This window comes from Pseudomonas sp. BIGb0278, from assembly GCF_024809895.1.
In the GTDB taxonomy this organism is placed as follows: Bacteria; Pseudomonadota; Gammaproteobacteria; order Pseudomonadales; family Pseudomonadaceae; genus Aquipseudomonas; species Aquipseudomonas shirazensis.
The window spans coordinates 171,827-228,265 of the sequence record NZ_JANUEL010000006.1 but is presented as its reverse complement, the minus strand read 5'-3'; the positions used below and the strand labels follow the sequence as shown (position 1 = coordinate 228,265).

The following is a 56,439-nucleotide window of genomic DNA, read 5'->3' as shown; positions in this document are numbered from 1 at the left end:
CAGCTTTGGCTGCCTGCGGGGCGATTGCGCTTTGTGCGCCGAGACTATTGATTTCAGTCATGATTGTATACAACCTGTCGAAGCAGCCCTCTTGGCAGCGCGGCGGCGCGTGTAATAATGCCGGCCACGCCGCCCACCACTGTCAGTATAACGGCAGGCCAGGGGGCGACTTGAGACTCAGGCTCCACACAGAATAAGGCGGTACCGTGACCCTTGACCTTCGAGCCACCGGCCTGGCGTGCGAGCGCGACTGGCGCCTGCTGTTTGAACACCTGGATTTTCAGCTGGGCCCAGGCGACATGCTGCAGATCAGCGGCCCCAACGGCAGCGGCAAAACCAGCCTGCTGCGGCTGTTGGCCGGGCTGATGCAGCCCACCGCCGGGCAGATCCAGCTCAATGGCCAGCCGTTGGCCGAGCAGCCGCAGGCACTGGCCAGCGTCCTGCTGTGGATCGGTCATGCGGCGGGCATCAAGGATTTGCTCACGGCCGAAGAGAACCTCGCCTGGCTCTGCGCGCTACATCAGCCGGCCAGTGTCGAGGCGATCTGGCAGGCCCTGGCCGCAGTCGGCCTGCGCGGTTTTGAAGATGTGCCCTGCCACACCCTGTCTGCCGGCCAGCAGCGGCGGGTGGCGCTGGCGCGGCTGTACCTGGCCGGGCCGCCACTGTGGATTCTCGATGAGCCGTTCACCGCCCTCGACAAACAGGGCGTTGCGCAGCTTGAAGCGCACCTGGCCGCGCATTGCGAGGCGGGCGGCACAGTGGTGTTGACCACGCACCACAGTCTCACGCTCAAGCCTGCCGGCTACCGTGAACTGAATGTGGGGCAGTGGGCCGCATGAGTGTATTCGTCCTGTTGTTGCGCCGCGAAGCGCGCCTGCTGTTCCGCCGCCCGGCCGAGCTGGCCAACCCGTTGGTGTTTTTCGCCATTGTGGTGGCGTTGTTCCCCCTTGCCGTCGGCCCCGAGACGCAATTGTTGCAAACCTTGTCGCCTGGCCTGGTCTGGGTAGCCGCGCTGCTTGCGGTACTGCTGTCGTTGGACGGCTTGTTTCGCAGCGATTTTGAAGACGGCTCGCTGGAGCAATGGGTGCTGTCGCCGCATCCACTGGCGTTGTTGGTGCTGGCCAAGGTGCTGGCGCATTGGATCTTTTCCGGGCTGGCGCTGGTATTGTTGGCGCCGCTGCTGGCGCTGATGCTGGGCCTGCCGTCGAGCTGCCTGCCGGTGCTGCTGGCCTCGCTGCTGCTGGGCACGCCGGTGCTGAGCCTGCTCGGTGCAGTAGGCGCGGCACTGACCGTGGGCCTCAAACGCGGTGGTTTGTTACTGGCGCTACTGATTTTGCCGTTGTATATCCCAGTATTGATCCTGGGCAGTGGCGCCTTGCAAGCGGCGTTGCAGAATATGCCCGCCACTGGCCACCTGTTGTGGCTGGCCAGCCTGACTGCCCTGGCTGTGACCCTGGCACCCTTTGCGATAGCGGCCGGCCTGAAGATCAGCGTCGGCGAATAACGAGATCTGGGCCTACGGCAGAATGCTCAAGGCCCAGCCAAGACCGGATGTACCTGATGAAAATAAGCTGGACGTGGTTCCACAAGCTCGGCTCGCCCAAATGGTTCTACGCCATCAGCGGGCGCATGCTGCCCTGGCTGACGGTGGCCGCTGTGCTGTTGCTGACAGTCGGCATGGTCTGGGGCCTGGCCTTTGCGCCGCAGGACTATCAGCAGGGCAACAGCTTCCGCATCATCTATATCCATGTGCCGGCGGCCATGCTGGCGCAGTCATGCTATGTGCTGCTGGCGGTGGCTGGTGTGGTCGGGCTGGTGTGGAAGATGAAGATCGCCGACGTTGCCCTGCAGTGCGCGGCGCCCATCGGCGCCTGGATGACCGCCGTGGCGCTGGTCACCGGGGCCATCTGGGGCAAGCCGACCTGGGGTAGCTGGTGGGTCTGGGATGCGCGCCTAACGTCGATGCTGATCCTGCTTTTTCTATACTTCGGCATCATTGCGCTGGGCCAGGCGATCAGTAATCGTGACAGCTCGGCCAAGGCTTGTGCGGTGCTGGCGATCGTGGGCGTGATCAACATCCCGATCATCAAGTATTCGGTGGAGTGGTGGAACACCCTGCACCAGGGCGCGACTTTCACCCTCACCGAAAAGCCGGCGATGCCCGCAGAAATGTGGCTGCCGCTGCTGCTCACCGGGCTTGGCTTCTACTGCTTCTTCGGCGCTGTGCTGCTGCTGCGCATGCGCCTTGAGGTGCTCAAGCGCGAGGCCCGCGCCAGCTGGGTACGTGAAGAAGTGCTGAACAGCCTGGGTCGGAGGGCAGCATCGTGAGTTTTGCCTCGTTCAGCGAGTTTCTCGCCATGGGCCACCACGGCTTGTACGTATGGTCGGCCTACGGCATTTGCCTGGCAGTGCTGGCGCTCAATGTCGCCGCACCACTGTTGGCCCGCCGTCGTTATCTGCAAGAAGAGGCGCGTCGTCTGCGCCGGGAGAACAATCAGTGAATCCGCAGCGCAAGAAACGCCTGTTGCTCATCGGCGCCCTGCTGGTCGGGGTCGGCGTCGCCGTTGGCTTTGCCCTGAGTGCCCTGCAGCAGAACATCAACCTGTTCTACACCCCGACCCAGATCGCCACCGGCGAAGCGCCGCTGGACACGCGCATTCGCGCCGGTGGCATGGTCGAGAAGGGCTCGGTGCAGCGCTCGGCTGACTCGCTCGACGTGCGCTTTGTGGTCACCGACTTCAACAAGTCGGTGCCGATCACCTATCGCGGCATCCTGCCGGACCTGTTCCGTGAAGGGCAGGGCATCGTTGCCTTGGGCAAGCTCAATGCCGATGGCGTGGTGGTGGCGGATGAAGTGCTGGCCAAGCACGATGAAAAGTACATGCCGCCTGAGGTGACCAAAGCACTCAAGGAAAGCGGCCAGGCGGCCAGCGGCGCGGAGCAGAAGCCATGAATGCTGCCCTGATAGTGCCCGAACTGGGTCAGTTGGCGATGATCCTGGCGATCTGTTTCGCCGTGGTTCAGGCCAGCGTGCCGCTGCTCGGCGCCTGGCGCGGCGACAGCCTGTGGATGAGCCTGGCGCGACCTGCCGCCTGGGGCCAGTTCGCTTTTCTGGTGTTTGCGTTCGGCTGCCTTACCCATGCGTTCATGACCGACAATTTCTCGGTAGCGTACGTTGCCAGCAACTCCAATACCGCTTTGCCGTGGTACTACAAATTCAGCGCAGTGTGGGGCGCGCATGAAGGCTCGTTGCTGCTGTGGGCATTGATTCTGGGCGGCTGGACCTTCGCCGTGTCGGTGTTCTCGCGCCAGTTGCCACAAGTCATGCTCGCCCGCGTACTGGCGGTGATGGGCATGATCAGCGTGGGCTTCTTGTCGTTCCTGATCGTCACCTCCAACCCGTTCCAGCGCCTGTTGCCGCAGGTGCCGGGCAACGGCCGTGACCTCAACCCGCTGCTGCAGGACTTTGGCCTGATCGTCCATCCGCCAATGCTGTACATGGGCTACGTCGGCTTCTCGGTGGCCTTCGCCTTCGCTATCGCCGCCTTGCTCGGTGGCCGCCTGGATGCCGCCTGGGCGCGCTGGTCGCGGCCATGGACCATCGTCGCCTGGGCGTTCCTCGGGGTCGGTATCACCTTGGGCTCGTGGTGGGCGTACTACGAACTTGGCTGGGGCGGCTGGTGGTTCTGGGACCCGGTCGAAAACGCCTCGTTCATGCCCTGGCTGGTGGGCACCGCGCTGATCCACTCGCTGGCCGTCACGGAAAAACGCGGCGTGTTCAAGAGCTGGACGGTATTGCTGGCGATCGCCGCATTCTCGTTGAGCCTGCTCGGCACCTTCCTGGTGCGCTCCGGCGTGCTGACCTCGGTGCACGCCTTTGCCGCCGACCCGGAGCGCGGTGTATTCATCCTGATCTTCCTGCTGTTTGTCGTGGGTGGCTCGCTGACCCTGTTCGCTCTGCGCGCGCCGGTGGTGAAAAGCCAGGTCGGCTTTGCCCTGTGGTCGCGAGAAACATTGCTGCTGGCCAACAACCTGGTGCTGGTGGTGGCTGCATCGATGATTCTGCTGGGTACGCTGTACCCACTGGTGCTCGATTCCCTGACCGGGGCCAAACTGTCGGTCGGCCCGCCGTATTTCGATGCGCTGTTCCTGCCGTTGATGGCATTGCTGATGGTGGTGCTCGGGATCGGCGTGCTGGTGCGCTGGAAGGACACGCCGGGCAAATGGCTGGCGGGCATGCTCACACCGGTATTGATTGGCAGCGCAATTCTGGCGCCGATTGCCGGGCTGATTGCCGATGACTTCGACTGGCCGGCGCTGGCGACCTTTGCCCTGGCGGCGTGGGTAGTGCTCGCCGGCCTGCGCGACATCTTCGACAAGACCCGCCACAAAGGCCTGGGCAAGGGCGTGCGCGGCCTGTCCCGCAGCTATTGGGGCATGCAGGTCGCGCATCTGGGCCTGGCTGTGTGCGCCCTGGGCGTGGTGCTGTCGAGCAACAACAGCGCCGAGCGCGACCTGCGCATGGCGCCGGGCGAGACGGTCGAGCTTGGCGGCTATCACTTCCTGTTCGAAGGCGCCAAGCACTTCGAAGGGCCAAACTTCATCTCCGACCGTGGCACCGTGCGGGTTTCCAAGGACGGTCGCGAGGTCAGCGTGCTGCACCCCGAGAAGCGTCTGTACACCGTGCAGCAGTCGATGATGACCGAGGCCGGGATCGATGCCGGTTTCACCCGCGACCTCTACGTGGCCCTCGGCGAGCCGCTGGAAAACGGCGCCTGGGCCGTGCGCGTGCACATCAAACCGTATGTTCGCTGGATCTGGCTGGGCGGTCTGCTGACCGGCCTGGGCGGGCTACTGGCAGCCTTCGACCGGCGTTACCGGGTCAAGGTCAAGAGCCGCGTGCGTGAAGCCCTCGGCGCGACTGGAGCAACTGCATGAAGCGTTGGATGATGGTCCTGCCGTTGGCGGTGTTTCTACTGCTGGCGGTGTTTCTCTACAAGGGCTTGTTCCTCAAGCCCGATGAGCTGCCGTCGGCGATGATCGGCAAGCCATTCCCGGCCTTCTCGCTGGCCTCCACCCAAGGCGAGCGCAGCCTGACCCAGGCCGACCTGCTCGGCCGGCCGGCGCTGGTCAACGTGTGGGCCACCTGGTGCCCGTCGTGCAAGGTTGAGCATCCTTACCTGAACACGCTGGCCGAGCAGGGCGTGGTCATCCATGGCGTCAACTACAAGGACGATAACGCTGCGGCGTTGAAGTGGCTCGCCGAGTTCCACAATCCGTATCAGCTGGATATCCGCGACGAACAGGGCACTCTGGGTCTGGACCTTGGTGTGTATGGTGCGCCGGAGACCTTTCTGATCGATGCCAAGGGTATCATCCGCTACAAGCACGTCGGCATCGTCGATGCCACGGTCTGGCGCGAGCAGCTGGCGCCGCTGTACCAGGGCCTGGTCGATGAGGCCAAGCCATGAAGCGCTGGTTGGCAGCAGCCGTGCTCGGCCTGAGCCTAGTGAGCGTGGCCAAGGCCGCGATCGACACCTATCAGTTTCGTGACGACGCCGAGCGCGAGCGCTATCAGCAACTGACCAAGGAGCTGCGCTGCCCCAAGTGTCAGAACCAGGACATCGCTGACTCCAATGCGCCGATTGCCGCCGACCTGCGTCGGGAGATCTTCCGCATGCTCGGCGAAGGCCAGAGCAATCAGCAGATCGTTGCCTTCATGGTTGATCGCTATGGCGACTTCGTCCGTTACAAACCGGCCTTGAGCGGGCGCACCTGGCTGCTCTGGTTCGGCCCGGCAATTCTGCTGGCGGGGGGCTTTGTCATGTTGGCGGTGATTGTCCGCCGGCGCCGGCAGCCGGTGGCAAGCGGCAGCGCGCAGCTGTCGGTGGAAGAACGCGAACGTCTCGCCAAACTGTTGGATAAAGAAGCTACCCATGACTGAATTCTGGCTTGGCGCGGGCCTGTTGTTGCTCGCCGCCCTCGGCTTTCTGCTGATCCCGATCCTGCGTGGCCGTGGCCGCCAGCAGGAACAAGACCGTACCGCCCTGAACGTGGCGCTGTATCAGGAGCGTGTCGCCGAACTGAGCGCGCAGCAGGCTGCCGGCGTACTCGATGCCGAGCAACTGGCCAGCGGCCGTGATGAAGCCGCGCGGGAACTGCTGGCCGATACCGAAGGCGCCGGCGAACCGCGCCAGGGTCATCTGGGGCGGGCGGTACCGCTGTTGGCAGCGTTGCTGGTGCCGGTGATGGCGGTGGGGCTGTATCTGCATTTTGGTGCGGCGGACAAGGTCGAGCTGACCCGTGAGTTTGCCCAGGCACCGAAAACCATGGACGAGATGACCAGCCGCCTCGAGCGCGCGGTGCAGGCCCAGCCGGATTCAGCTGAAGGCCTGTACTTCCTCGGTCGTGCGTACATGGCTGACCAGCGCCCGGCTGATGCGGCGAAGATCTTCGAGCGTGCCGTTGCCCTTGCTGGTCGCCAGCCAGAGCTGCTCGGGCAGTGGGCCCAGGCGCTGTACTTTGCTGCCGACAAACAATGGAGCGCACAGCTGCAGGAGCTTACCGACGAAGCGCTCAAGGCTGACCCCAAGGAAGTCACCAGCCTCGGCCTGCGCGGCATCGCCGCGTTCGAAGGCGAACGCTACCAGGAGGCCATCGACTACTGGCAGCGCCTGCTGGCGCAATTGCCTGAGGGTGATGCCTCGCGCGCCGCGTTGCAGGGCGGTATCGATCGCGCCGCCGACAAGCTCAGCGCCGCGCCAGGCAAAGCGGCCGCACCAGCTGTATCACCCGCGCGCTTGCAGGTACGGGTCGAGCTGGCCACAGCGCTGCAGGGCAAGGTTCAACCGAGCGACACGGTGTTCATCTTCGCCCGCGCCAAAAGCGGCCCGCCGATGCCGTTGGCGGCCAAGCGGGTGACGGTGGGCCAGCTGCCGATCGAAGTTGAACTGTCAGACGCTGATGCCATGATGGCGCAGATGAAACTGTCCGATTTTGCCGAAGTCCAACTGGTTGCACGGGTGTCCCGCGCAGGCCAGCCGACTCATGGCGAATGGATCGGCCAGAGCGCGCCGATGAGCAATCGCACGCCGGGCATTCAGCACCTGACAATCGACAGCCCTGACCAATAAGAGAGCCCACCATGAAGCATGCCGTCCGCTTGACCCTGATCACCCTGGCCCTGGGTCTGTCTGCGTGTACGGTGCGCGAGCCAGTCCAGCAGCCGCTGCCACCGGTCGAAGGCGTGCCGCCGCGCCAAGGGCCGGCGGTCACGCCATTGCCGGGTAGCAAGCCGGGTACGCAGCCGAGCAAGCCAACCGCAGCGCCGAAGGCCATGCCGCGCACTTCGGCCAGCTTCGCGCCACCGCCAGGTGGTGCCAGCCACTGGGACCCGAAAATGGGCGTGTATGTGCTGGAGAAAAAACCCAACACCTTCTACCGTCAGCGCACCTATTACCGCTATGACGGCGGCTGGAGCTGGTCGCTGAGCCCGGAAGGTCCATGGCAGGAAACCGACAGCAGCGGTGTGCCGGGTGGCCTGGGTCGCGCCTTCGCGCAATAAGCATCTGCAGCACCTCTCTACCAGGGCCGGTACAGTACAGTTGAAGGGCAATTCTTCGATTGACTGTACTTGCCCCTGACCCCGCATAATCCCTCCTCGCATAGAGCCGGAGGGTGCATGAGCAAGACAGTCCTGGTACTGGTTGAAACCGTCGACGATTACCTGCCGCTGCTGGAGCAGGCGGGCTATCGACTGATTCGTGCGCCGAATGCGCAGCTGCGCGCTGCGGCCATCGCTCAGCAGGCCGATGAGATCGACGCGGTGCTCACCCGCGGCCCACTTGGTCTGACTGCCAGCGAGATTCAGGCGCTGCCACACTTGCAGATCATCTGTGTGATCGGTGCCGGCTATGAACAGGTCGATCTGACCGCCGCTGCAGCTCGTGGCATCACCGTCACCAACGGCGCCGGCGCCAACGCTGCAGCAGTCGCCGATCACAGCCTGGCCCTGCTGCTGGCCTTGTTGCGCAATATCCCCAACGCTGACGCAAGCACTCGCCGCGGTGAGTGGAACCGGGTGATCAGCCCGTCGGTGTCGGGCAAGCGCCTGGGCATCATCGGCCTCGGTGCTGTTGGCCAGGCGATTGCCAAACGCGCGTCGCTGGGCTTCGACATGCCGGTCAGCTACCACAGCCGTACACCTCGTAAAGAGCTTGCCTACACCTGGTACGACAGCCCGCTGCGTCTGGCCGAGGCGGTCGACATCCTCGTGATTGCTACACCCGGCGGCGCTGCGACGCAGCATCTGGTCGACGCCGATGTGCTCAAAGCACTCGGTGCAGAGGGCTACCTGGTCAATATCGCCCGCGCCAGTGTGGTCGACAGCGCCGCCTTGCTCGAGGCGCTGGAGCAGGGCTGGATCGCTGGCGCGGCACTCGATGTATTCGACGACGAACCCAATGTACCCGACGCCTTCAAGGCACTCGGCAACACCGTGCTGACCCCGCATGTGGCCGGGCAGTCGCCCGAGGCCGCACGCGATACGGTGACCCTGGTGCTGCGCAATCTGCAGGCGTTTTTTGCTGGCGAACCGGTGCTGACCCCCGTTCGCAGCTGAATTTTTACCCGGCCAGTCATGGACAGTGGAGCTTATTGCATGCAACTCGAGATCTTTCAGGTAGACGCTTTTTCCAGCAAACCTTTCGGCGGTAACGCGGCAGCAGTGATCCCGCTGGAGCAGTGGCTGGACGATGCCACCCTGCAGCGCATCGCCGAAGAGAACAACCTGTCCGAGACTGCCTACTTCGTCAAGCACGGCGACGGCTACCAGCTGCGTTGGTTTACCCCGGCGGTGGAAGTCGACCTGTGCGGGCACGCCACCCTGGCCTCGGCCTGGGTGTTGTTCGAGCAACTTGGCGAGCAGGCTGAGGTGCTGCGCTTCAGTACCCGCAGCGGCGAGCTGCGGGTCAGCCGTGGCGCTGACGGCATGCTGGAAATGGACTTTCCGGCCAAGCAACCGCAGCCGGTAGCGACCCCGCCAGGCTTGCTGGAGGCGCTCGGTCTGGACAGCGCACGTGAGGTGTACCGCAGCGATGACTACCTGGTGGCGATTGACGACGTGTCGTTGATCGAGACCCTGCGCCCGGACTTCGCCGCGTTGGCAGCCTTCGATGTGCGCGGTATTGCGGTGACTGCGCCGGGCCGCGGCTTTGACTTCGTCACCCGCTGGTTCGGCCCTCGGGTGGGCGTCAACGAAGATCCGGTGACCGGGTCGGCGCACACTTCGCTGGCACCGTACTGGGCGCAGCGTCTGGACCAAAGCAGCCTGCGCTGCGAGCAGGGCGGTGCGCGCAAAGGCCAGTTGCACTGTGAGGTGCTCGGCAACGGCCGGGTTATCATCAGCGGCCACGGCGCGCTGTACCTCAAGGGCAGCGTGTTCATCTGAGTGCAGCGCAGCTTTCCCAAGGAGCTTCATGAACAACGAATTACAGATCACCGACCTGCTCGAAGGCGACGGCAAGGCTGTGGTCAAGGGCGCATTGATCACCACCCAGTACACCGGCTGGCTGGCCGATGGCAGCGAGTTTGATTCCTCCTGGTCGCGCGGTAAGCCGTTCCAGTGCGTGATCGGCAGCGGCCGGGTGATCAAAGGCTGGGATCAGGGCCTGATGGGCATGCGTGTCGGCGGCAAGCGCAAGCTGCAGGTGCCGGCGCACCTGGCCTACGGCGAGCGCAGCGTCGGCGCGATTCCGGTCAATTCCGACCTGACCTTCGAGATCGAATTGCTCGAAGTGCTGACCCGCGACGACTGAAACTGTAACAACTTCACCCGGCAAGTTTGCCCCGGCGAATGAATTTCGTTCACATTTCTAGGTCAAGATGGTCCCGCTTGCACGGCTGGCTCGCCAGCCTGTGCAGATGATCACGAAATGCAGGCACGGACGCCTTCCTTCTTTTGTCGGATGAGTCCATCGCCATGAAGTTGCTGCAGTCCTTGCGACGCCGTCATCTCTACCTTGCCACTGCGTTTGCGGCAGTCCTGGTGCCCCTGACCTATGCCGTGGTGCACAACCATGAAGAGCCGGTCGATGGCACCCAGACTCTGGTGTTTCTGCGCCACGCAGAGAAGCCTGGCGAAGGTCTTGGCCAGCTGAATTGCCAGGGTCTGAATCGGGCCATCGAGTTGGCCAGTGTGCTGCCGGAGCGGTTCGGCGATGCCGATTATGTCTTCGCTGCCAACCCCTCGCGGCACGTCGAAGAGGGTAGCCAAGATCAGCGCTACAGCTACATTCGCCCGCTGATGACCATCAGCCCCAGCGCCATTCGCCTCGGTCTGCCGGTCAATATCGACTTCGGCGCCAATGACTACGACGAGCTGGCCGATGAGTTGCTGACCGATAAGTACCGCAACGCCACCGTCTACACCGCCTGGTCGCACGGTTACCTGCCTGATCTGATCAATGCCGTGGCCGGCAAGGCCCTGGGTGACGAGCGAGTCATCACCGAGGACTGGAGCAACGAGGATTTCGACAGTTTGTATGTGATTACCCTGACCTGGCACGACGGCAAGGCGAGCATGCTCAGCCGTAACGTGCGTCAGGGTCTGGATGGTGGCAACAAGGCCTGCCCGACCTGAGCCGGGCAGGGCTGATCAGCGGCCCAGGCGCATTGGCCAGCCGACGACTTTTTTCACCCGCGGGGTCGCGTAGGTGCGTACCTTGGAGGTGCTCAGGCCAAGCCGCACCAGCGACTCGGCAATGGTTACCGCAGCGGTGACACCATCCACCACCGGCACCCCGGTGCGCTGGCGAATCTGCTCGTCGAGGCCGGCCATGCCGCCGCAACCAAGGCAGATCACCTCGGCTTTGTCTTCGCGCACAGCGCGCTCGGCCTGTTCGACGATGGCGTCCACCGCCCGTTGCGGATTCTCTTCAAGCTCCAGCACCGCCAGGCCGCTGGCGCGCACCGAGGCGCAGCGGTCATACAGCCCGGAGAGTTTCAGGCGATCTTCGATCAGCGGTACGGTGCGGTCCAGGGTGGTTACCACCGAGTAGGCGTGGCCGAGGTACATGGCGGTGCTGGCGGCGGCGTCGGTGATGTCTACCACTGGCACATCGAGCAACTCCTGCAGCCCCTCGCGGCCATGCTCGCCGTAGCCTGCCTGGATCACCGCATCATAGGGCTGGTCGTAAGCCAACACGCGGTCCATCACGGCGATGGCCGCCAGATAACTTTCGAAATTGCCCTCCACCGACTCGGCGCCAAAGTACGGCGTCAGACCGACGATCTCGGTGCCTGGCGCGGCGACGCTGCGGGCTTGCTCGGCAATAGCCTCGGTGATGGCTGCGGTAGTGTTGACGTTGACGATAAGAATGCGCATGCAGATTCTTCCTTGATCAATGGCTGCTGTGGTCGACGGCGATGCACTCGCCGCTGACGTCGTGGTATTGGCGATTGCGCGGGGCAATCAGCAGGTACAGCGCAGCCGCGATGCCCGCACCGATCAACCAGGAGAACGGCGCCACGCCGTGGAAGTTGGGTACCAGCGCAAGGATGATGGCCAGCAGCGCCGCCGGTGCGAAGGCCGCCATCGCCCGCCAGTTGATGCCGCGGGTGTAGTGATAGGCGCCAGCCGGGTTCTCGCTGTACAGCTCAGGCACGTTGATCTGGCCTTTGCGCAGCAACCAGTAGTCGGCCATGATCACCCCGTACAGCGGGCCGAGCAGGGCGCCCAGGCCGGACAGGAAGTAGACGATCACCAGTGGGCTGTTGTAGAGGTTCCACGGCAGGATCAGTACCGCCAGCGTGGCGCTGATCAGGCCGGCGCGGCGGAAGTTCAGGTGGCGCGGGGCGAGGTTGCTCAGGACAAATGCAGGGGCGACGAAGTTGGCCATGATGTTCACCGCGACGGTGACGATCAGGAACGCCAGGCAACCCAGTACCAGAAACAGCGTATTAGGGATGGTCGCAACGATCTGGGTGGGGCTGTCGATGATGTGGCCGTTGATCTTGAACTGTGCACCGCTGAGCACCACGGTGATCACAGCGAACACCAGGATGTTCACTGGCAGGCCCCAGAAGTTGCCGACGCGGATGGTCTTGCGGCACGGCGATGAGCGGGCGAAGTCGCAGAAGTTCAGCACCAGGGTGCCGTAGATCGCCAGCCACAAGGCGCCACCGGCAAAGATATTGCGCCACATTTCGTATCCGGTCAGCGGCTCGGCCACCGACCAGGCGATGCGTGTGTCGGCCTGGAAGTACATCCAACCGGCCAGGCTCGCGACTGTCAGCAGAATCACTGGGCCGGCGAAGCCTTCATAGCGGCGCACCATTTCCATGCCGTAGGCAAGGATCACCAGCTGCACCAGCCAGATCGCGACGAAGCACACCCAGCCCAGGCTCGACAGGCCAAGGATGCTGTCTTGATCGTATGCGGCCACCTGCGGCCAGATGGCGGTGAGCAATACCCGCAGTACCACCGAGGCGAGATAGGTCTGGATACCGAACCAGGCGATGGCGATCACGGCGCGAATCAATGCCGGCAACTGTGCGCCGTGGATGCCGAAGGCGATGCGGCTGATGACCGGGAAGGGCACACCCGTCTTCTGCCCCATGTAGCCAGACAGGTTCATGAAGAAGTACACCAGCACTGCGCCGATCGCCAGCGACAGGAGAATCTGCCAGCCACCCAGGCCGAGCGCGAACAGGCCCATGGCGAACGAGTAGTTGGCGATGTTGTGCACATCGTTGGTCCACAGCGCGAAGATGCTGTAACCGCCCCAGCGTCGGCCCTCGAGACGGGTCGGCGCGAGGTCGCGGTTGTGCAGGCGCGGGCTGAGTTCGAGGGCCGGCGATGCGCCGGTCAAGGTTGACGGCTGGGCGGTGCTGGCGACGGATAGTTCAGGGGCAAGGTCGAGGCTGCTACTCATTCCGGCGGCTCCTGATGCGCAGTTTGCAGTGAGGGGCGAGAGTGCACGGTCTCGTCTGGTCACGGCTGAACCTTGGCATCACTGGGTTCTGGAGGCTGCGGCCTGCTTGGGGCAGGCGCTGCGCGTTGTTGTGTATTTAGGTTTTGTTCAAGTTGTATACAAAACACAAGCACAGCAAAGCCAGTTCCATGCCATCGGGTGTGCAAGTTCACAAATTGCAGTTCCGTGAACTCTTTATTTAAATCGCTAACTTACTGAATTGAATTGTTTATAAGTTGACCGTTTGAACAATTTAAATTTTTTACCAAGTTGGTTTGCTGATCAATCGGTCAAATTATCTCGCGCCGCGCGTGTAACGTCTTGGTGCTGTGCTTCCCAGAAGTGCACACAAAAATGGCACCTTAGGTGACAATCCTGTGTACAAAAAATAAGCAGCACAATCTGGCCGTGCCGGTCTGCAGGAAAGCCGCTCACTCGGCCATCGGCGGCAGGCGGCGTTTCACCGGGCTCTTTTTGATGATCGCGGTGTTGGTTTCGGCCAGGACATTGATGCGGTCGAGCAAGCTGTCCAGTTGCTCCATCGAGCGCACATGCAGCCGGGCGATAAAGCAGTCCTCGCCGGTCACCTTGTCGCACTCGGTGAACTCGGCAATCGCGATGATCTGGCGCTCGACTTCCTGCAGTTGGCCGGGCAGTGGGCGGATGCGCACAATCGCCTGCAACTGATAGCCGAAACAGCGCGGGTCGATCTCGACGGTGTAACCGCGGAGCACGCCGCGCTCTTCCAGCCGGCGCAGCCGCTCGCTGACGCTGGGCGCCGAAAGCCCGCTGATCTGCGCCAACGCCTTGAGCGAGCGGCGCGAATCCTCCATCAGGGCGGTGATCAGGAGTTGGTCGATGGCATCGGTCATAAGTACCTCGTTAGGCAAAGCTTCTGATTTGCCTTGATCGTAAAGGTGAATGGCGATTTTTGCCTTGGTTATCCGCTGGAAGGCGGCAGCCAGCCCTCGTCATACTGTTGCCATCATCAACGGAGGTGGCCGATGGACAGTTCAATACGCCGTGGTTCGCTGGAAATGATTGTTGCCATGCTTATTTCCGGGACGATTGGCTGGTTCGTGCTGGTGTCCGGGCAACCGGTGTTGGAGGTGGTGTTCTGGCGCTGTGTGTTCGGCGCGGGGGCGTTACTGGTGATCTGCGCGAGCCTGGGCCTGCTCAAGTCCGGCGTGATCAGCCGCGGCGCCGTGTTGCTGGCAATTGTCAGCGGGGTGGCCATCGTCGGTAACTGGGTGCTGCTGTTCGCCTCGTATTCGCGGGCGTCGATTGCCATCGGTACTGCGGTATACAACGTACAGCCGTTTCTGTTGGTCGGCCTGGCTGCGGTGTTTCTCGGCGAGAAGATCACCCTGGCCAAACTGAGCTGGCTGGGGGTGGCGTTCGTCGGCATGCTGGCCATCGTCAGTGCCCACGGCAACGGCCAGAGCAGTGGCAGCGACTATCTGCTGGGGATTGCCCTGGCCCTTGGGGCGGCGTTGCTGTATGCGGTTGCGGCGTTGATCATCAAGCGCCTGAGCGGTACGCCGCCGCACTTGATCGCGCTGATCCAGGTCAGCACCGGCATCGTCCTGTTGGCGCCGTGGGTCAAGCTTGGTGGGTTGCCCGCTGAACTGCCGGCGCTGGCCAGTTTGCTGACCCTGGGCATCGTCCATACCGGGCTGATGTATGTGCTGCTGTACAGCGCGATCCAACGTCTGCCGACTGCATTGACCGGCGCGCTGTCGTTCATCTACCCGATTGCGGCGATCCTGATCGACTGGTTCGCCTTTGGCCATCGGCTGGCGCCGTTGCAGTGGCTGGGGGTGGCGTTGATTCTGTTGGCCGCTGCCGGCATGCAACAAGGCTGGTGGTTTCGCGCCCCGGGCAAAGCGGCGCCAAGCCCATGCGACTGAGCGCAGTTGAAGCGGGTAGAATGCCCTCTTTTGATTCTCAGCGACGCGCCCATGACCTCCGTGATTGATACCCTCGAGCAGCACCTGCTCACCGCTCTCGACCCGGCTCCGTTGGAAACCCGGCGCCTGTTCCATGGCCGTGGCCGCTGCTGGGCAGGGCTTGAGCAGATCACGGTCGACTGGCTGCAGGGGGTGTTGCTGGTGGCGTTGTTCCGCGAGCCACCCGAGGGCCAGCTGGCTGAGCTCGAGGCGATGCTGCGGGCACTGGCCGAGCGCCCACTGTGGACCGGCGAGGCGATTTTGATTCAGCACCGTTACCTGCCCGACAGCCCCGGCCAGTGGTTGCTCGGCGAGCCGGTGCAGCAGCGTGAGGTGGTCGAAGACGGCCTGACCTACCTGCTCGATCTGGGCGTGCGCCAGAACAACGGTCTGTTTCTGGACATGCGCTATGGCCGGCGCTGGGTGCGTGAGCACGCTGCTGGCAAGCGGGTACTCAATCTGTTCGCCTATACCTGCGGTTTCTCGGTGGCGGCAATCGCCAACGGCGCTGCTCAGGTGGTCAATCTGGACATGGCCAAGTCGGCACTGTCGCGTGGACGCGAGAACCATCGGCTCAATGGCCATGATGTGAGCCAGGTGGCGTTTCTGGGTCATGAACTGTTCAAGTCATGGGGCAAAGTGCGCAAGTACGGGCCGTATGACCTGATCATCATCGACCCGCCGACGTTCCAGCGCGGCAGCTTTGTGCTGACCCAGGACTACGCGAAAATCCTGCGCCGCTTGCCCGAGTTGCTCAGCGCAGGCGGCACGGTGCTGGCGTGTGTCAACGACCCGGCGATTGGCTCGGACTTCCTGATCCAGGGCATGGCCGAACAGGCACCGGGCTTGCAGTTCATCGAGCGTCTGCAGAATCCGCCGGAGTTTGCCGATGCTGATCCTGAGGGTGGCTTGAAGGCGCTGGTGTTCCGCCAACTATGAGCTGCCGCCCTCGACAGCGAGGGCGACAGTGCTTGGCAGGTTTCAGGCAGGCAATGCGCGGGCCTGGGCGGGCATCGGGTAGACCTGGGCGAAAGCGACGTTGTCGGTTTGATCGACGCGCTTTTTCAGGCGTTCGTTGAAGGCTCGGCTGACCGCGTACTGGCCACCGGAAATGGTTCGGAACTGCGCGGTCAGGACGAACCCGTTAAGGTCCATACGGTCGACGCCGAACACCTGCAGCGGCCCTTGCAGGTTGATCCGCAGCAGTGGGTCTTCGCTGATCGACTTGCCCACTTCGTGAATCAACGCCAGCGACTGATCGACGTCACTGTCGTAGGTGAACTGCACCGAGAAGAACGCATAGGCAAACTGCCGCGACTGGTTGGTAACCGCCTTGATCTGGCCAAACGGCACCGAGTGGACGAAGCCCTTGCCGTCGCGCAAGCGCAGGGTGCGGATGGTCAGGCTCTCGACCGTGCCGGCGTGGCCGGAGTCGAGCACCACCCAGTCACCGATCGAAATGGTGTCTTCGATCAGGATGAACAGCCCGGTGATCACATCCTGCACCAACTGCTGCGAACCAAAGCCGATGGCCAGGCCAATTACCCCGGCACCGGCCAGCAGCGGCGCAACGTTGATGCCCAGGTTGGCCATGGTGGTGATGGTGCAGATCACTACCAGGATAACTTTCACCGCATTGCGCAGCATCGGCAGGATGGTGCGCACGCGAGTGCTGGGCTGGCGCGAGCTGCGCTTGCCGACGGGTGGCTTCAGCGCCTCTTGAATGGCGGTGTCGAGCACCACCCACAGCAGCCAGGTCACCAGCAGGATCAGGCCGATACTTGAAATCGAGTTACTGATGGCCTGGCCGAGGCGGTTGCTCAGGGCAAAGTCGATCACCGAGAAACCCCAGATGCGCCCGAGCAGCTCGATAAAGGTAATCGCCATGGCGATGCGCAACAGCGCATGGGCGAGGCTGCGTAGCAGCTCCTTGTAGGGGCGGACCTTCTGCTGCGTATCAACCTTGCGTGACGCCAGCAGGTGTTGCAGCAGGGTGCTGAGGAACAGCGTGGCCACCAGCAGCACGGTAGTCAGCAGGGCATTCTGCAGGGCTTTCTGGCTCTCTTCGCCGGCACCGATCAGGTTGATCGCCGAGACCAGAATCATCATCAGGATCGGCAGGTACCACAGCTTGGAGAAGATCCGCAGGGTCTCCTGCACTGCACGGTGGTGCAGGCGATCATGCAGGTCGCGGTTGCGGATCAGGTGACCCACCGGCCGGCGCAGGCGCAGGACCAGGCTGGCAAAGATGAAGGTGGCGATAAGGCCGGTGATCACGGCGATGCTGGCGGTGATATTGCCGCCGACCTGGCGAGCGATCTGCGGGCTGGTCAGCGCGTCGCTCCAGGCCGCGAGAAAGCCGATCATGAACAACGCACGCGGTGCCATCTGCCTGATCACGGCGACGGCAGGGCGTTTGTGGCCTGCATCGAACAGGGTGATCAGGCAGAGGATGATCGAAGTCGAGAACAGGCCGCTGCTGGTCGCGTAGGCCAGGCTCAGGCCGAGTGCACGGGCAATCGACGGGTCGAGAAAGCGGCTGGCATACAGCGTCAGCGGCAAGCTCGCCAGGGCCGGCAAGGTATAGGGCAGCAAGTACCTCAGCAAGCCACGCAGGCGCTTGCGCCGTTGCAGCAGGGCGGTGCGCGCGCAGCGGGCGGCGAGCCAGCGGCCGAGCAGGCTGAGCAGCGAGAAACTGGCGGCCCAGGCTACCGTCAGCAGGACAAAATCGCCGATCAGTTGCAGGCCGTCGTGCCCCGAGTGGCGGTCGACCAAACGCTCCACCTCTTTGCTGGCGCGGTCGGTGCGCAGGCGCCAGGTGTCCAGCACATGGGCATCGAGGTCGAGGTCTTTGGCTGCACTGTCGAGGCCATCGGCTAGGGCACCTAGCAAGCCACCCTGCAACACCGGAGCAGGTTCTTCGGCGGGAGCTTCGGCAGGCGCGGGGTCAGCGGCGTAGAGTGAGGTGCTCAGCAACAGGCTGAGAAGTAGCGGGGTTAGCAAGCGCAGCACTGGAGTACTCCTTGGGCCGTGGCGGGCGTGGGGGGTTACTCAAGGAACTGATTGCCGAAGGCGAGGGAAGTTCGATGCAATCCGGGCCATGGCCTGGCCCGGATTGCTCTGGCAAGCGTCAGTCGATCACTGGCCGGTGTAGATCTGGTCGAACACGCCACCGTCGTTGAAGTGGGTCTTCTGCACCGTGCGCCAGTCACCAAAGGTCTTCTCTACCGAGAGGAAGTCGACTTTCGGGAAGCGGTCGGTGTACTTGGCCAGTACCGCTGGATCACGCGGGCGCAGGTAGTTGTTGGCAGCGATTTCCTGGCCTTGTGGCGACCACAGGTACTTCAGGTATTCTTCGGCGGCGGCGCGGGTGCCCTTCTTGTCGACCACCTTGTCAACCACGGTGACCGGCGGCTCGGCTTCGGCCGATACGCTTGGGTAGACTACTTCGAACTGATCGCGACCGAATTCGCGGGCGATCATTTCGGCTTCGTTTTCAAAGGTGACCAGCACGTCGCCGATCTGGTTGGTCATGAACGTGGTGGTAGCCGCCCGGCCGCCGGTATCGAGCACTGGCGCCTGCTTGAACAGTTTGCCGACAAAGTCCTTGGCCTTGTTTTCGTCGCCGCCGTTTTTCAGCACGTAGCCCCAGGCCGAGAGGTAGGTGTAACGGCCGTTACCGGAGGTCTTGGGGTTGGGCACGATCACCTGGACGCCGTCCTTGAGCAGGTCAGGCCAGTCTTTCAGCGCTTTCGGGTTGCCTTTGCGCACGATGAACACGGTGGCCGAGGTGAACGGCGCGCTGTTGTTTGGCAGGCGCGTGACCCAGTTGTCCGGGACCAGCTTGCCGTTGTCGACCAGGGCATTGATGTCGGTCGCCATGTTCATGGTGATGACGTCAGCCGGCAGGCCATCGATCACCGAGCGCGCTTGCTTGCTCGAACCGCCGAAGGACATCTGCAGGTTGATCTTCTCTTTGTGCTCGGCTTCCCAGTGCTTCTGGAAAGCGGCGTTGTAGTCCTTGTAGAAATCGCGCATCACGTCATAGGAAACGTTGAGCAGCGTCGGCGCGGCCTGGGCCAGGTTGCCCAGGGTCAAGCCTGCGGCGAGCAGCGAGGCGGTAAACAGTTTTTTCACGACGCGATCCTTGTTCTTGAAACAGTTAATGGCAGAGTGCCTGCGACTATAGCGGGTGTTTCCCAAGCGTTTAAAGAACGAAATACGCTTTGGTTATTCCTTCCTGGGGAACAGCGCATTGCCGCAGCGCGAGCAGAACGCAGCGCCGTGCTCATGGCTGTTTTTACGGCAGGTCGGGCAGTCGTGCTGGAGTTGTTCGCCACGCATGGCGTTGGCCAGCTCGGCGGTGAAGATGCCGGTCGGCACGGCGATGATCGAGTAACCGGTGATCATCACCAGTGACGACAGCACCTGGCCCAGCGGCGTCTTCGGCACGATATCGCCAAAGCCCACGGTGGTCAGGGTGACGATCGCCCAGTAGATGCCTTTGGGGATGCTGGTGAAGCCATGCTCGGGCCCTTCGACCACGTACATCAAGGTGCCGAACACGGTCACCAGAGTCGATACGCTGACCAGAAACACGATGATCTTCTGCTTGCTGCCGCGCAGCGCGCTCATCAGGTAGTTGGCCTGCTTGAGGTACGGGCTCAGCTTGAGCACGCGGAAGATCCGCAGCATGCGGATCACGCGGATGATCAGCAGGTACTGGGCGTCGCTGTAATACAAGGCGATGATGCCCGGCACGATGGCCAGCAGATCGACCAGGCCGTAGAAGCTGAAGGCATAGCGCAGCGGCTTGGGCGAGCAGTACAGGCGGGTCAGGTATTCAGCGAGAAAGATCGCCGTAAAGCCCCACTCGATGGCGGCGAGTAGGCCTGAATAGTTCTGGTGAACCTCATCGATACTGTCGAGGATCACCACCACCAGGCTGGCCAGAATGATCAGCAGCAGGGTCTTGTCGAAGCGTCTGCCAGCGGTGGTGTCGGATTGAAAAACCAGAATGTAGAGCCGCTCGCGCAGGCTCGCCGGGGAGTTCATGGGGCGCGTTCCATTATGCAATGGGCAGAGCCTAGGGCTTGCCCCTCAGCTGTGCAAGCGGCGTGGCTTACCGCCCGCCAGCCCGCGCGGCAGGCGGCTGCTCAGGTGCAGCAACCAGCAGGCGGCCACAAACGGCGCGGTCAAGGCGGCCACCGGCAGCAGGTTGAACAGCGGTTGCAAGGCGATGGCCAGGATGATCGCCAGCAGCGGCAGCCACGGCCGTTCGCGCTGGCCGCAAAAGGCCAGTGCCGCCAGCGCGGCATTGAAACCGAGCAAGCCCATCCCGGCGCTGTGGACATCGCCCATGAGCAGCGCAACGCAGGCGCCCAGGCCTGAGCCGAACAAAGCCCAGAGTGCAGCGCTGCGATTGGACAGGAACAAACCGATGGCGATCAGCAGCCCCGCCAGCGGCTGCTCCAGCAGAAACACCTGGCCCAGGCCACGCGCCAGTGCCTGCAGAGGCTCGGCACTGACCGCTGTGCCGGCGGCAGACGGCTGCGCAGCCAGCAGCGCGGCCCAGCCGAGCAGCACGAACGGTGCGGTATAGGCCGGCAGCAGGCAGGCGCCGCGTTTGCGCCATTGATGGACGAGGATGCTCGACAGGCCACTGGCGGCGATGATCAGCGGCGGCAGAATCACTGACCATGGCAACACTGCGCTGAACAGGATGCCGATCAGGACGCCGTTGTAGCTGTACAGGCCGGCCTGGCGATCAGCCCGGTCGTAGCCGCGCCGCTGCGCCGTGAGCAACCCTGCCAGCGCGCCCAGCAGGGCACCACCGACCAACTGCGGGGCGGTCAGGAGGATGGCGAGCAGGCAACACAGGCCGCACAGCGGGCTACGCTGCAGCAATACCTGGCTGAAGCCGTTGAGAAGCGCCGTGGCCCAGTCGGGGCACGGGGTGACGAAATTTTGTGTGTACATGGGCAGTCAGTAGGTTGAAGTTGGCGGTGGGCCTCTTTGGGCCTCGGTTCCGCGGTTGGTCTTTTGGGCCGCTCTGCGGCCTTCGTGGGTGAACCCGCTCCCACAGGGTTTTGTGTGGGAGCGGGCTTGCCCGCGAAGGCTGCAAAGCAGCCCAATACGGTCCTAGATCAAAGTCTCGATGCGCAGCGTGTTGGTCGTGCCCGGCTTGCCAAACGGCACCCCGGCGGTGATCAGCAGCGTATCGCCGATGCTGGCCATGCCTTGCGCCTGGGCGATTTCCAGTGCGGTCGAGCAGATTTCGTCGACCTGGCGCAGGCGGTCGTTGACCACCGAGTGCACGCCCCAGGTCACGCTCAGGCGGCGCGCCGTCACCAGATTTGGCGTCAGGTTGAGAATCGGTGCCCGTGGCCGTTCGCGGGCGGCGCGCAGGGTCGAGGCCCCGGACTCGCTGTAGTTGACCAGCACCGCCACCGGCAGAATGCCGCTGATACGGCGGATTGCACAGCTGATCGCATCCGAGGTGGTGGCCTCTGCTCTTGGCCGGCCGACGTCGAGCTGTGCTTGGTAATCAGGGCCGTTTTCAACCTGGCGGATGATCTTGCTCATCATCTGTACGGCTTCCAGCGGATAGTCACCGGAGGCGGTTTCCGCCGACAGCATCACCGCATCGGCGCCTTCGGCGACCGCGTTGGCGACGTCGGTGACTTCGGCGCGGGTTGGCGCAGGCGAGAAGCGCATCGATTCGAGCATCTGCGTTGCCACCACCACCGGGCGGCCGAGCTGGCGGCAGGTATTGATGATGTGCTTCTGGATCTGCGGCACGCTCTCGGCGGGGACTTCCACGCCCAGATCGCCACGGGCAACCATGATTGCGTCGGACAGCTCGGCGATGGCCTGCAGCTGGTCGACCGCCGACGGCTTCTCGATCTTGGCCATGAGGTAAGCGCGGTCGCCGATCAGCTCGCGCGCTTCGATGATGTCCTCAGGGCGCTGCACGAACGACAGCGCCACCCAGTCCACCCCAAGCTCCAGGCCGAAGGCCAGGTCACGGCGGTCTTTCTCGGTCAGCGGGCTCAACTCGAGCACCGCCTGCGGCACGTTGACACCCTTGCGGTCGGACAGCTCGCCGCCGGCCAGCACCTCGGTATCGATGGCGTCGTCATGCTTGGCGGTTACGCGCAGGCGCAGCTTGCCATCGTCGAGCAGCAAGTCCATGCCAGGCTGCAATGCAGCGATGATTTCCGGGTGCGGCAGGTTGACCCGGTGGCTGTCGCCCGGGGTGCTGTCCAGGTCCAGGCGCAGGGCCTGGCCACGCTGCAGCTGGACCTTGCCTTCGGCAAAGCGACCGACGCGCAGCTTGGGCCCTTGCAGGTCCATGAGGATGCCCAGCGGGTAGTTCAGCTGTTGCTCGACTTCGCGGATCCACTGATAGCGCAGGGCGTGGTCGGCGTGCTCGCCGTGGCTGAAGTTGAGGCGAAAGATATTCACCCCGGCTGCGACCAGCTGGCGTACATCGTCGATGCCGTTGATGGCAGGGCCGAGGGTGGCGAGGATTTTGACTTTTTTATCAGGCGTCATGATTGGGCAGTCTCGAGAATCAGAATGGCGCGGAAGTCGTTGACGTTGGTACGGGTCGGCTCGGTTACGATCAGGGCGTCGAGCGCGGCGAAGTAGCCGTAGCCATTGTTGTTGTCCAGCTCATCGCTGGCCGAAAGCCCCAGGGCGGCGGCGCGGGCATAGCTGGCCGGGGTCATGCTGGCACCGGCATTGTCTTCCGAGCCATCGATGCCGTCGGTGTCGCCGGCCAGGGCATACACGCCCGGCAGGCCTTTGAGGTTTTCGGTGAGGCTGAGCAAAAACTCCGCGTTGCGCCCGCCACGGCCATTGCCGCGCACGGTCACGGTGGTTTCACCGCCGGAGAGAATCACGCAGGGCGCCTTCAGCGGCTGGCCGTGCTGGACGATTTGCCGAGCGATGCCGGCATGCACCTTGGCCACCTCGCGCGACTCGCCTTCAAGGTCACCGAGGATCAGCGGGCTGAAGCCGGCCTGGCGGGCTTTCACGGCTGCCGCCTCCAGCGATTGCTGGGGCCTGGCGATCAATTGGAAGTGGCTGCGGGCCAGGGCCGGGTCGTCGGCTTTGACGGTTTCCGAAGCCGGGTTGTTGAGCCAGTCGATGACCGCTTGCGGCGCTTCGATGTTGTAGCGTTTGAGGATCGCCAGCGCTTGCGCCGAGGTGCTCGGATCGGCCACCGTCGGGCCTGAGGCGATCACGGTGGCGAGGTCGCCGGGCACATCGGAAATGGCATAGGTGTACAGCGTGGCCGGCCAGCAGGCCTTGGCCAGGCGGCCGCCCTTGATCGCCGAGAGGTGCTTGCGCACGCAGTTCATCTCGCCGATGGTCGCGCCCGACTTGAGCAGGGCCTTGTTGATCTGTTGCTTGTCGGCCAGGGACAGGCCTGCGGCTGGCAGGGCGAGCAGGGCAGAGCCGCCGCCAGACAGCAGGCAGATCACCCGGTCGCTTTCAGTGAGGTTGCTGACCAGCTCCAGCACGCGCTTGGCCACGGCCAGGCCGGCGGCATCGGGAACAGGATGGGCAGCTTCGACCACTTCGATTTTCTGGCAGCTGGCGCCGTGCCCATAGCGGGTCACGACCAGCCCGGAGACTTCACCTTGCCAGGTTTTTTCGACCACTTCGGCCATGGCTGCGGCGGCCTTGCCGGCGCCGATAACGATGACCCGGCCGCTACGGTCGGCAGGCAGGTAGGCTTCGAGGACCTGGCTTGGGTGGGCGGCGGCGATGGCTGTGTCGAACAGCTCGCGCAGAAATTGTTGCGGATCGACCGACATGGCAGGCTCCCAAAATTCTTGTTGTTATGCGTAATAAAAAAACGCCCCCGGAACGACCTCCGTGCAGGCTGAACCAGGGGCGGGTGTTGCTCGGTTGCGGGTCAGAGACCCCTGGGGGCTGCGTCGCAAACCCCCGGATTCAAATCAATTCAAATCACTTCTCGTCGCGGATCGAGAAATTGGCCATGTGCTCCAGGCCCTTGATCAATGCCGAGTGGTCCCAGTTGCCGCCACCCAGTGCTACGCAAGTGCTGAACACTTGCTGCGCGTTGGAGGTGTTCGGCAGGTTGATGCCCAGCTCCTTGGCGCCTTGCAGGGCCAGGTTCAGGTCCTTCTGATGCAGGTTGATGCGGAAGCCTGGATCGAAGGTGCCTTTGATCATGCGCTCGGCATGCACTTCAAGAATCTTCGACGAAGCGAAACCGCCCATCAGTGCTTCACGCACCTTGGCTGGGTCCGCGCCGTTCTTGGCGGCGAACAGCAGCGCCTCGCCAACTGCCTGGATGTTCAGCGCGACGATGATCTGGTTGGCGACCTTGGCGGTCTGGCCGTCACCGTTACCGCCGACGCGGGTGATGTTCTTGCCCATCAGCTCGAACAGCGGCAGGGTGCGCTCGAAGGCTTTCGGGCAACCACCGACCATGATGCTCAGGGTGGCCGCCTTGGCGCCGACTTCGCCGCCGGACACCGGGGCGTCCAGATAGGCCGCGCCAGTGCCTTTGATCTTCTCGGCAAAGGCTTTGGTCGCGGTGGGCGAGATCGAGCTCATGTCGATGACGATCTTGTTCGGGCCAACACCTTCGGCAACGCCGTTTTCACCGAACAGGACAGCTTCGACCTGCGGGGTATCCGGGACCATGACGATGATGAATTCAGCTTCCTGAGCCACTTCCTTTGGATTGGCCAGGGCCACCGCGCCAGCGGCGATCAGGTCAGCCGGTGCTGCGTCGTGATGGGTCGAAACGAACAGGCTGTGACCTGCTTTTTGCAGGTTTTGGGCCATGGGCTTGCCCATGATGCCAGTGCCGATAAAACCGATTTTAGCCATGAGAGATACCCTCTTTTGTAATTGTCGAATCTCGATGAACCAGGCGCAGCCCGATCAGATCGCGTTGTGCGTCTTCAGCCAGCCCAGGCCCGCTTCAGTGGTGGTCAGCGGCTTGTACTCGGCGCCGACCCAGCCCTTGTAGCCGATGCGGTCCAGGTGCTCGAACAGGAAGCGGTAGTTGATCTCACCGGTGCCGGGTTCGTTGCGGCCAGGGTTGTCGGCCAGCTGGATGTGGTTGATCCGCGGCAGGTTGGCTTCGATGGTGCGCGCCAGGTCACCTTCCATGATCTGCATGTGGTAGATGTCGTACTGCAGGAACAGGTTGGCGCTGGCGACCTCGGTCTGAATGTCCAGTGCTTGCTGCGTGGTGTTCAGGTAGAAGCCAGGGATGTCGCGGGTGTTGATCATTTCCATGACCAGGCGGATCCCGGCGGCCTGCAACTTGTCGGCGGCAAACTTGAGGTTGTCGACAAAGGTCTTGCGCACGGTGGCGCATTCCAGACCCTGTGGGCGAATGCCCGCCAGGCAGTTGATCTGGGTATTGCCCAGCACCTTGGCGTAGGCGATGGCCTTGTCGACACCGGCGCGGAATTCTTCGACGCGGTCGGGGTGGCAGGCAATCCCGCGCTCACCTGTCGACCAATCGCCCGCAGGAAGGTTGAACAACACCTGGGTCAGGCCATTGGCGTCCAGTTGCGCCTTGATTTCAGCGGCGCTGAAATCGTACGGGAAGAGGTATTCGACACCGCTGAAGCCAGCGTCGGCGGCGGCCTTGAAGCGGGCCAGAAAGTCCTGCTCGGTAAACAGCATGGACAGGTTGGCAGCGAAGCGAGGCATGGTGATCTCCTTGCAAATGAAAGCCCCCGGCACAACCGGCGCGGGGGCGTCAGGCAATCAGTCGAGCAGCGAAATAGCGGTAGGGGCGTCGTTGCCCACCAGGGCGAGGTCTTCGAACTCGTTGACCGCGTTGATTTCGGTGCCCATGGAAATGTTGGTGACGCGCTCGAGAATGATTTCAACCACGACCGGTACGCGGAACTCTTCGGCCATCTTCTGCGCCTTGAGCAGGGCAGGGGCGATTTCGCTTGGCTCGAATACACGCAGGGCCTTGCAACCCAAACCTTCGACGACTGCAACGTGATCGACGCCGTAGCTGCCGGCTTCGGTCGAGTTGATGTTCTCGAACGCCAGTTGTACACAGTAGTCCATCTCGAAGCCACGCTGAGACTGACGGATCAGGCCGAGGTAGGCGTTGTTCACCAGCACGTGGACGTAGGGCAGATTGAACTGCGCGCCAACGGCCAGCTCTTCGATCATGAACTGGAAGTCGTAGTCACCAGACAGCGCGACGACCTTGCGTTGCGGGTCGGCCTTGACCACACCGAGGGCCGCCGGGATGGTCCAGCCGAGCGGGCCGGCCTGGCCGCAGTTGATCCAGTGACGCGGCTTGTACACGTGCAGGAGCTGCGCGCCAGCGATCTGCGACAGACCGATGGTGCTGATGTAGCAGGTGTCCTTGCCAAATACCTTGTTCATCTCTTCATAGACGCGCTGCGGCTTGACCGGAACGTTGTCGAAGTGGGTCTTGCGCTGCAGGCTGGCCTTGCGCTGCTGGCAGTCTTCCAACCAGGCACTGCGGTCCTTGAGCTTGCCGGCGGCTTTCCACTCGCGGGCCACTTCCAGGAACATATCCAGCGCCTTGCCAGCATCGGAAACGATGCCCAGGTCCGGGGTGAACACGCGGCCGATCTGGGTCGGTTCGATGTCGACGTGAACGAAGCTGCGGCCTTCGGTGTAGACATCGACAGAACCGGTGTGGCGGTTGGCCCAGCGGTTACCGATACCGAACACCATGTCCGATTTGAGCAGGGTCGCGTTGCCGTAGCGGTGCGAGGTCTGCAGGCCGACCATGCCCACCATCAGCGGGTGATCGTCCGGGATGGTGCCCCAGCCCATCAGGGTCGGGATGACCGGCACGCCGGTCAGTTCGGCGAACTCGACCAGCTTGTCGCTGGCGTCGGCATTGATGATGCCGCCACCGGCCACCAGCAATGGGCGCTCGGCGTCATTGAGCATGGCCAGGGCTTTTTCCGCTTGCACGCGGGTAGCGCCTGGCTTGTTGATCTGCAGTGGCTCGTAGGCGTCGATGTCGAATTCGATCTCGGCCATCTGCACGTCGAACGGCAGGTCGATCAGCACCGGGCCTGGACGGCCGCTGCGCATTTCAAAGAAAGCCTTCTGGAATGCGTAAGGGACCTGGCCTGGCTCGAGCACGGTGGTTGCCCACTTGGTCACCGGCTTGACGATGCTGGTGATGTCGACGGCCTGGAAGTCTTCTTTGTGCAGACGTGCACGCGGCGCCTGGCCGGTAATGCACAGGATCGGGATGGAGTCGGCGGCGGCGCTGTACAGACCAGTGACCATGTCGGTACCGGCTGGGCCGGAAGTGCCGATGCACACGCCGATGTTGCCCGGGTTGGCGCGGGTGTAACCCTCGGCCATGTGCGAGGCACCTTCGACGTGGCGAGCGAGGACGTGATCGATGCCACCGACTTTCTTCAGGGCCGAGTACAGCGGGTTGATAGCGGCCCCTGGGATGCCGAATGCGGTATCTACACCTTCCCGGCGCATGACCAGAACGGCTGCATCGATTGCTCTCATTTTGCTCATGGGTTGTGCCTCATCGATTTTGTAATTGTATACAACTTTCTCTTGGCCAGAGTGTATTCACGCTCGGTGGCCTAGGTCAATCCATTTTCGTCGGCAGCAAACGCTTCGGTCGGAATGCCCGTGAAAACGGCGTTTCGTCTGATCGTGCACGATCGTCTAAAAATATTGTATACAAAGATAATCGTAGTTGTGTTCTATTTATGCCATTGGATTTCAACTGCCCTCAGGGCTTCTCACAACAAGAAGAGGACCTTTCCATGACCACTTTGACCCTCAAAGTCGCTGTCAGCCTGGTGAACGCCGCGCTGGCCGCAGGCCGCAAGATCAACGCTGCGCCGCTGACCGTGGCGGTGCTGGATGCCGGCGGGCATCTGCTGACCTTGCAGCGTGAAGACGGCGCCAGCCTGCTGCGCCCGCAGGTAGCGACCGGCAAGGCCTGGGGTGCAATTGCCCTGGGCAAGGGCTCGCGTCTGCTGGCGTTGGATGCGCAGCAGCGACCGGCGTTTTTTGCCGCATTGAATGGTTTGGGCGAGCGGCCGGTGGTGCCGGCGCCAGGGGGCGTGCTGATTCGCGATCAGCAGGGCAGGGTGCTGGGTGCGGTGGGGATCAGCGGCGATACTTCGGATATCGATGAACAGTGCGCAATCAGCGCCATCGAAGCGGCGGGCCTGACCGCAGATGCCGGTGTCGCGGCCTGATCACTGCACCCAGGGCCGCGCTGCGGCCCTTTCTGACTCAGCTCAAGCCAGCTCTGGCTCACAGCCCTTGAGCACGAGCCGAATGATCGTTTGCGCAGCGGCCTCGTAATCACTGTCGGCGAGCTTGGCCTTGCCGGTGACGGCGGCGATCTGCCAATCGAAGTCGGCGTAGGTCTGGGTCGCCGCCCAGATGCTGAACATCAGGTGATGGGCATCGACCGGGGCGATCTGTTTGCGCTCAATCCAGCGCTGGATGCACTCGATATTGTGCCGGGCCTGCTCGTTGAGCTGCTCGACCTGGCTCGGCGAAAGGTGCGGCGCGCCGTGCATGATCTCGCTGGCGAACACCTTCGAGGCATGGGGTAGATCACGCGAGATGCGGATCTTCGAGCGGATGTAGGCACTCAGCACTTCTTTCGGATCACCGTCGGCATTGAACGGCGTCGATGCCTGCATGATCGGCGCGATGATGCTCTCGAGCACCTCGCGGTAGAGGTTGTCCTTGGATTTGAAGTAGTAGTAGACGTTCGGCTTGGGCAAACCCGCCTTGGCTGCAATGTCGCTGGTTTTGGTGGCGGCGAAGCCCTTGTCGGCGAATTCCTCGCTGGCCGCGCGCAGGATCAGTTCCTTGTTGCGCTCGCGAATGGTGCTCATGGCAGGGATCTTCCTCGGAAAGGGCGCCTCTAGGAGGGATCGGGCATGGTAGCACCGGCCCGGAGCGAGGCTCAAGGCAGGCTGTTTGCGCAAGGGACGAGGGAGCTGGTCTGGGGGCAACCGGGGTGATGAGCATCGCAGAGGGGAAATGTCGGGCAGCAGTGCCTAGGCTGCTACCCGACCGGCGCTCAGCGCACGCTTGCCCGCACCTTGTCGCGAAAGCTGTTCTCGTAACCGTCCTGCAGCTTCACCTGCTCGGCCAGCGAGGCGAGACGGCTGCGCGGGATGACGATGATGCCGTCGCGGTCGCCAATTATCGCATCGCCCGGATCGCACACGACATTGCCGCACGCCACGGCGATGCCGACCTGGCCCGGGCCCCATTTCGACGGCCCTGCGGGGTTGACCGCGCGGGCATAGACCGGCAAACCCATGCTGTCGAGTTCTGCCACATCGCGCACGGCGCCGTCGATGACCACCGCCGCCACTTGCCGGGCCAGGCAGATCTCGCCAAGCAGATCGCCGAACACCGAGCGGTTGATCTCGCTGTTGCCATTGATCACCAGCACATCGCCGGGCTGCGCTTCGTCGAGGGCTCGGTGGATCGCCAGGTTGTCACCCTCGCGAGTATTGAGCGGTAGGATGGTGCCGAAAAAACTCGGCTTGCCAGCGGTATGGCGGATGGCCGAAGCCATCATGCCCATGCGCTGCAGAACGTCACCGATCAGGGCGACCGGGTAACGGGCGATCTCGCCAATCAGCGCCAAGTCTGCCCGTTGCCACTGGCTGTTGACGCTGATCGAGTCGTCGGACACGTTGATGAACATATGAAACCTCCAGATTCGCCGGCGCTCAGTCGAACGACTTCGCCACAGGTTGGTTGACCGGGTGCGCCGGGGCTTGCCCCTGGAGCACGGCGGCAATCGCCTGCAGGGCGCTCATGCCAACCCGCATCAACGATTCGTCGGTCTGCCCGGCCACATGGGCGGTGACGATCAGGTTCGGCGTTTCGGCGATGGCCGGAGTGGGGTGGTTGAAAGGGTTGATCATGTCGAGATTCTCCGCGTCGAGCACATCCACCCCCGCGCCGGCCAGCTTGCCGCTGTTCAGCGCTGCGACCATGGCCTGCTCATCGACCACGCCGCCCCGGCTGGTGTTGATCAGCAGCGCGCCGTCTTTCATCTGGGCGAACTGCTTGGCACCGATCAGGTTGCGGGTGGTGGGTAGCAGCGGTACATGCAGGCTGATCACATCGGCAGTGGCCAGCAGGGTGTCGAGGTCGACCCAGCGCGGATCGGTGCCTGGTGCGATTGCCGGGTCGGTGAAGATCACCTTCAGGCCAAAGGCCTCGGCCACGGGCGCAACGCTTGCGCCGATGTTGCCAAAGCCGACCAGGCCCAGGGTGCGCCCTTCGAGCTCGATGCCGGTCAGTGCCAGGCGGTCCTGCGCCCAGTTGCGTTTACGCGTCTGCTCGCTGGCCATGGGCAGTTTGCGGCACAGCGACAGCAGCAAGGCGAAGACATGTTCGATGACACTGCGCTGATTGGCCCCGGGAGTGTTGGTGACCCACACGCCATGTTGCGCGGCGGCCTGGTAATCAACGTTGTCGTAGCCTGCGCCATGGCGGGCGACGATGCGCAGTTTCGGCGAGGCAGCGATCATCTCGGCGCTGACATGACCACCACGCAGAAACACCGCGTCGACCTGGTTGTGGATTTCGTCATAGCTGACGGCGTTGGCGCCATAGCCCAGACGCACCTCGCCAAGGTCAGCAAGGCCGGCGAGCACGCGCGGGTGAATGGGGCTGGTGACGTAGATCAGAGGCATGGTCTGTACTCAGGAAAATTGATGGCGATTGGCGTCGGCGGCAGCGTTGTTGCGCACGGTGCTGAGCACGATCAGGCCCAGCACGCCAGCGCCGCAGAGGATGAAAGCGGGTGCCGACTGGTTACCGCTGGCGCCGATCAGCCAGGTCGCCATGAACGGCCCGATGCCGCCACCGATCACCGCGCCGACGCTGTGGCCGAAGGCGACACCGGTGTGGCGAACGTGGGTCGGGAAGAACTCCGGCATCACCGAGTAGGTGCCGGCCAGGCACAGCGCGTACGGCACCATGCCCAGGGCCAGGCCGACCATCGCCAGGCTCACCTGGCCTTGCTGCATGAGCATGAAGGAGGGGATCGACAGGGTGGCGTAGCCGAGATAGGCCAGGCGCAGAACGGCCTTGCTGCCGATGATCGAGCCGAGGTGACCGGCCAGGGGAATCATCAGCGCGGCAAAACTCACCGCCACAAGGACGATGGTCGAGGCCTGACCTTTTGAGTAGCCGAGGATCGAGCTGAAGTAGGCGGCGATGAATACCGTGCCGATGTAAGTGCCGATGTTCTGCACCAGCGAGATCATCATGACCTTGGTCAGCGGGCGCATGTAATCGCGCACCAGCTCGGCGAAGGGCGCGCTCTTCGGCTCGGCGTCAGTGGTCTTGTTCGACTCGAACTCAGGGCTGTCTTCAATTCCCAGGCGCATCCACAGGCCGATGATGCCCAGCGGCAAAGCCAGCAGGAACGGCACGCGCCAGCCCCAGTCGGCCATCTGCGGGTCGGTCAGCCAGGCTGCGGCCAGGCCAGCGATGGCCGCTGCCAGGCCCTTGCCGAACTGGGCGATCGAGGGCAGGAAGGAGATGTACAGCGAACGCCGATTGGCCGGTGCCCACTCGCGAATGTAGCTCGCTGCGCCACCGATTTCGCCGCCGGCGGAAAAGCCCTGAAGCATGCGCAGGGCCACCAGCAGAATCGGCGCCCACACGCCAATCTGCGCATAACCGGGTAGCAGGCCGATCAAGGTCGCGGCGATGCCCATCAAGGTGATGCTGGCAATCAGGCTGGTGCGGCGGCCCACCTTGTCACCCAGCCAGCCGAACGCGACGGCGCCGAGCGGGCGCACGAGGAACGCCGAGCCGAATACCAGAAATGTGTTGAGCAGGCCGGTGGTGGGGTCATCGGACGGGAAGAACACCAGCGCCAGGGTGGCCGCCAGATAACCGTAGATGCTGAAGTCGTAGTACTCGACGAAGGTGCCGAACACGGCGGCGGCGGTGGCTTTCTTCGCCTTGGTCTTGCGCTCGGCGACAGGCTCGGACATGGCGACGGGCTCGGTCAACGTATTGTTGTTATTCATAGGTCACTCCAGCGTTTTGGTCACGGCCATTTTAAAAAATGGGACAGTGTCCTGTTTTGTTTTTTCCAAGCATCCTCGTGCCCAGCCTGGTTGTCAACAGGCGGGCTAATTGCTTTGGTTGTGGCCTTGAGCACAGAATGGGCTCCCGTAGCAGCATGCCAAGCCTCTGAAATGCCTAACCCACGCCCTGAACCCGCGGCCAGCCACGCGGTTGCCGCCACCTCCAGCCACGGTCGTTTGATCGAGGTACTGGACGCACTGGTCAGACGAGCGGAGGGTGAGCCGTGGGGTGTCAGGGAGCTGGCCAGCGAGCTCGCCGAGAGCCGCAGCACTATCAATCGGATCCTGGCGGCACTGGTCGAACGTGACCTTGCAGCGGAAGATGGTGCGGGCAAGTATCGGGTCGGGCCACGCTTGCGGGTGCTGATGCAGGCGGTGAGTGCGCACAGCGCCGTGTGGAATGCGGCCGGGAAGCTGCTTGATGAGCTGGCCGGCGATGCCAAGCAGTCAGCCTTGCTCTCGGTGTATGCCCCGCACTGTGACGGCTACTTCGTGCTGTGTTGCGGCGAGGCAGCGGCCACCTTGGCCTTCAGGCCGCAGCTTGGCGCGATCTATCCGCTGGGTTTTGGCGATATCGGCCGAGCGTTCGCTGATCATCTGAACAGCGGCGCGCAGCCTGACCAGCAACAGCTGCCGGTGCCAGCCGACAACGGGCAGGCGATGGCCGAATCCGAGTTCCCCGCAGCGGTGGCCCTGGCCACCCGGTGCTTGCCGCAAGGGCTGCTGGTGACGGTGTCGCTGCACGACCTGGGCGCTGGCGGTGGCAGCAGCGCCAGTGCGGCGTTGCGCAAAGTCGAACAGGTCTTGAACCACCTCGAGGGATTGCCCGTCACCGCGCGAGCCTGTCCGCAGGTGCGGGGTTGCGACGAGGACAGCGCCACTGCGGCTCGGCTGGAGGTATTGCTGCAAATCCTCTGTGCGGTACCCGACGGCTACCCCTGCAAGGCGGGGATTGCCGCCGAGCTGCAGTGCAACAGCGCCACGGCGCGCAAGATCGTCGAGTCTGCTGCACAGGCCAGCCTGGTGTTTGCCAGCAGCCAGGCGCTATACCCTGCGGCGCGCCTGTACCAGTGGGCGGCGGTGCTCGGCGACAACCGCTTCCCTGTGGCAAAACTGTGCCGAGCGATCGTTGAGGCGTTGGTCAAGCAGACCGGCGAAACGGTGGCCTTTCTCAGCTTCGATGCGTGCTCCAGCACGGCGCAATTCATCGAAGTGGCTCAGGGTTGGAAGCCCATCCAGTACAAACTCGAAACCGGTGTTGAAGTGCCGCTGTATGCCGGTGCTGCGGGCAAGGCTGTATTGGCGCACCTGGCCCCCGAGTTCGCTGACGGCCTGACCCTGAACAGATTCACCGAGGCCACCATCGTCTCGCATTCGGCGCTGCAGGCGGATTTGCTCGCCATTCGCGAACGCGGCTGGTCGCAGGGGGACGGCGAGCGAGTCCTCGGCGCCTTTGGTATCGGCGTGCCGTTCTTTGTCGACGGCCAGGTGGCAGGGTCGCTCTCGGCCACCATTCCGCAGTACCGCAAGCAGGATTGCGATGTAGCGGCATTGGTTGATCACATGAAGCTTGCAACCAGCCGCATCAGCCGGCTGCTTTCACTGGGCACTGCGCCTGCCCAAGGTGAACCGGGCCAGTAAGCCATGCCGCGGTTTGCGCTTAGCTGGCCGCGTATTTGCCGATGAACTGCGCCGCGATCATCGGCCGGCCGAAGTAAAAACCCTGGAAGGCAGTGCAGCCCATCGCTTGCAGGCAATCGAACTGGGCCTCGGTCTCAACGCCTTCGGCAACCGTCGATATGTTCAGTATCTCGGCAATTTCAATGATCTTTCTGATCAGTTCATATTTGCCCACGTCACTCTCAATACCGGCGATAAATGAGCGATCGATTTTCAACTCATCCAGTGGCAGTTCGCGCAGCAGGGCCAATGAAGAAAACCCCGTGCCGAAGTCATCCAGTGACCACGATATGCCGTCGCTGCGCAGATCTTCCATTTTCATCACAGTTGCCACCAGATCACTGGCAAATACCGACTCGGTTATTTCCAGGCGAAGTCGATTGGCAGGAATATTAAATTTGTGAACTATCTCTCGAACTTCTTCAACAAAGGTTGACGAAGTCAGTTGAAGCGGACTGACGTTTACCGACAACTTCCAGTGCTGTGCATCGCTGTGCTCGGACCACTCACTTAGCTGGCGACAGGCTTGTTCCAGCACCATCAGGCCGATGTCGTGGATCAGGCCGCTTTGCTCTGCAACGGGAATGAATTCGGCGGGCGACTGAATGCCGTGTCCGGGGCGGTCCCAGCGCAGCAGGGCCTCGGCGCCGATCACCCGCCCTTGTGCGCAGACTTGTGGCTGCAGGTAAGTGCACAGCTCGCGGCGGGCCAGTGCCCGTGCCAGCGCACTGTGCAGTTCGACCTTGAATTTCTGCTCATCGCGGAATATCGCCAGCACGCCCAGGGTCAGGGCCATGGCGGTGATGCTGTTCAGGGCATGCCCGAACTGGCTGATGTCTGATGGCAGCAATTCCAGCCGGCTAAAGGTCAATGGGCTGTTGGCGAAGAACACCAGGCCTGCGAAACATAGGCACGGAAACACCCAGCGCAGGTAGATGCCACTGTTGCGAAACAGCAGAAAGGCGGCCACGCCGATAGGGATCAGAAACAGGTTGGCCGAGCGTGATGTGTCGGCCGTCGCCGAGTCGGCCAGGCTGGCAATCACGGTAGCGATCAGCAGGCAATGGGCCAAGGCCGGCAGCGCGCGCTGTGTTGGCTGAGTCGCCAGGTACAGGCAGGCCAGGCCTGACAGCACCACCGTGAACAGCAACACTGCCAGCAGCAACATGGCATGGGTCGCGTAATAAACGCCCCATAACGTGCCGTGCAAAATGCAGGCGACGCCGCTGAAGCGAAGGAGCAATTGGATGCGTGGCCACTGCGACGTGTCAGGGAACTTGCGAGCCATCCAACGCCTGCTCGCTTGAATTGATGTGTTCTTCACGTTGGCCAGTTCCACTGATGGAGTTGCGTTGTTGCGCGCACTAATAATCATGGACCACGCCACTCGCGGTTTACTGCGCATCATGGCCGGTGCAGATGACAAGCACGCCGCTCAAGTGCGGGGTCGCGCGCATGGTAGCAAACGTTTGCCAGGGATTGATGAATCGCGTGCTACGCGCCACCGTTATTAACTTGACCAGTTGATCAGTTCTGCCGTGGCCCGAGTAATGGAGGCAAGGGCATCTATTGTTTTGTATCCTCGGAATAATAAATCGCCGCGCGTTGTTGGTTATTCAGTTTATAGTCCCGGGCTGTTGTTATGGAGGAGGTTTCTGTGTTGCGGCGAACGTTGTCAATTTTGCCGGCGGCTGGCCAATGACCAGCGCGCTTGTTCTCGCCTTGGTGCCGATTGCCTTGCTGATCATGCTTGGGTTGTGGTTGCGCCACGCGAACTTCATCGGCGAAGCGTTCTGGCCGTATGCCGAAAAGCTCGGTTATTACGTGCTGCTGCCGGCACTGTTCTTCCATAGCCTGGCAACCGCACAGCTGGGCGACCTGCCGGTGCAGGCGATGGTCAGCGTGCTGGTGGTGTCGACGGTGGCCGTGGCTGCGGTGATGGTCTTGGCGCGGCGGTTGTTCCCGGCCGATGACCCGGCATTTACCTCGCTGTTCCAGGGTGGTGTGCGCTTCAACAATTATGTCGGGGTGACCGCTGCGGCGGGGATTTTCGGCGCCCATGGCATCGCCTTGGCTGCCATCGCCAATGCTGCGATCGTGCCCACGGTGAATATCCTCTGCGTGCTGGTGTTTGCCCGATATGGCGCGGGCAGTCGCCCGACCTTGGCCAGCGTGCTCAAGCAGCTGGCGCTCAACCCGCTGCTGCTGGCCTGTGCGCTGGGCATGCTGGTAAGGGGCAGCGGGCTTGCCATCCCGCCGGGCCTGGCTCCGGCACTGCAGGCGCTGGGGCAGGCGTCGCTGCCGTTGGGCCTGCTGTGCATCGGGGCGGCGCTGCACCTGCGCAGTATGCGCGGCTGGCTCAAGCCGATCGGCACTTCGTCAGTGATCAAGTTCGTAGCAATGCCCTTGGTGACGGTGTTGATCTGCCGCTTGTTCGGCCTTGAAGGCGAGGCGGCGCTGGCGGCGGTGCTGTTCCAGACCTTACCCACCGCGTCGTCCGCCTACATCATGGCCAGGCAGTTGGGCGGTGATGCGCCACTGATGGCGGCGATCATCGCCGGGCAGACGCTGCTGGCGGCTCTGGCGATGCCGCTGGTGGTGTTGGCTACGACACCGCTGCTGTAGCGCTGGGTCGCCCAGCCAGAACTGTTCAGCGTGGCTAGGGTCTCTATGCCAACTTGTCGGCAATCATGTCTTTATCGCAGTCGCGCGGGCTCAGGCCTGGGTGGCTGCGGACACCTTTAGGAATCAATGGAATGGCTGGCAGCAGTTTTTTTGCTTTGTTGGATGATATCGCGGCGTTGCTCGATGACATTGCGCTGATGAGCAAGGTCGCGGCGAAGAAGTCGGCGAGCGTGCTCAGCGATGACCTGGCGGTGAACGCCGAGCAGGTCACCGGCATGAAGGCCGATCGTGAACTGCCGGTGGTATGGGCGGTGTTCAAGGGCTCGTTGAAGAACAAGGCGATCCTGGTGCCGTGCGCATTGATCCTCAGCGCGTTGTTGCCGGCCGCGATCAAGTGGCTGTTGATGCTGGGCGGGATCTACCTGTGCTATGAGGGCTATGAGGCAATCAAGGACAAGCTTTCGCGTGGCAGCGATGAAGCAGCGGACGCTGAACACAAGCCTGTGCCGAAAACCCCACAAGCGCTGGCCGAGTACGAGCAGCGCAAGATCAAGGGCGCGATCAAGACCGACTTCATCCTCAGTGCCGAAATCATCGTCATCACCCTCAACGTGGTTGCCGATGCGCCTCTGTATCAGCAGATCATCACTTTGGTGGTGATCGCGCTGGCGATGACGGTCGGCGTATATGGCCTGGTCGCCGGCATCGTACGCATGGATGACGCAGGCTTTGCGCTGGCGAAGTCGAAAGCTCAGGGCGCCTGGGGCACATTCGTCAAGAAATTCGGGCGCGGCCTGGTGGCTGCGGCGCCGTTCCTGATGAAGGCGTTGTCGTGGATCGGCACGCTGGCGATGTTTCTGGTCGGCGGCACCTTCGTTGCTGAGGGTATCCAGCCGCTTGAACACCTGATCGAGGCGCTGGTTAGCGCGAGCGCGGGCTGGGGCGCGGTGGCGAAGTTCGGCCTGTACGGTGTGGTTGGCGCGATCACCGGCTTTGTCGCTGCGGTGGTCGTCGGCGGGGTATCGCGGGTGCGCAAACTGGCGAGCAACTGATCGAACTGGTACCGCTCCAGCAGGGTTCATCCTGACTGGAGCGGACTCAAACAGAGCGCCTGATCAGATCAGAAGTGCACCTTGACCAGCAGGCTGGCGGTGTTCTGGTCGGTGGTGAAACCGTCGGAATCCTTGATCCCGTATTTGTTCTTCCAGTAGTCGTACTCGATACCCACGTACAACTGCTTCTCACCCAGATGCATTGCCTTGCCCAGGTCGTATTTGATCTGTGGGTTGAAGTGCAGGTTGGCGTGGTAGGTGCCACGACGGTTCTGGTCGTTGTCGACTACCCAGTCCATGAAGCCGTCGATCAACACGTCCGAAGAGCCGACCGGGATGGTGTACGCCCACACCGGGGTGATCTGCCAGACGTTGTCGCCGGCGCGGCTGCCGTCGGTGGTGCGCTGGTAGAAGTTCAGCTGGAAGTAATCGAAGCCTGGGATATCCAGATCGAAGCCAGGGCCGATCAGGTACGACTCGCTGTCGCCTTCACCAAACTCGTAGGTCATCGCCAGCAGCACGTCCTTGACCGGGCCGAAGGCGATCTTCTGGTCGAGGATCTTGCCCAGCGACAGGCGCGGGCTGATCTCACCGTAGTAGGTGTTGGGGCCGTTGCCGGCGTCCTTTTTACCCTGGTAGAAGATCTTGTCGACAAACACGAAGTTGTCGCCGTACTTCCAGCCATCAGCGTGCTCGAAAGTGAAGGTCTGCTGGATTTCCGGGTTGACCTTGAAGTTCTTGCCCCACAGGTAGGTCAGGCTGTTGCTTTGCCACTGCAGCAGGTCACCGGCGAAGGTGGTCCCGGAGGCCAGCAGGCTGCCGGCGAGGATCAGGCTGTTGATGGTACGCATCGCGTGTGTCGCTCCCTTGATTCGGATCTGTTGTCAGCGCTCGGTGGTGGCGCTGTTTTTGTCTTTTGAGTCAACTTTTTTCGATTGACCACAGCTGTTTGGCAAGAGCTGCGCCAACTTTTGTCGTTGGTCGCAATCTTCCTGCTCGACGTCTTGCTGAACGGCTGAAAACGGTCCTGTACGGCTGGCAACACGCAGACCAACCACCCGAATTCATTGACTGAGCGGTCAGTAAACGCGGGCAGAAATCATTCTGCCCTGAGCGAGGGGGCGCGCAGATTACTCAGTTGCGCGCTGCGCCTCAAGTGCTCCGTCCTGAAGCACGTGGAACCAAAGTTGGGCGTTCGGTCAGCTTCTCAGAAATGCACCTTGACCAGCGCACTGGCTACGCTCTGGTTGCTGTCCAGATTGCCGCGGCTGTCGATGCCGTACTTGTCCTTCCAGTAGCTGTACTCAAAGCCGACATACAGCTGCTTGGCACCGTAGTTGAGGGCTTTGCCGAGGTCGTATTTGACCTGTGGGTTGACGTGCAGATTGGCGTGGTAGGTGCCGCGGCGGGTCTGGTCGTTGTCGACCACCCAGTCGATGTAGCCATCGATGAGTACGTCCGAGCGGCCGACCGGGATGGTGTAGGACCAGGCCGGGGTGATCTGCCAGACATTGTCACCGGGGCGGCTGCCCTCGGTGTTGCGCAAGTAGAAGTTGAGGGTGAAGTAGTTGAAGCCGGGCACCGCCAGGTCAAAGCCAGGGCCGATCAGATAGGCTTCGTTGTCGCCCTCGCCACGCTCGTAGGTCATGGCCAGCAACACGTCCTTGACCGGGCCGAAGGCAAAGCTCTGGCCGGTGATCTTGCCCAGCGACAGGCGTGGGCTGAACTCGCCGTAGTAGGTGTTGGCGCCTTTGCTGGCATCGGCCTTGCCGTTGTAGAAGATCTTGTCGACGAACAGGAAGGTGTCGCCATACTTCCATTTGTTGGCGTGCTCGAAGGTCACCGTCTGCTGGATATTCGGGTTGACCTTGAAATCCTTGCCGTACAGGTAGGTCAGGCTTTCGCCGTGCCACTGCAGCCATTCGCCGGCGTGGGCGGGGACGGTCGCCAGCAGGCTGCTGCCGAGCAAGAGGGACGAGGTGATGCGCTTCATGTCGTGATTCCCGGACTTATTGTTTTTTTTGGGGTTTTTTCGGCGCAAGGGCGCCCCGAACGGCCCATTCCGGCGGGCCGACGGTGGAGCGGTACTGCGTGAGCGTGAGAGCGTTGCAATCAACGGGGTAGCCAGCCTGGCCACCCCGTCGACTCAGTGTTGGTGACAGGCGTCGTTGTGCGCCGCCCGGTCAGCACCACCGAGGATGTTGAACAGCACGTTGAGCACCAGGGCACAGACCGTGGCCATGGCAATCCCGCTATGGGTGATCGGTTCCATCCACTGCGGCATCTGCGCGAAGAACTCCGGCTTGACCACCGGGATCAGGCCAAAGCCGACACTCACCGCAACCAGCAACTGGTTGCGTCGGTCGGAGATGTCCGCCTCCTGGAGGATCTTGATCCCGGTGGCGGTAACCATGCCGAACATGGCAATCGACGCACCGCCAAGCACGGCCGGTGGAATCGAGGCGATCAGGTACGCCGCCTTGGGCAGCAGGCTGAGGCCGATCAGCATGGCCCCGGCCATGACCGTGACGTAGCGGCAACGCACGCCGGTCATCTGCACCAGGCCGATGTTCTGGGCGAACGAGGAGTGGGTGAAGGTATTGAAGAAACCGGCGATGAACGACGCACCGGCATCGCACAACAGACCCCGGCGCAACATGCCCGGGGTTACTTCGCGATCTGTCACCTTGCCCAGGGCGAGGAACATGCCGGTGGACTCGACGAAGATGATCACTACCACCAGGCACATCGACAGGATCGGCGCCAGGCTGAAGGTCGGCATGCCGAAGTGCAGCGGCGTGACCACTTGCAGCCATGGCGCAGCGCCCAGCCCGGACAGGTCGACCATGCCGATCGAACCGGCGACGATGTAGCCCAGGCCCATCCCCACCAGCACCGACACGTTGACCCAGAAGCCACGCATGAAGCGGTTGATCAGCAGGATCACGGCCAGCACCAGACCGGCCACCATCAGGTAGATCGGCGCGCCGAAGGTCTCCGCTTGCTGGCCGCCACCGGCCCAGTTGACCGCCACCGGGAACAACGACAGGCCGATCGACGTGATCACCGTGCCGGTGACCAGCGGCGGGAAGAAGCGCACCACCTTGGACATGAACGGTGCGATCAGCATGCCGAAGAAACCGGCGGCGATGGTCGCACCAAAGATGCCCTGCAGGCCCACGCCGGGCATGCCGGCCATGGCCACCATGCTGCCGACTGCGGCAAAGCTTGCGCCCATCATCACCGGCATGCGAATGCCGACCGGGCCGATACCGAACGATTGGATAATTGTGGCAACGCCTGCGACCAGCAGGTCAGCGTTGATCAGGAAGGCGACTTCTTCACGCGACAGGCCAGCGGCCTGGCCAATGATCAGCGGCACGGCGATCGCACCGCCGTACATCAGCAGCACGTGTTGCAGACCCACCAGGATCAGCTGAAACAGGGGCAGGGGCTGTCGTGGCGGCGCAACAGGGATGTACGCCTTGGATGACTCTGACATGCAGCACCTCGAGTTTTGTTTTTATTCTCGGATCCAAGCGGTCAACCTGCAGCGCCAGGCTTTGGGTAAAAGCCAGGGGTTCACGCTGCGGGTTTGCGCTCGATGCTTGCTTGTTGCGTAGTGCGCATGGCGCAGGCGTGCCCTGCACGGGAAGTGGTCCCGGTGCAGGAGCAAGCCTGGCGATGCGTGGGGTCAGTTGACGGGGGCGCCTTTGGCGATCCAGTCACCGACCAGTTTGCGTTCTTCAACGGTCATCTGGGTGATGTTGCCCAGCGGCATGATCTGGCTGGCAACCGCTTGCGCCTGAATGCGCGCGGCCTGGGCCTGGATCTGCTGCGGGGTATCGAACATCACGCCACCTGGCGCCGTGCTGAACAGTGGGCTGGTCGGCTTGGACGAGTGGCACACAGTGCAGCGTTCCTGGATCACGTTGTGAATCGTGTCGAAGGTGTCACCCGACTGGGCTGCGGCCTGGGCCGGAGCCTGTGCAGCAGCGGCCGGTGCTTCAGCCGCCTTGGCCGCATCGGCAGCACGCTGTTCGGCAGCGGTCTTGCCGCCTACGGCCGTGGCTGGTAGCGGTTGATATTCGATCTTCGCCGCAGCCTGCTCAGGAGTAGTTGGCAAAGGTTTAGGGCCGGTGACATAGGCCAGGCAGATCATCGCCAGAGCGCCGACGGGCAGGGTCCAGGCGTATTTGTTGCTGTCGTGACGGGTGTTGAAGTAGTGACGGATCAATACCGCAGCCACTGCAATCCCGGCCAGGATCAACCAGTTGTACTGGCTGCCGTAGGTGCTCGGGAAGTGGTTGCTGATCATGATGAACAGCACCGGCAGGGTGAAGTAGTTGTTGTGCCGCGAGCGCAGCAGGCCTTTGGCCGGCAACAGGGGGTCGGGCGTCTGGTTGGCTTCGATCGCCGCGACCAGCTGGCGCTGGGCCGGCATGATGATGCGGAACACGTTACCGACCATGATGGTGCCGATGATCGCACCGGTGTGCAGGTACGCACCACGACCGCTGAACACCAGGCTGAAGCCCCAGCATGCGGCGATGATCAGTACGAACAGCACGCCGCCGAGCAGGGCAGGGCGCTTGCCCAATGGTGAGTCACAGAGAATGTCGTAGATGAACCAGCCGGCTACCAGCGAACCGATACCGATGGCCACGCCTTCGGCGCCGCTCAGCGAGCTGCCCGGGGCGAGCAGGTACAGGGTCGGGTTCCAGTAGAACACCACGCACAGCAGGGCGATCCCGGACATCCAGGTGAAGTAGGCTTCCCATTTGAACCAGTGCAGGTTCTCGGGCATTTTCGGCGGCGCCAGCTTGTACTTCTCCAGGTGGTAGATACCACCACCGTGGATGGCCCAGAGATCACCCGACAACCCATCGCGCGGGTTGCTGCGGTTGAGGTGGTTCTCCAGCCAGACGAAGTAGAACGATGCACCGATCCAGGCGACGCCTGTGATCATGTGAACCCAGCGAATGCTCAGGTTCAGCCATTCGTGAAGGTGTGCTTCCACAGTATGTACCTCTTGCCGATCACCAGCTTGAACGCTGCACGCGACCTTGCGCGCGATAAGCAGGCTGCGAGAGCAGCAGGTTTATCGCGACACCGAGTATTTCATGCAGGCCGTGGATGACCGACCTTTTCTTATTGGTGGGGATTGAGGATCAACATCTGTTCCTCGGTGAAGTAATGCTCATCGCAGTTGTTGCCTGAACCACTGCGATCAACCACCAGGAAATCATCCCGCTTTTCGATCGTCAGCACCGGGTGGTGCCAAACGCCGCGATGGTAATTGACGCCCTGCCTGCCGTTGCTGCGGAAGGCACGGACCAAACCTGATACAGGTGCATCGCCAACTGGCGCGACCACGATCAGAAACTGATTGCCGAGCAGCGGAATGAAAGCCTGGCTGCCCAGCGGATGGCGTTCGAGCATACGCACGGTCAACGGCATTTCCAGCGCGTCGGCGCGGAAGATACTGATGATGGCGTTGTCCTCAGGCTCGGCGGTTTCAACCGTGGCGAGCTTGTGGAAGCGCATGGTCGAGCCGTTGTTGATCATGAAGTGGTCGCTGCCGTCGGTTTCGATCACGTCACCAAAGGGGGCGAAGGCTTCTTTGCTCAGGGGCTCGATCACTAGTGTGCGCATGCTTGTTATCTCTTCTTCTATGACTGGCTAATGTGGTGGTGCGCTTGCCGGAAGGCCCTGGGTACGCTCGCGTGGCGGACTCGGGCCAGACCTTGTGGCAAGCCTTACAGCTGCAGCAGACGGAACAGCGCGATCAGGTTGATCTGCGCCAGCGCCTCTTTGAATTCGGCATCGGCATCGTTGTGAATCCGGGTTTCGAACGCCGCCAGAATCTGATGTCGGTTACTGCCCTTGACCGCCATGATGAACGGGAACTGGAACTTGGCCTTGTAGGCATCGTTGAGTTCGGTGAAGCGGGCGAACTCTTCGGCAGTGCACTGGTGGATACCGGCGCCGGCCTGTTCATTGGTACTCGATTCGGTCAGCTCGCCCTGGACGGCGGCTTTGCCGGCCAGGTCCGGGTGAGCGTTGATCAAGGCCAACTGGTCGGCGTGGCTGGCGCTGAGCAGGATGTCGCTCATGCGCTGATGCAGGGCTTCGATCTGGTCCAGCTCGGCCAGTTGACCGAGGTCATAGGCCTTCTCGGCCACCCACGGCGAGTGCTCGTAGATGTCGGCAAAGGCGCTGACGAACGCGTCACGGCTCAGGGTCGAAGGAGTCAGGGTCTTGAAGGCGGTCATCAGGCGTTCTCGTTCTGGTACGGGTGGGTGGTGTGCCAGTGGCGGGCGATGTCCACGCGACGGGCAAACCAGACCTGGTCATGGCTCTTGGCGTATTCGACGAAGCGCTTCAGCGCTGCCAGCCGCGCCGGGCGACCGACCAAGCGGCAGTGCAGGCCGATCGAGAGCATTTTCGGTGCTTCGGCGCCTTCTTCGTAGAGCACATCAAAGGCGTCCTTGAGGTACTGGAAGAACTGCTCGCCACAGTTGAAGCCCTGCACCTGGGTGAAGCGCATGTCGTTGGTGTCGAGGGTGTACGGGATCACCAGATGCGGCTTGCCGGTCGGGTTGTTCGGCTCCCAGTAGGGCAGGTCGTCGTCGTAGGTGTCGCTGTCGTAGAGGAAACCGCCTTCTTCCATCACCAGCCTGCGCGTGTTGGCGCCGGTACGACCGGTGTACCAGCCCAGTGGCCGCTCGCCGGTCAGCTCGGTGAGGATGCGGATGGCTTCGAGCATGTGCTCGCGCTCCTGCGCCTCGTCCATGTTCTGGTAGTCGATCCAGCGGTAGCCGTGGCTGCAGATCTCATGGCCAGCTTCGGCCATGGCGCGGATCACATCCGGATGGCGCTGCGCGGCCATGGCCACGGCGAAGATGGTCAGCGGTACGCCGGTGTCCTTGAACAGCTTGAGCAGGCGCCAGACGCCGGCGCGGCTGCCGTACTCGTACAGCGACTCCATGCTCATGTTGCGTTGGCCCTGCAGGGGCTGGGCGGCAACCATTTCAGACAGGAAGGCTTCGGACTCTTTGTCGCCGTGGAGGATGTTGCGCTCGCCACCTTCCTCATAGTTGAGTACGAACGACAAGGCGATGCGGGCGTTGCCCGGCCAGTGCGGGTGAGGTGGGTTGTTGCCGTAACCGATCAGGTCGCGAGGGTAGTCAGCGCTCACTGCAGTCTTCCTTCTTGTACGTTGTGCGAGGGGTGGTGGACCCGCGTCGGGTTATCGCACTCACCGGATGGGCTGATTGTATACAACTTCTGAAATCTTTTGTAAGCCTGTTTTTCCGCATTTCTGCCCTTTTGTCGCTTGAGAATGCTTTGCAAGAAACTTGCCTGATTGGTCAGCTAATGACCTGGGCCTGCGTATACAACCTATATCTGGCGATACATAGCAGGTTTTCGCGAGCGTGTGGCGGAGTGGCGCTGAAGGGTCTAAAAAATTGTGTACAATTTATTGAGAAAGTGTCTTAATGAGCTCATTCCCGCACACGGCAGGCCCTCTTACGGTGCTTGCTGGGTATTTTCTGCCCACGAACTGAACAAGAGGCGACACGCACATGGGACGTCTGACCACTCACGTACTGGACGCTGCGCATGGCTGCCCGGGCAGCTCGATCAAGGTCGAGCTGTACCGTGTCGAAGGCCAGCAGCTGGAATTGGTTAATACCGCGCTGACCAACAGCGATGGCCGCGTCGATGCGCCGTTGCTGCAGGGTGACGATTACCGCACCGGCGTGTACCAGTTGCAGTTCAGTGCCGGGGATTACTATCGAGCTCGGGGCGTGGCTTTGCCAGAAGCGGCGTTCCTGGATGTTGTGGTACTGCGCTTTGGGGTCGACGAGAATCAGGAGCACTACCACGTGCCGCTGCTGATCTCGCCTTACAGCTACTCGACCTATCGTGGAAGCTAGTTGGTCGCTAGAAGAATCTTCGTAGGTCTTTGGCCCGCTCTCACACTGGCGGGCTTTTTTTCGTCTGGAGATTGGTGTTTCTGAGGTCTTGTGACCATCGCCGGTCTTTGTTCAGGTGTGTTTTCGCACGGCCTCGTTGTTCTGCTTCAGTACTCGGCCAGTCGCATAGCCGGCCTTGTCCTCGGCGCCAGCAGCAATGGCGCCCATGAAATTGAATGTGGCCCCGACGATGCGTTCAGCGCCTTTCTCAGTGGTCACCCATACGCGTGCGGCCTCGAGGTGAGCCGACGTGTTCGAGATCTGACCGCTGAGATTTTGCGTGGCTATATCGCGGTATATACCCGCGTGCTCAGTGGTCAGCGTGGCGTCGTTGTGACTCGTCAGGTTGTCGTTGACCTTGAACAGCTTTTGCGTAAAGGGTGTGCTGTCCACTTGGTCACTGGCAAATTTACGGATTACTGCCCTTCCCAACCTTGGTGATTCCTGCGAGGTTGGATCCGGGAAGAGTGCTTTGCTCGCCAGGTCTACTGACTTTTTTGCAACCTGAATTTTCGGTTGGACGTGTTTTCTCATGAACGTAAGCGCCCAAGGGGTTTTCCCAGTGGGGTCGGTAAGGTTTATCGGGTCATTCAGGCAGTAGGCATAGGCATTCAACCCACCGCTGCCGAACGGACTCAGGCTGTCCGGGCTGAGGAATTTCATGAGCGACGGGCTGTAGGCGCGATGACCGTTGCCGAGCAGGTAGTAGCCGGTTACCGGTTCGCGCTTTTGTCCGGTGAACGACAGCAGGCTGGCGTCCGCCTCCAGGGGGTGGTGGCCATAGGCGGCGTAGGCGATGCTCGCGCTGCTGGCGGCGCCCTGCAGCCGCACAATCGATCCTTGCTGATCGACGCCGAGCGGACGGGTGGCCGTGGTGTTGTCCAGCTGCGCCAAGGCTGACTCGCCATGGCGCAGCAGCGTGACGCATCGCTCACCTTGAAGCTCGGTCGCCAGGGATGACCCTTGGTAGAAGCGCAGCGCCGGGGGCAAAACGGAGGGTGGGGTGGTGTTGGGGAGCATGTGCGGGTCTCGGCATGGAGAAGATGAGACCCGAGTCTAACGTGGGGTTTTTCTGCAGTGACCTGTCAAAAATGACAGGCCACTGCAAGAGGCCCTAGAGGAATACGAACTTGGCGATGAAGATCACGCAGAGTACCCAAAGGCTGGGCGAAATCTCCTTGTACTTGCCCGTCCCGGCCTTGAGCACCACGTAGCTGATGAAGCCCAGGGCAATGCCGTCCGCCACCGAGAAGGTCAGCGGCATCATGATCACCGTGACGATCGCCGGAATGCTGTCGGTGGCTTCGTCCCAGTTGATATGGGCCATGCTGCCCATCATCAGCATCGCCACGTAGATCAGCGCGCCAGCGGTGGCGTAGGCGGGGATCATCCCTGCCAGCGGGGCGAAGAACATCGCCGCGACGAACAGTGCCCCGACCACCACGGCGGTCAGCCCGGTACGGCCACCTGCGGCCACTCCCGCAGCGCTCTCGACATAGCTGGTGACCGGCGGCACGCCAACGGCGGCGCCGAACACGCTCGAGGCACTGTCGGCCTTCAGCGCCCGTGACAGGTTTTCGATCTTGCCGTCCGGTGCCACCAGGTTGGCGCGCTGGGCAACCCCCATCAAGGTCCCGGCGGTGTCGAACATGTGCACGAAGAGAAACGCCAGCACCACGCTGATCATGCTCACGTTGAACACGCCGGCGACGTCCATGGCCATCCAGGTCGGCGCCAGGCTCGGCGGCAGCGAGAACACCCCGCCGTACTGCACCAGGCCCAAGCCCCAGCCGGCCAGGGTAACGCTGATGATGGCGATCAGGATCGCACCGAACACTCGGTGATAGCTGAGCACCGCGATCATCAGGAAGCACACCGCCGCCAACAGCGGCCCGGCCTCGTGCAGCGAGCCGAGCTTGATCAGGGTCGCCGGGCTGTCGACGACGATGCCCGCAGTCTTCAGGCCGATCAGCCCGAGAAACAATCCGACGCCGGCCCCCATGGCATGGCGCAGGCTCAGCGGAATGCTGTTGAGCAGCCATTCGCGAACCCGCGACAAGGTCAGGAACATGAACAGCACCCCGGAGACGAACACGGCGCCCAGCGCCGCCTCCCAGGTGTAGCCCATGGTGCCGACCACGGTGTAGGTGAAGAAGGCGTTGAGCCCCATGCCCGGCGCCAGGCCAACCGGCCAGTTGGCGTAAAGCCCCATCAGCAGGCAGCCGAGCGCGGCCGAGATGCAGGTGGCGACGAACGCCGCACCATGATCGATGCCGGCGTCAGCCATGATGTTGGGGTTGACGAAGATGATGTAGGCCATGGTGATGAAGGTGGTCACCCCGGCGATCATTTCGGTCTTGACGGTGGTGCCATGTCGCTTGAGTTTGAAAATCCGTTCCAGCCAGCTCGTTTCGAGCGGCGGGGTGAGATCCAGCGTAGGGGCGTCGGATTTGCGGGTGTCCACAGCGAGTACTCCTCAAGTCTTTCTTGTTGTTCGGAACCAGTGTCCTGCGCTATGCACTTGGTGATTCCGCGAGGGTGAGGCAGACGTCTGACCGTTTTTGTTGACTCATGGGTCAAGAAGTTGCTCGCTGGATTATGCGTTTGTGTACAAATAATGCAAATAATGTTTTATCTTTCCTGGGTACAATCTTGTAAATAGTGGCTATATGCCGAAATGGCCACCTGCAGAAACGGGTCAGCCTGTGTACAATGGGCCAGTACCTTTCTTCTTATTTCCAACCAGGGCTTGCCAGCCACCCTCTGACAGGCAGTACAGTCAAGGTCCGATTGGCGGATTCCCATGCTCGAGTGCCCATGAACGAACAGCTGCAGCCTCTCAAGAAACCTGTACGCACCGGCAAGGCCGGGCGCAGTGGTACCCAGGACGACATCGTCTACGCGCATATTTTCGAGGCGATCCTCGAGCAGCGGCTGGCGCCGGGCACCAAATTGAGCGAGGAAGCGCTGGGCGAGATCTTTGGCGTCAGCCGCACCATCATTCGTCGCGCGTTGTCGCGTCTGGCCCATGAGAGCGTGGTGTTGCTGCGGCCCAATCGCGGTGCCGTGGTTGCCAGCCCGACGGTTGAAGAGGCGCGGCAGGTGTTCTTTTCGCGACGGATGGTTGAGCGGGCGATTACCGAGTTGGCGGTGCAGCATGCTACGGCTGAGCAGCTGAACGAGCTGCGGCAGATGGTGCGTGACGAGCGCGACAGCTTTTCGCGGGGTGATCGTGGGGCCGGGATTCGGCTTTCCGGGGAGTTTCACCTGAAGCTGGCCGAGGCTGCTGGGAATGCACCTTTGGTGAGTTTCCAGCGTAGTCTGGTGTCGCAGACATCGCTGATCATTGCTCAGTATGAGAGCGGGAACCGGTCGCACTGTTCATATGATGAGCATATGCAGCTGATCGATGCGATCGAGGCGAGGGATGCGGGGCAGGCGGTTAGCTTGATGATGCATCATATGGATCATATCGACAGCAAGCTGAACCTCGATGAGGAGAGTGCTTCGGACGATCTGCATGCGGTGTTTTCGCACTTGTTGCAGAAGAAGCCTGCTCGGGCTACTTCGGCTAAAGGTTGATTGGTTGGTTGTCGGCTTGGGGCTTATCCGATTGATGTGTGGTTTGATCGGGCCCCTTTCGCCCTTACGGCGAGTCACTTTTTTGGCAAACGCCCCAAACAAGGTCTTGGCTCCACATCCGGCCCCTTCGCTGCGCTGGCGCAGAGCGGGTCAAAGTGGGTTTCGCGATGGTGGTTGGCCGTCAGATTGCCGGGGCCGCTACGCGACCCTTCGCAGGTGAACCCGCTCCCACAGACCGCGCATGTCGATGGTACGCGGCCCCTGTAGGAGCGGCCTTGTGTCGCGAAAGGGCTGCGTAGCAGCCCCGGCAATCTCAAACCAATCAAAGCTCGGGCAGCCACAACAATCCCGCCCTGCGCCAGCGCGCTACCGCTGATGCACACACCGCCCAGCCGCATACGTCTCCAGTACCGTCCGATCATCCCCCAGCGTCGTCAACACAAACAACGTTTCCTCGATCCCCCCCGATTGCTGCAGGCGATACTCAAGCAACGGCGTAGCCTTATAATCGAGGACCACGAAGTCCGCATCATTACCCGGACGCAAACTTCCCACCCGATCCTCCAGCCGCAAAGCCCGAGCCCCACCCAGCGTCGCCAGGTACAACGACTTGAACGGGTGCAAGCGCGCGCCCTGCAACTGCATCACCTTGTAAGCCTCATTCAAGGTATGCAGCAGCGAAAAACTGGTCCCCGCGCCAACATCCGTGCCCAGCCCGACATTGACCTTGAACTTCTCAGCTTGCGGCAAGTTAAACAAGCCACTGCCCAGGAACAGGTTCGAGGTCGGGCAGAACGCCACCGCCGAGCCCGTCTCCGAAAGCCGCTGACACTCTTCATCACACAGATGCACGCCATGGGCAAACACCGACCGCTCCCCCAGCAGCTCGAAGTGATCGTAGACGTCCAGGTAACCCTTCTGCTCCGGGAACAAGCCCTTGACCCAGTCGATCTCCTGCAGGTTCTCGGACAGGTGCGTATGCATGTACACCCCCGGATGCTCCTTCAGTAACTGGCCGGCCATCGCCAATTGCTCGGGCGTGCTGGTCGGGGCAAAGCGCGGCGTCACCGCATAGTGCAGCCGGCCCTTGCCATGCCAGCGCTGAATCAGCGCCTTGCTCTCGGTGTAGGACGACTCCGCCGTGTCGGTCAGATAATCCGGCGCGTTGCGGTCCATCATCACCTTGCCGGCGATCAGGCGCAGGTCCAGCCGCTCGGCCTCTTCGAACAGCGCGTTGACCGACTCCGGATGCACACTGCCGAACACCAGCGCGGTGGTGGTGCCGTTGCGCAGCAGCTCCTGCAGGAAGATCTTCGCGACCTTGTCGGCATGCGCCTTATCGGCAAACTGCTTTTCGCAGGGGAAGGTGTAGGTGTTCAGCCAGTCCAGCAACTGCTCGCCATAGGAGCCGATCATGGCGGTCTGCGGGAAGTGGATATGGGTGTCGATAAAGCCCGGGGTGATCAGGGCATCCTGGTAATGCACCACGTCGATGTCGGCATCCAGCGTCGGCAGCAGGTCGCTGGCGTGACCGAGGGCGCTGATGCGGCCTTCGTCGACCACTAGCAAGCCGTCCGGGTAGTACTCGCAGGATGCCTCCAGGCCGACTTCGGCGGGGTCGCCAACGCTGTGCAGGATGGCGGATCGGTAAGCTTTGCGGGTTGCGCTCATAACACTCTCGTCAATTGGCGTGGCTGCGGCGGGACGGCGGCAGCAACTGAGCAATGGGGCCGGCATTGACCGCAGCATCGTGCTGGCCAAAACAGGCGTTGTAGGTGGCGATGATTTCGCCGGCAATCGACACGGCGATCTCGATCGGCAATTTGCCTTTGACCTCGGCCAGGCCCATCGGGCAGCGCATGCGTGCTAGCACCGCATCGTCATAGCCGCGATCACGCAGGCGATGCTCGAACTTGGCCCGTTTGGTCTTCGAACCGATGAGGCCGAACCAGGTGAAGTCGTTGCGCTTGAGGATCGCCGCGGTCAGCTCGAGGTCGAGCTGGTGGTTGTGGGTCATGACGATGCAGTAACTGCCTGGCGGCAGCGCAGCCACTTCGTCGACCGGCTCCTCGCTGATGATGCGGCTCACGCCGGTGGGGATCAGCTCCGGAAATTCTTGCTCGCGCGAGTCGATCCAGCGCACCCGACAGGGCAGGGCAGCGAGCAAGGGTACCAGAGCCCGGCCGACGTGGCCCGCACCGAACACGGCGATCTCGGCCTGCACCGCCGCCATTGGCTCGAACAGCAGCACGGTAACGCCGCCGCAGCATTGGCCAAGGCTCGCGCCGAGGCTGAAGCGCTCCAGATGCGGGGTGCTGCGCTGCTCGTCGAGCATCTGCCGGGCGATGTGCAGGGCCTTGTACTCAAGGTGGCCACCGCCGATGGTGTCGAACAGCTGGCGGGCGCTGACGACCATCTTCGAGCCGGCATTGCGCGGGGTCGAGCCGCGCTCTTCGATGATGGTCACCAGCACGCAGGGTTCACCGCGAGCTTGCAGGTCGGCGAGGGCGTTGATCCATTGATGCATGATACAAAACCTCAGTTGGCTTCAACTCAGCCCCGCGCAGCACAGGGCTGCGCGGGGCTGCCTGCGGTCACGATGTGACAGGTTCCACGTGCTGTTCAGCAGGCTGCTGCACGGCCAGGGTCTGGCGCATCTGCTCGCAGCCCCACAGGACCCGCTCAGGCGTGGCCGGCGCGTCGATGTTGGGTTGCGCGCGGTAGTCGGCGATGCTGGCGACGGCGTCCTTGATCGCGCACCAGGCAGCGATACCGAGCATGAACGGCGGCTCGCCGACGGCCTTGGAATGGAACACGGTGTCTTCCGGGTTCTTGCGGTTCTCGACCAGCTTGACCCGCAGGTCCAGCGGCATGTCGGCCACTGCCGGGATCTTGTAGCTGGCCGGGCCGTTGGTAACCAGCTTGCCCTTGGCGTTCCACACCAACTCTTCGGTGGTCAGCCAGCCCATGCCCTGAATGAAGCCGCCTTCGACCTGACCGATGTCGATGGCCGGGTTCAGCGAGTCGCCGACGTCATGCAGGATATCGGCACGCAGCATTTTGTACTCCCCGGTCAGGGTGTCGACGATGACCTCGACGCAGGCTGCGCCAAAGGCGAAGTAGTAGAACGGCCGGCCGCGCGCCTGCGAGCGGTCGTAGAAGATCTTCGGCGTGCGGTAGAAGCCGGTAGTCGACAGCGACACCTGGGCAAAATAGGCCTGCTGCACCAGCGTCTCGAAGCTGATCAGTTCCTCACGCACGCGCACATGGCCGTTGCGGAATTCAACGTCTTCCTCGGTGACATTCCAGTGCCGGGCGGCAAACTCGACCAGGCGCTTCTTGAGGATCTCGGCCGCGTTCTGCGCCGCCTTGCCGTTCAGGTCGGCGCCACTGGATGCAGCGGTCGGTGAGGTATTGGGGACCTTGTCGGTATTGGTCGCCGTGATCTGAATGCGGTCGATCTCGACCTGGAACACCTGCGCAACCACCTGTGCAACCTTGGTGTTCAAACCCTGGCCCATCTCGGTGCCGCCATGGTTGAGGTGGATGCTGCCGTCGGTGTAGATGTGGATCAGTGCACCGGCCTGGTTGAGGAAGGTGGCGGTGAATGAGATGCCGAACTTGACCGGGGTCAGCGCCAGGCCTTTTTTCAATATCGGGCTGTGCTCGTTGAAGTGGCGGATCGACTTGCGCCGCTCGGCGTAGTCGCTGCTGGCCTCCAGTTCGGCGGTCATTTCCTCGATCAGGTTGTGTTCGACGGTCTGGTAGTAATGGGTGACGTTGCGCTCGGTCTTGCCGTAGTAGTTGGCCTTGCGCACATCCAGCGGGTCACGGCCGAGCTGACGCGCAATGTGGTCCATCACCTGCTCGATGGCGACCATGCCCTGCGGCCCGCCGAAACCTCGGTAAGCAGTGTTGGAGGCAGTGTTGGTCTTGCAACGGTGGCCGTTGACGGTGGCGTCGCCAAGGTAATAGGCGTTGTCCGAGTGGAACATGGCGCGGTCGACGATCGAGCCGGACAGGTCAGGCGAGTAGCCGCAGTTGCCGGCGAGGTCGAACTGGATGCCGTGCAGGCGGCCGTCGTCATCGAAGCCGACGTCGTACTCGACGTAGAACGGGTGGCGCTTGCCGGTCATGGTCATGTCTTCGACCCGTGGCAGGCGCATCTTGGTCGGCTGGCCGGTCAGGCGCGCGATCACCGCGCACAGGCATGCCGGGCTGGCGGCCTGGGTTTCCTTGCCGCCGAAGCCGCCACCCATGCGGCGCATGTCGAGGACGATCTTGTTCATCGGCACATCGAGCACTTCGGCGACCAATTTTTGCACTTCGGTCGGGTTCTGCGTCGAGCAGTACACGATCATGCCGCCGTCTTCGGTCGGCATCACCGAGGAGATTTGCGTTTCCAGGTAGAAGTGCTCTTGGCCACCGATATGCAAGGTCCCCTGCAAGCGGTGCGGGGCGCTGGCCAGGGCGGCAACCGAATCACCGCGCTGATGGGTATGGCTGTCGAGCACGAAGTGCTTGTCGCGCAGCGCCTGGACCACATCCAGCACCGGTTCGAGGTCTTCGTATTCGATGATCGCCGCCATCGCCGCACGGCGAGCGGTTTCCAGGTCGCGGGCAGCTACCGCCAGCACCGGTTGGCCGAAGAACTCGACCTTGTCGATCGCCAGCAATGGGTCGCCGGCGACCACCGGGCCGATATCCTTGAGGCCGGGGATGTCTTCATGGGTGATGGCGATGCGTACGCCTTCGAAGGCGTAGCACGGCGCGGTATCGATACTCAGAATGCGCGCGTGGGCGCGGTCAGCTGTGCGCGCATACACATGCAACTGATTGGGGAATTCGAGGCGGTCATCGATATACACCGCTTCGCCGCTGACGTGTTTGTCGGCGCTGTCGTGCTTGACGCTGCGGCCGACACCGGTGGTCAGGTCCTGGCGGAACAGTTCGGCCATCTCGGCCTGGCTCTTGACGGCATGATGATTAGACATAGTCGGTCACCCGGGTTTCGATGTGCGGCGATTGCAGTTCGATGAAGTACTTGCGCAGCAGGTTCTGTGCGGTCAGCAGGCGGTATTCCTTGCTCGCGCGGAAGTCCGAGAGCGGGCTGAAGTCTTCGCCCAGCGCCTGGCAGGCACGTTCAAGGGTGGCCTGGTTCCATGGCTTGCCGCGCAGCGCGGCTTCACAGGCACGGGCGCGTTTGGGAATCGCTGCCATCCCGCCAAAGGCAATGCGCACGCCGCTGACCACACCGTTTTCGATGCTCAGGTTGAACGCTGCACAAACTGCCGAGATGTCGTCGTCCAGTCGCTTGGAGACCTTGTAGGCGCGGAACGTCCAGTCGTTGCTGGCCCGCGGCACGATGATCTTCTCGATGAACTCGCTGTCCTGGCGGGCCGTGATGCGGTAGTCGATGAAGTAGTCTTCCAGTGGCAGCACGCGCTGGCGCTGGCCCTGGCGCAGTACCACCTGGGCATCCAGGGCAATCAGCAGCGGCGGCGAATCACCGATGGGCGAGGCATTGCCGATGTTGCCGCCGAGGGTGCCCTGGTTGCGAATCTGCAATGACGCAAAGCGGTGCAGCAGGGCGCCAAAATCGGGGTACTCATCGCTGAGCGCGCCGTAGCAGTCGGTCAGCGGCGTCGCTGCGCCGATCTCCAGATGAGTGGCGGTCTTGTCGATGCGCTTGAGTTCGGCGACGTTGCCGACATAGATCATCACCGGCAAGGTCTTGTGGAACTGGGTTACTTCCAGCGCCAGGTCGGTGCCGCCGGCAAGCAGGCGCGCTTCTGGGTGCGAGCTGTACAGGTCGGCCAGGTCGGCAACGGTCAGCGGCACCAGACAGCGCTTGTCGCCGCTGTTCAGTTCGCCGGTTTCGGACGGGGCGATGGCCTTGAGGCGGGCGATGGTCTGCGCTTGCTGCGCATCGAACTGATCGCGGCACGGTGTGGCGCAGCTCTTTTCGGCAGCGGCGAGGATCGGCCGGTAGCCGGTGCAACGGCACAGGTTGCCGGCGAGGGCTTCCTGGGCCTGCTGGGTGTCGGCGCCGTTGCTGTTCTTCTGCAAGGCAAACAGCGACATGACAAAGCCGGGAGTGCAGAAGCCGCATTGCGAGCCGTGGCAGTCGGCCATGGCTTTTTGCACACTGTGCAGTTCGCCCTGATGCTTGAGGCCTTCGACGCTGATCAATTGTTTGCCGTGCAACGACGAAACGAAGGTCAGGCACGAGTTGAGGCTGCGGTAGCGCAGGCTCTGGCCGTCTTCTTCGAGCTCGCCGACCACCACTGTACAGGCGCCGCAGTCGCCACTGGCGCAGCCTTCCTTGGTGCCGGATTTGCCAAGGTGTTCGCGCAGGTACTGCAGCACGGTCATGTTCGGGTCCAGGGCGTGCTCATTACGCAGCTCCTGGTTTACGAGAAACTGGATCACGGGGAAGGCCTCGCAATGGTTTTATTGTTGTTCCGGCGGACTCTAAGCAGGCTTGATCGCCGGGTCAATGATTTTCTGACTCAAAGGTCAAGAAATCGCGCGCAGCGAGTCCGCACCGAACAGTGTGCCTTTTGTTAAGCATAGATCGCGCCTGAGTCCCACGGCCGCCTGCAACGAATAAAGCGCAGCGCACCTCTGCGCGACTGCCTGGCAAGTGCGCTACAATCCGCCGCTTGTGCCCAGTTCAATGATTTTGAAGGAAAACCATGACGTTCAAGGCGCCGGACAGTCTCTCCGAGCAGATTGCCCACCATCTGGCCGAGCGGATCATCCGCGGCGAGCTTGCCCCGGGTGAGCGGATCCAGGAGCAAAAGGTCACTCAGGCCCTGAACGTTAGCCGCGGCTCGGTACGCGAGGCGCTGTTGATCCTTGAGCGTCGCCATCTGGTGGCGATCCTGCCGCGGCGGGGCGCCCACGTGACCCGTCTTGACGAGCGCAGTGTGCGTAGCCTGTGTGCGCTGATGGGCGAGTTCTACATTCTGCTCGGCAACGCCGTTGCCCAGAAATGGCGCACCGATGCCGACCTGATGCCGTTTCTGGGCATTCAGCAGCGCTTGCAACAGGCCTACGCCGCCACCGACATCAAGACCTTTGTCGCCGAGAGTTTTGCAGTGATGCGCGCTGCGTATCCGTTCGCCGACAACCCGTACCTGCAGGAAACCGTCGAGAACCTGCAGCCCGCCATGAGCCGCGCCTATTACCTCGCGCTGGATCAGCGCCAGGCGAATATGCTCGACTACCTCGACCTGTTCGATCGCCTGCTCCAAGCCGTGGTTGCGCGCGACATTGCACGTATTCGCGAAGTGCTGGTTGCCTACTGCCAGCGCAGCTGCGAGCTGGTGCTGGCTGCGTTGGCACGGGTCTGATCGATGCGCTTGAAGTGCATTCGCCTGGCCGGGTTCAAGTCGTTCGTCGACCCGACCACGGTCAACTTCCCCAGCAACATGGCCGCCGTGGTCGGGCCCAATGGC

55 protein-coding genes (2 of these 55 only partly in view) are annotated in these 56,439 nt (G+C 62.4%); 24 read left to right on the top strand and 31 right to left on the bottom strand.

Annotation, left to right across the window (positions count from 1 at the left end; translation table 11 throughout):
* Nucleotides 1–61, bottom strand: partial view of a flagellar hook-length control protein FliK gene (locus M2396_RS19775; protein WP_188035630.1) — the start only. It extends 1,505 nt beyond the left edge of the window; 61 of the gene's 1,566 nt are visible here — the first part of the coding sequence; its start codon is at nt 59–61; the stop codon falls past the left edge of the window.
* A 145-nt stretch (nt 62–206) separates the two neighbouring features.
* Here M2396_RS19775 and ccmA point away from each other — a divergent pair, with 145 nt between their 5' ends.
* The 14 genes from ccmA (at nt 207) to M2396_RS19705 (ending at nt 10,639) form a co-directional block, all read left to right on the top strand.
* Nucleotides 207–839, top strand: a complete 633-nt coding sequence (ccmA, locus tag M2396_RS19770) for a cytochrome c biogenesis heme-transporting ATPase CcmA (RefSeq protein ID WP_259077414.1) — start codon at nt 207–209, stop codon at nt 837–839.
* Nucleotides 836–1,504 carry a heme exporter protein CcmB gene (gene ccmB, locus M2396_RS19765; protein ID WP_188035631.1) on the top strand — a complete coding sequence of 223 codons (669 nt, stop codon included), beginning with the start codon at nt 836–838 and terminating at the stop codon, nt 1,502–1,504. The genes ccmA and ccmB overlap by 4 nt, the downstream gene beginning before the upstream one ends.
* Before the next feature lie 56 nt (nt 1,505–1,560).
* Entirely contained in the window at nt 1,561–2,328 is a 768-nt protein-coding gene (locus M2396_RS19760; protein ID WP_101317917.1) for a heme ABC transporter permease, read from the top strand.
* Nucleotides 2,325–2,501 (top strand): heme exporter protein CcmD, encoded by a 177-nt coding sequence (gene ccmD, locus M2396_RS19755; protein ID WP_101317919.1) that lies wholly within the window; start codon nt 2,325–2,327, stop codon nt 2,499–2,501. The genes M2396_RS19760 and ccmD overlap by 4 nt, the downstream gene beginning before the upstream one ends.
* Nucleotides 2,498–2,953: a cytochrome c maturation protein CcmE gene (ccmE, locus tag M2396_RS19750; RefSeq protein ID WP_103436670.1), complete on the top strand. Its 456-nt coding sequence runs from the start codon at nt 2,498–2,500 to the stop codon at nt 2,951–2,953. The genes ccmD and ccmE overlap by 4 nt, the downstream gene beginning before the upstream one ends.
* Before the next feature lie 11 nt (nt 2,954–2,964).
* Complete coding sequence (locus M2396_RS19745) at nt 2,965–4,938, top strand: heme lyase CcmF/NrfE family subunit (RefSeq protein ID WP_178080824.1); 1,974 nt, start codon at nt 2,965–2,967, stop codon at nt 4,936–4,938.
* Entirely contained in the window at nt 4,935–5,471 is a 537-nt protein-coding gene (locus M2396_RS19740; protein WP_150569757.1) for a DsbE family thiol:disulfide interchange protein, read from the top strand. Before M2396_RS19745 ends, M2396_RS19740 begins: the two co-directional genes overlap by 4 nt.
* On the top strand, nt 5,468–5,944 hold the full coding sequence (locus tag M2396_RS19735) for a cytochrome c-type biogenesis protein (RefSeq protein WP_101317928.1): 477 nt from the start codon (nt 5,468–5,470) through the stop codon (nt 5,942–5,944). The genes M2396_RS19740 and M2396_RS19735 overlap by 4 nt, the downstream gene beginning before the upstream one ends.
* Entirely contained in the window at nt 5,937–7,133 is a 1,197-nt protein-coding gene (gene ccmI, locus M2396_RS19730; protein ID WP_259077409.1) for a c-type cytochrome biogenesis protein CcmI, read from the top strand. Before M2396_RS19735 ends, ccmI begins: the two co-directional genes overlap by 8 nt.
* An 11-nt stretch (nt 7,134–7,144) precedes the next feature.
* Complete coding sequence (locus tag M2396_RS19725) at nt 7,145–7,564, top strand: hypothetical protein (protein WP_181088107.1); 420 nt, start codon at nt 7,145–7,147, stop codon at nt 7,562–7,564.
* Nucleotides 7,565–7,681: 117 nt separating this feature from the next.
* Nucleotides 7,682–8,620, top strand: coding sequence for a 2-hydroxyacid dehydrogenase (locus M2396_RS19720; protein ID WP_101317934.1), 939 nt, complete (start codon nt 7,682–7,684; stop codon nt 8,618–8,620).
* A gap of 39 nt (nt 8,621–8,659) precedes the next feature.
* Entirely contained in the window at nt 8,660–9,448 is a 789-nt protein-coding gene (locus tag M2396_RS19715) for a PhzF family phenazine biosynthesis protein (protein ID WP_181088105.1), read from the top strand.
* 28 nt (nt 9,449–9,476) lie between these two features.
* Nucleotides 9,477–9,815 carry an FKBP-type peptidyl-prolyl cis-trans isomerase gene (locus M2396_RS19710; RefSeq protein WP_101317938.1) on the top strand — a complete coding sequence of 113 codons (339 nt, stop codon included), beginning with the start codon at nt 9,477–9,479 and terminating at the stop codon, nt 9,813–9,815.
* Nucleotides 9,816–9,979: 164 nt separating this feature from the next.
* On the top strand, nt 9,980–10,639 hold the full coding sequence (locus tag M2396_RS19705; RefSeq protein WP_150572706.1) for a histidine phosphatase family protein: 660 nt from the start codon (nt 9,980–9,982) through the stop codon (nt 10,637–10,639).
* A gap of 15 nt (nt 10,640–10,654) precedes the next feature.
* Here the strand turns inward: M2396_RS19705 and M2396_RS19700 are convergent, their stop codons facing one another.
* From M2396_RS19700 to M2396_RS19690, 3 genes are all read right to left on the bottom strand, one after another.
* Nucleotides 10,655–11,383, bottom strand: coding sequence for an aspartate/glutamate racemase family protein (locus M2396_RS19700; RefSeq protein WP_259077406.1), 729 nt, complete (start codon nt 11,381–11,383; stop codon nt 10,655–10,657).
* A gap of 16 nt (nt 11,384–11,399) precedes the next feature.
* Complete coding sequence (locus M2396_RS19695; protein WP_101317944.1) at nt 11,400–12,932, bottom strand: NCS1 family nucleobase:cation symporter-1; 1,533 nt, start codon at nt 12,930–12,932, stop codon at nt 11,400–11,402.
* 470 nt (nt 12,933–13,402) lie between these two features.
* The gene (locus tag M2396_RS19690) at nt 13,403–13,843 is read right to left on the bottom strand and encodes an Lrp/AsnC family transcriptional regulator (protein ID WP_101317946.1); all 441 of its coding nucleotides are present in this window, start codon (nt 13,841–13,843) and stop codon (nt 13,403–13,405) included.
* A gap of 132 nt (nt 13,844–13,975) precedes the next feature.
* Between M2396_RS19690 and M2396_RS19685 the strand changes: the two genes are divergently transcribed.
* On the top strand, nt 13,976–14,881 hold the full coding sequence (locus M2396_RS19685; protein WP_259077402.1) for a DMT family transporter: 906 nt from the start codon (nt 13,976–13,978) through the stop codon (nt 14,879–14,881).
* Between the two features lie 51 nt (nt 14,882–14,932).
* Nucleotides 14,933–15,859: a class I SAM-dependent methyltransferase gene (locus M2396_RS19680; RefSeq protein WP_188035636.1), complete on the top strand. Its 927-nt coding sequence runs from the start codon at nt 14,933–14,935 to the stop codon at nt 15,857–15,859.
* Between the two features lie 42 nt (nt 15,860–15,901).
* Here the strand turns inward: M2396_RS19680 and M2396_RS19675 are convergent, their stop codons facing one another.
* The 9 genes from M2396_RS19675 to gcl all read right to left on the bottom strand — a co-directional run bounded on the left by M2396_RS19675 (nt 15,902) and on the right by gcl (nt 27,466).
* Nucleotides 15,902–17,932 carry a mechanosensitive ion channel family protein gene (locus M2396_RS19675; RefSeq protein ID WP_181088102.1) on the bottom strand — a complete coding sequence of 677 codons (2,031 nt, stop codon included), beginning with the start codon at nt 17,930–17,932 and terminating at the stop codon, nt 15,902–15,904.
* A gap of 126 nt (nt 17,933–18,058) precedes the next feature.
* A complete protein-coding gene (locus tag M2396_RS19670) occupies nt 18,059–19,057 on the bottom strand; it encodes a sulfate ABC transporter substrate-binding protein (RefSeq protein ID WP_150569750.1) in 999 nt (332 codons plus the stop codon).
* A gap of 93 nt (nt 19,058–19,150) precedes the next feature.
* Nucleotides 19,151–19,975, bottom strand: coding sequence for an ion transporter (locus M2396_RS19665; RefSeq protein WP_150569749.1), 825 nt, complete (start codon nt 19,973–19,975; stop codon nt 19,151–19,153).
* A 45-nt stretch (nt 19,976–20,020) separates the two neighbouring features.
* On the bottom strand, nt 20,021–20,899 hold the full coding sequence (locus M2396_RS19660) for an urea transporter (protein ID WP_150572700.1): 879 nt from the start codon (nt 20,897–20,899) through the stop codon (nt 20,021–20,023).
* A gap of 162 nt (nt 20,900–21,061) precedes the next feature.
* Nucleotides 21,062–22,477 (bottom strand): pyruvate kinase, encoded by a 1,416-nt coding sequence (gene pyk / locus M2396_RS19655; protein WP_181107618.1) that lies wholly within the window; start codon nt 22,475–22,477, stop codon nt 21,062–21,064.
* Nucleotides 22,474–23,748 carry a glycerate kinase gene (locus M2396_RS19650; RefSeq protein ID WP_259077399.1) on the bottom strand — a complete coding sequence of 425 codons (1,275 nt, stop codon included), beginning with the start codon at nt 23,746–23,748 and terminating at the stop codon, nt 22,474–22,476. The genes pyk and M2396_RS19650 overlap by 4 nt, the downstream gene beginning before the upstream one ends.
* 154 nt (nt 23,749–23,902) lie before the next feature.
* Nucleotides 23,903–24,796, bottom strand: a complete 894-nt coding sequence (locus M2396_RS19645; RefSeq protein ID WP_188035638.1) for a 2-hydroxy-3-oxopropionate reductase — start codon at nt 24,794–24,796, stop codon at nt 23,903–23,905.
* Between the two features lie 54 nt (nt 24,797–24,850).
* Nucleotides 24,851–25,633 (bottom strand): hydroxypyruvate isomerase, encoded by a 783-nt coding sequence (gene hyi / locus M2396_RS19640; RefSeq protein ID WP_103436688.1) that lies wholly within the window; start codon nt 25,631–25,633, stop codon nt 24,851–24,853.
* A gap of 57 nt (nt 25,634–25,690) precedes the next feature.
* Nucleotides 25,691–27,466 carry a glyoxylate carboligase gene (gcl, locus tag M2396_RS19635; protein WP_150572697.1) on the bottom strand — a complete coding sequence of 592 codons (1,776 nt, stop codon included), beginning with the start codon at nt 27,464–27,466 and terminating at the stop codon, nt 25,691–25,693.
* 257 nt (nt 27,467–27,723) lie between these two features.
* On the opposite strand from gcl, the gene M2396_RS19630 reads away from it, so the two are divergent.
* Nucleotides 27,724–28,164: a heme-binding protein gene (locus M2396_RS19630; RefSeq protein WP_101317970.1), complete on the top strand. Its 441-nt coding sequence runs from the start codon at nt 27,724–27,726 to the stop codon at nt 28,162–28,164.
* 42 nt (nt 28,165–28,206) lie between these two features.
* On the opposite strand, the gene M2396_RS19625 is transcribed toward M2396_RS19630, so the two are convergent.
* From M2396_RS19625 to M2396_RS19610, 4 genes are all read right to left on the bottom strand, one after another.
* Nucleotides 28,207–28,818: a TetR/AcrR family transcriptional regulator gene (locus M2396_RS19625; RefSeq protein WP_101317973.1), complete on the bottom strand. Its 612-nt coding sequence runs from the start codon at nt 28,816–28,818 to the stop codon at nt 28,207–28,209.
* Between the two features lie 188 nt (nt 28,819–29,006).
* The gene (locus tag M2396_RS19620; protein ID WP_259077394.1) at nt 29,007–29,645 is read right to left on the bottom strand and encodes an RraA family protein; all 639 of its coding nucleotides are present in this window, start codon (nt 29,643–29,645) and stop codon (nt 29,007–29,009) included.
* A 25-nt stretch (nt 29,646–29,670) separates the two neighbouring features.
* Nucleotides 29,671–30,645: a hydroxyacid dehydrogenase gene (locus tag M2396_RS19615; protein WP_259077392.1), complete on the bottom strand. Its 975-nt coding sequence runs from the start codon at nt 30,643–30,645 to the stop codon at nt 29,671–29,673.
* Nucleotides 30,646–30,654: 9 nt separating this feature from the next.
* Nucleotides 30,655–31,995 carry an MFS transporter gene (locus M2396_RS19610; RefSeq protein ID WP_150569743.1) on the bottom strand — a complete coding sequence of 447 codons (1,341 nt, stop codon included), beginning with the start codon at nt 31,993–31,995 and terminating at the stop codon, nt 30,655–30,657.
* A gap of 171 nt (nt 31,996–32,166) precedes the next feature.
* Here M2396_RS19610 and M2396_RS19605 point away from each other — a divergent pair, with 171 nt between their 5' ends.
* Nucleotides 32,167–33,696, top strand: a complete 1,530-nt coding sequence (locus M2396_RS19605; protein WP_259077390.1) for an IclR family transcriptional regulator C-terminal domain-containing protein — start codon at nt 32,167–32,169, stop codon at nt 33,694–33,696.
* Nucleotides 33,697–33,715: 19 nt separating this feature from the next.
* Here the strand turns inward: M2396_RS19605 and M2396_RS19600 are convergent, their stop codons facing one another.
* Nucleotides 33,716–35,023, bottom strand: coding sequence for a bifunctional diguanylate cyclase/phosphodiesterase (locus M2396_RS19600; protein ID WP_259077388.1), 1,308 nt, complete (start codon nt 35,021–35,023; stop codon nt 33,716–33,718).
* A gap of 410 nt (nt 35,024–35,433) precedes the next feature.
* On the opposite strand from M2396_RS19600, the gene M2396_RS19595 reads away from it, so the two are divergent.
* Together M2396_RS19595 and M2396_RS19590 are read left to right on the top strand one after the other, a co-directional pair.
* Nucleotides 35,434–36,360 (top strand): AEC family transporter, encoded by a 927-nt coding sequence (locus M2396_RS19595; RefSeq protein ID WP_259077386.1) that lies wholly within the window; start codon nt 35,434–35,436, stop codon nt 36,358–36,360.
* 131 nt (nt 36,361–36,491) lie between these two features.
* Nucleotides 36,492–37,412 (top strand): DUF808 domain-containing protein, encoded by a 921-nt coding sequence (locus M2396_RS19590; RefSeq protein ID WP_150569739.1) that lies wholly within the window; start codon nt 36,492–36,494, stop codon nt 37,410–37,412.
* A gap of 68 nt (nt 37,413–37,480) precedes the next feature.
* Here M2396_RS19590 and M2396_RS19585 read toward each other — a convergent pair whose 3' ends face one another.
* The 7 genes from M2396_RS19585 to puuE all read right to left on the bottom strand — a co-directional run bounded on the left by M2396_RS19585 (nt 37,481) and on the right by puuE (nt 44,613).
* A complete protein-coding gene (locus M2396_RS19585; RefSeq protein ID WP_150572691.1) occupies nt 37,481–38,263 on the bottom strand; it encodes an outer membrane protein OmpK in 783 nt (260 codons plus the stop codon).
* Between the two features lie 356 nt (nt 38,264–38,619).
* Nucleotides 38,620–39,405 (bottom strand): outer membrane protein OmpK, encoded by a 786-nt coding sequence (locus M2396_RS19580; protein ID WP_101317991.1) that lies wholly within the window; start codon nt 39,403–39,405, stop codon nt 38,620–38,622.
* 153 nt (nt 39,406–39,558) lie between these two features.
* The gene (locus tag M2396_RS19575; RefSeq protein WP_101317993.1) at nt 39,559–40,914 is read right to left on the bottom strand and encodes a nucleobase:cation symporter-2 family protein; all 1,356 of its coding nucleotides are present in this window, start codon (nt 40,912–40,914) and stop codon (nt 39,559–39,561) included.
* 192 nt (nt 40,915–41,106) lie between these two features.
* Nucleotides 41,107–42,432, bottom strand: a complete 1,326-nt coding sequence (locus M2396_RS19570) for a urate hydroxylase PuuD (RefSeq protein ID WP_150569737.1) — start codon at nt 42,430–42,432, stop codon at nt 41,107–41,109.
* 131 nt (nt 42,433–42,563) lie between these two features.
* On the bottom strand, nt 42,564–43,067 hold the full coding sequence (locus M2396_RS19565) for an ureidoglycolate lyase (protein WP_101317997.1): 504 nt from the start codon (nt 43,065–43,067) through the stop codon (nt 42,564–42,566).
* Nucleotides 43,068–43,171: 104 nt separating this feature from the next.
* Entirely contained in the window at nt 43,172–43,687 is a 516-nt protein-coding gene (uraD, locus tag M2396_RS19560; RefSeq protein WP_101317999.1) for a 2-oxo-4-hydroxy-4-carboxy-5-ureidoimidazoline decarboxylase, read from the bottom strand.
* The gene (gene puuE / locus M2396_RS19555) at nt 43,687–44,613 is read right to left on the bottom strand and encodes an allantoinase PuuE (protein WP_101318001.1); all 927 of its coding nucleotides are present in this window, start codon (nt 44,611–44,613) and stop codon (nt 43,687–43,689) included. The genes uraD and puuE overlap by 1 nt, the downstream gene beginning before the upstream one ends.
* 388 nt (nt 44,614–45,001) lie before the next feature.
* Here puuE and uraH point away from each other — a divergent pair, with 388 nt between their 5' ends.
* Nucleotides 45,002–45,355, top strand: a complete 354-nt coding sequence (uraH, locus tag M2396_RS19550) for a hydroxyisourate hydrolase (protein ID WP_220633315.1) — start codon at nt 45,002–45,004, stop codon at nt 45,353–45,355.
* Between the two features lie 111 nt (nt 45,356–45,466).
* Here the strand turns inward: uraH and M2396_RS19545 are convergent, their stop codons facing one another.
* A complete protein-coding gene (locus M2396_RS19545; protein ID WP_259077375.1) occupies nt 45,467–46,414 on the bottom strand; it encodes an RHS repeat-associated core domain-containing protein in 948 nt (315 codons plus the stop codon).
* Nucleotides 46,415–46,508: 94 nt separating this feature from the next.
* Nucleotides 46,509–47,858: an NCS2 family permease gene (locus M2396_RS19540; RefSeq protein ID WP_150572687.1), complete on the bottom strand. Its 1,350-nt coding sequence runs from the start codon at nt 47,856–47,858 to the stop codon at nt 46,509–46,511.
* A 353-nt stretch (nt 47,859–48,211) separates the two neighbouring features.
* On the opposite strand from M2396_RS19540, the gene M2396_RS19535 reads away from it, so the two are divergent.
* Nucleotides 48,212–48,976 (top strand): GntR family transcriptional regulator, encoded by a 765-nt coding sequence (locus tag M2396_RS19535; RefSeq protein WP_150569734.1) that lies wholly within the window; start codon nt 48,212–48,214, stop codon nt 48,974–48,976.
* Between the two features lie 366 nt (nt 48,977–49,342).
* Here the strand turns inward: M2396_RS19535 and guaD are convergent, their stop codons facing one another.
* The 4 genes from guaD to xdhA form a co-directional block, all read right to left on the bottom strand.
* Nucleotides 49,343–50,647 carry a guanine deaminase gene (gene guaD, locus M2396_RS19530; RefSeq protein WP_259077371.1) on the bottom strand — a complete coding sequence of 435 codons (1,305 nt, stop codon included), beginning with the start codon at nt 50,645–50,647 and terminating at the stop codon, nt 49,343–49,345.
* 10 nt (nt 50,648–50,657) lie between these two features.
* Nucleotides 50,658–51,503, bottom strand: a complete 846-nt coding sequence (gene xdhC / locus M2396_RS19525; RefSeq protein WP_101318014.1) for a xanthine dehydrogenase accessory protein XdhC — start codon at nt 51,501–51,503, stop codon at nt 50,658–50,660.
* A gap of 67 nt (nt 51,504–51,570) precedes the next feature.
* Nucleotides 51,571–53,970: a xanthine dehydrogenase molybdopterin binding subunit gene (xdhB, locus tag M2396_RS19520; RefSeq protein ID WP_259077367.1), complete on the bottom strand. Its 2,400-nt coding sequence runs from the start codon at nt 53,968–53,970 to the stop codon at nt 51,571–51,573.
* Complete coding sequence (gene xdhA, locus M2396_RS19515; RefSeq protein WP_259077365.1) at nt 53,963–55,408, bottom strand: xanthine dehydrogenase small subunit; 1,446 nt, start codon at nt 55,406–55,408, stop codon at nt 53,963–53,965. Before xdhA ends, xdhB begins: the two co-directional genes overlap by 8 nt.
* 266 nt (nt 55,409–55,674) lie before the next feature.
* On the opposite strand from xdhA, the gene M2396_RS19510 reads away from it, so the two are divergent.
* Together M2396_RS19510 and smc are read left to right on the top strand one after the other, a co-directional pair.
* Nucleotides 55,675–56,334 carry a GntR family transcriptional regulator gene (locus tag M2396_RS19510; RefSeq protein WP_101318020.1) on the top strand — a complete coding sequence of 220 codons (660 nt, stop codon included), beginning with the start codon at nt 55,675–55,677 and terminating at the stop codon, nt 56,332–56,334.
* Between the two features lie 3 nt (nt 56,335–56,337).
* Nucleotides 56,338–56,439: the 5' portion of a chromosome segregation protein SMC gene (gene smc, locus M2396_RS19505; protein ID WP_259077363.1), read on the top strand. The gene runs 3,387 nt beyond the window's last position; only the first 102 of its 3,489 coding nucleotides appear in the window; the start codon lies at nt 56,338–56,340; its stop codon lies beyond the right edge, outside the window.

Coding starts and splice junctions, on each gene's coding strand:
- M2396_RS19510 (WP_101318020.1), top strand. CDS start 55,675: ATGACGTTCAAGGCGCCGGACAGTCTCTCCGAGCAGATTGCCCACCAT.
- M2396_RS19720 (WP_101317934.1), top strand. CDS start 7,682: ATGAGCAAGACAGTCCTGGTACTGGTTGAAACCGTCGACGATTACCTG.
- uraD (WP_101317999.1), bottom strand. CDS start 43,687: ATGACCGCCTTCAAGACCCTGACTCCTTCGACCCTGAGCCGTGACGCG.
- M2396_RS19700 (WP_259077406.1), bottom strand. CDS start 11,383: ATGCGCATTCTTATCGTCAACGTCAACACTACCGCAGCCATCACCGAG.
- M2396_RS19580 (WP_101317991.1), bottom strand. CDS start 39,405: ATGAAGCGCATCACCTCGTCCCTCTTGCTCGGCAGCAGCCTGCTGGCG.
- M2396_RS19665 (WP_150569749.1), bottom strand. CDS start 19,975: ATGAACTCCCCGGCGAGCCTGCGCGAGCGGCTCTACATTCTGGTTTTT.
- uraH (WP_220633315.1), top strand. CDS start 45,002: ATGGGACGTCTGACCACTCACGTACTGGACGCTGCGCATGGCTGCCCG.
- M2396_RS19575 (WP_101317993.1), bottom strand. CDS start 40,914: ATGTCAGAGTCATCCAAGGCGTACATCCCTGTTGCGCCGCCACGACAG.
- M2396_RS19610 (WP_150569743.1), bottom strand. CDS start 31,995: ATGAATAACAACAATACGTTGACCGAGCCCGTCGCCATGTCCGAGCCT.
- M2396_RS19660 (WP_150572700.1), bottom strand. CDS start 20,899: ATGTACACACAAAATTTCGTCACCCCGTGCCCCGACTGGGCCACGGCG.
- M2396_RS19620 (WP_259077394.1), bottom strand. CDS start 29,645: ATGTTCATCAACGTGTCCGACGACTCGATCAGCGTCAACAGCCAGTGG.
- M2396_RS19625 (WP_101317973.1), bottom strand. CDS start 28,818: ATGAGCACCATTCGCGAGCGCAACAAGGAACTGATCCTGCGCGCGGCC.
- M2396_RS19740 (WP_150569757.1), top strand. CDS start 4,935: ATGAAGCGTTGGATGATGGTCCTGCCGTTGGCGGTGTTTCTACTGCTG.
- M2396_RS19605 (WP_259077390.1), top strand. CDS start 32,167: ATGCCTAACCCACGCCCTGAACCCGCGGCCAGCCACGCGGTTGCCGCC.
- pyk (WP_181107618.1), bottom strand. CDS start 22,477: ATGACGCCTGATAAAAAAGTCAAAATCCTCGCCACCCTCGGCCCTGCC.
- M2396_RS19725 (WP_181088107.1), top strand. CDS start 7,145: ATGAAGCATGCCGTCCGCTTGACCCTGATCACCCTGGCCCTGGGTCTG.
- ccmI (WP_259077409.1), top strand. CDS start 5,937: ATGACTGAATTCTGGCTTGGCGCGGGCCTGTTGTTGCTCGCCGCCCTC.
- M2396_RS19705 (WP_150572706.1), top strand. CDS start 9,980: ATGAAGTTGCTGCAGTCCTTGCGACGCCGTCATCTCTACCTTGCCACT.
- ccmB (WP_188035631.1), top strand. CDS start 836: ATGAGTGTATTCGTCCTGTTGTTGCGCCGCGAAGCGCGCCTGCTGTTC.
- xdhB (WP_259077367.1), bottom strand. CDS start 53,970: ATGTCTAATCATCATGCCGTCAAGAGCCAGGCCGAGATGGCCGAACTG.
- M2396_RS19715 (WP_181088105.1), top strand. CDS start 8,660: ATGCAACTCGAGATCTTTCAGGTAGACGCTTTTTCCAGCAAACCTTTC.
- M2396_RS19600 (WP_259077388.1), bottom strand. CDS start 35,023: ATGGCTCGCAAGTTCCCTGACACGTCGCAGTGGCCACGCATCCAATTG.
- M2396_RS19735 (WP_101317928.1), top strand. CDS start 5,468: ATGAAGCGCTGGTTGGCAGCAGCCGTGCTCGGCCTGAGCCTAGTGAGC.
- gcl (WP_150572697.1), bottom strand. CDS start 27,466: ATGAGCAAAATGAGAGCAATCGATGCAGCCGTTCTGGTCATGCGCCGG.
- M2396_RS19595 (WP_259077386.1), top strand. CDS start 35,434: ATGACCAGCGCGCTTGTTCTCGCCTTGGTGCCGATTGCCTTGCTGATC.
- M2396_RS19650 (WP_259077399.1), bottom strand. CDS start 23,748: ATGTCGGTCGATCCGCAACAATTTCTGCGCGAGCTGTTCGACACAGCC.
- M2396_RS19565 (WP_101317997.1), bottom strand. CDS start 43,067: ATGCGCACACTAGTGATCGAGCCCCTGAGCAAAGAAGCCTTCGCCCCC.
- M2396_RS19590 (WP_150569739.1), top strand. CDS start 36,492: ATGGCTGGCAGCAGTTTTTTTGCTTTGTTGGATGATATCGCGGCGTTG.
- M2396_RS19760 (WP_101317917.1), top strand. CDS start 1,561: ATGAAAATAAGCTGGACGTGGTTCCACAAGCTCGGCTCGCCCAAATGG.
- xdhC (WP_101318014.1), bottom strand. CDS start 51,503: ATGCATCAATGGATCAACGCCCTCGCCGACCTGCAAGCTCGCGGTGAA.
- M2396_RS19535 (WP_150569734.1), top strand. CDS start 48,212: ATGAACGAACAGCTGCAGCCTCTCAAGAAACCTGTACGCACCGGCAAG.
- M2396_RS19630 (WP_101317970.1), top strand. CDS start 27,724: ATGACCACTTTGACCCTCAAAGTCGCTGTCAGCCTGGTGAACGCCGCG.
- M2396_RS19585 (WP_150572691.1), bottom strand. CDS start 38,263: ATGCGTACCATCAACAGCCTGATCCTCGCCGGCAGCCTGCTGGCCTCC.
- M2396_RS19685 (WP_259077402.1), top strand. CDS start 13,976: ATGGACAGTTCAATACGCCGTGGTTCGCTGGAAATGATTGTTGCCATG.
- guaD (WP_259077371.1), bottom strand. CDS start 50,647: ATGAGCGCAACCCGCAAAGCTTACCGATCCGCCATCCTGCACAGCGTT.
- hyi (WP_103436688.1), bottom strand. CDS start 25,633: ATGCCTCGCTTCGCTGCCAACCTGTCCATGCTGTTTACCGAGCAGGAC.
- M2396_RS19710 (WP_101317938.1), top strand. CDS start 9,477: ATGAACAACGAATTACAGATCACCGACCTGCTCGAAGGCGACGGCAAG.
- M2396_RS19680 (WP_188035636.1), top strand. CDS start 14,933: ATGACCTCCGTGATTGATACCCTCGAGCAGCACCTGCTCACCGCTCTC.
- M2396_RS19695 (WP_101317944.1), bottom strand. CDS start 12,932: ATGAGTAGCAGCCTCGACCTTGCCCCTGAACTATCCGTCGCCAGCACC.
- M2396_RS19545 (WP_259077375.1), bottom strand. CDS start 46,414: ATGCTCCCCAACACCACCCCACCCTCCGTTTTGCCCCCGGCGCTGCGC.
- M2396_RS19645 (WP_188035638.1), bottom strand. CDS start 24,796: ATGGCTAAAATCGGTTTTATCGGCACTGGCATCATGGGCAAGCCCATG.
- M2396_RS19690 (WP_101317946.1), bottom strand. CDS start 13,843: ATGACCGATGCCATCGACCAACTCCTGATCACCGCCCTGATGGAGGAT.
- M2396_RS19615 (WP_259077392.1), bottom strand. CDS start 30,645: ATGCCTCTGATCTACGTCACCAGCCCCATTCACCCGCGCGTGCTCGCC.